The sequence below is a fragment of the Micromonospora sp. bgisy143 genome (genome assembly GCF_057708145.1).
Genome location: NZ_JBYIRN010000019.1, coordinates 1 through 56,078 on the forward strand (window position 1 = coordinate 1; position 56,078 = coordinate 56,078).

Genomic DNA, 56,078 nt, shown 5'->3' on the forward strand with positions numbered 1-56,078 from the left:
GGTGGGGGGGGGGGGGGGGCGGGGGCTGGGCCGTCCCTCCCCCCCCCCGCCGGTGTGGTGCAGCTCAGCTGTCGCCGCTCGTGCCGCTGTGCGCGGTGACGCCGGCCTCCGCGCGCTGGGCCGTGGCCGGGTCCTTCCAGACGTGCACCCGCTGCGGCGGGCGCTGCTCCAGGCCCCGGAGGCCGGCGGTCGCGCCCAGCGCCTCCGCGTACACCTGGTCGGCGTCGAGGCGGCGCAGCTCCTCGGCCAGCTCGTCACCGAGCGGCCGACGGACCAGCGGCAGCGTCCGGTCCTCCTGGCCGGTCCGCCGGAACACGGCCAGGCTCTCCTCGCGGGTCAGCGTCAGCTTGTCGCCGTTCGCGCAGGTCAGCTGCACCTCGCGCATGCGGGGGAACTCGTCGCTGTCCACCCGGCGCGGGGTGATGCCGAGCCGGCTGGACAGCCAGCCGGCCATCAGCGCCGCCGTCGGGTCGGTGGGCGGCGCGACGATTGTCGCCTCGGTGACCTTCGCCTCGGTGGTGTCGAACGCACCGGCCACCAGGGTCCGCCACGGGGTGATCCGGGTCCACGCCAGGTCGGTGTCGCCCGGGGCGTAGTCCCGGGCCCGCTGGCGCAGCGCCTCCACCGGGTCGGCGGCCTGCGCGGTGTCGGTGATCCGCCGGTCGGCGACCACGCCGAGGAAGTCGGTGGCGATCTCCGCGGGCGGCTCACCGTGCCACCAGGTCACCACCGGTACGTCCGGCACCAGCAGCGGCATCACCACCGACTCGGCGTGCAGGGCGAGCCGCCCGTACATCCGGGTGACCACCGCCTCGCACGGGCCGAGCCGACCACCGACGACGATCTCCGCGTCCAGCCGGTTACGGTCCCGCTCGATGTCCGAGCGGACCACGACAACCAGCCGGCAGGGGTGGGCGGCGGCGGCGATGGTCGCCGCCGCCTCCGCCTCGCGGACCCGCTTCTCGTCCACCACCACGATGAGGGTGAGCGCCATGCCGCTGGCCACACCACCGGCGCTACGCCGCTCGGCGGCCAGCGCCTTGACCACCTCGTTGCCGGTGGTGTCCCACAGCCCGATCATGCTCTTCTCCAAGCGCGGCCCTCGCGGGCCAGCATCTCGTCGGCCGCCCGCGGCCCCCACTCGCCGGCCCGGTACGGCTCCGGCGTGGTGCCCGCCCAGGCGTGCTCCAGCGGGTCGATGACCTGCCAGCTCTGCTCGACCTCGGCGGCGTCCGGGAACAGGGTGCGGTCCCCGATCAGCACGTCCAGCACCAGGCGCTCGTACGCCTCGGGGCTGGACTCGGTGAACGCCTCGCCGTACTGGAAGTCCATCGCGATGTCGCGGACCTCCATGGTGGTGCCCGGCACCTTCGAGCCGAACTTGAGCACCACGCCCTCGTCCGGCTGCACCCGGATCACCAACTGGTTGTTGCCCAGCGACTCCATGTCGGCGTCGTTGAACGGCAGGTGCGGCGCCTTCTTGAACATGATGGCGACCTCGGTGACCCGCCGGGGGAGACGCTTGCCGGCCCGGATGTAGAACGGCACCTCGGCCCAGCGCCGGTTCTGGATGCCGAGGCGGACCGCCACGTACGTCTCCGTGGTGGAGTCGGCCGGGACGTCCTGCTCCTCCCGGTAGCCGACCGCGCGCTCGCCGCCCACCCAGCCGGGCAGGTACTGGCCCCGGACGGTGTCCCGGGCCACGTCCTTCGGCAGGGTGATCGCCTTGAGCACCTTCAGCTTCTCGGCGCGGATCTCGTCGGCGTCAAAGCTGGTCGGCTCCTCCATGGCCACCAGGGCCAGGAGTTGGAGCAGGTGGTTCTGCAGGACGTCGCGGGCCGTGCCGACGGTGTCGTAGAAGCCGGCCCGGGTGCCGATGCCGACGTCCTCGGCCATGGTGATCTGCACCGAGTCGACGTACTTCGAGTTCCACAGCGGCTCGAACAGGTTGTTGGCGAACCGCAGGGCGAGGATGTTCTGGACCGTCTCCTTGCCCAGGTAGTGGTCGATCCGGAAGACGTCCTGGCGGGTGAACACGTCGTCGACGAGGTCGTTGAGCGCCTTCGCCGACGGCAGGTCGTTGCCGAACGGCTTCTCCACCACGACCCGCCGCCACCCGCCGGACTTGTCGTTGTCGGCCATGCCGGTGCGGGCCAACTGCTTGAGCACCACCGGGAAGGCGGCCGGGGGGATCGAGAAGTAGAACGCCGCGTTGCCGGCGATGCCGTGGCTCTGCCGCAGCTCGTCCAGGGTCGAGGCGAGCTGGTCGAAGGCGGCGTCGTCGTCGAATGAGCCGCCCACGAACTTGATGTTGCCGGCCAGCCGCGCCCACACCTCGTCCCGCCACGGCGTACGGGCGTGCTTCTTGGCCGCCTCGCAGGCCAGCGTCTCGAAGTCACCGTCGCCCCAGTCACGACGCGCGAAGCCGAGCACCACGAAACCGGGTGGCAGCAGCCCCCGGTTCGCCAGGTCGTAGACCGCGGGGAGCAGCTTCTTGCGGGCCAGGTCGCCGGTCACCCCGAAGATCACCAGAGCGCACGGCTCGGGGATCCGGGGCAACCGGCGGTCCTGCGGGTCACGCAGCGGGTTCGTCGAGCCGCCTTCTGTCACAGCGTCCATCCTCACGCCCGCAGCTCACCGGCCGCGTCGAGTAGTTGGGCGACGCCGGCTGCCCGGTCGGTCAGGTGCAGCCGCAGCACCGGCCGCTCCCGGCCGGCGAGGGCCTGCCGGTCGCCGGCGGCCTGCGCCGCCTGCAACTCGCCGAAGGTGTACGGCTTGCCCGGCACGTCCAGGTCCTCCGCGACCGCGCCGGTCACCTGCAGGTAGCTGCCGACCTGCGGACCACCCTTGTGGTACTGGCCGGTGGAGTGCAGGAACCGCGGCCCCCAGCCGAAGGTCACCGGCCGTCCGGAGGCACCCGCCAGCAGCGGGCGCAGCCGAGCCGCGTCGGCGTCGGCGAACCGGTCGAGGTACGCCATGACCGCCAGGTAACCGTCCTCGCCCAGCCCGTCGAGCAGCCACCGCAGCACGCCGGCCAGGTCACCCGGGGCGCCCTGCGGCGCGTACACCTCGATCGCGCCCTCGGTGAACGACGGCGTCTCGGCCGGCAGCCCCGAGGCCAGGATCTTGTTGGTGTTCTCCTTGGACTCGGTGACGTTCGGCTGGTTGAACGGATCGATGCCGAGCACCACGCCGGCCACCGCGGTGGCGTACTCCCAGGCCAGGAACTGCGCGCCGAGCGGGCCGTTGACGGCCACGTCCGGGTTGCCGCCACCGCCCGGCATGTCACCGGCGGCCAGCGCGCCGCCGTAGCTGACGGTCAGCACGTCGGGCCCGGTCGCGCCGGGGCTCTGCGGTGACTCCACGACCACCGGCAGGATGCCCACGCCGGCCTTGCCGGTCGACTCGGCGATGAGCTGCTCGGCCCAGTCGCCGAGGCCGTCGATGCCGGTGCCGTCGGACACCAGGGCGACCTTGTCGCGGGCCAGCGTGGCGGCGGCGCCCAGGGCGGCGCCCAGCGCCAGCGCCGGGTTGTCCTGGTCGGCGGCGAGCGACCGGGCCAACGCGTCGGCCTGGTCGATCAGCTCGGACACGTCGACGCCGGCCAGCGCGGACGGCACCAGCCCGAACGCGGTCAGCGCGGAGTACCGGCCGCCCACGTTCGGGTCGGCGAGCACGGTGAACGCGCCCATCTCCGACGCGGTCGTCTCCAGCGGCGAGCCGGGGTCGGTGACGATGACGAAGTGTCGGCCGGCCTCCGCCTCGGTCATCCCGGCGTCCAGGAACGCCTGCCAGTAGGCGCGGCGGTGGCTGTCGGTCTCGACCGTCGAGCCGGACTTGCTGGCGACCACCACGACGGTGCGTTCCAGCCGGTCACCGAGGGCCGCGCGGACCTGGCCCGGGTCGGTGGTGTCCAGCACGGTCAACGGCCGACCAAGGGTCCGCGTGATCACCTCGGGGGCGAGGGACGAGCCGCCCATGCCGGCGAGCACGACGTGGTCCAGGTCGGCCAGCTCCGCCTTCAGTTCGGCGAGCTGCGCCAGCAACTCCCGGCTGCGCTGGTGGGTGTCCACCCAACCGAGCCGGATCTTCGCCTCGGCCTCGGCGTCCGGACCCCACAGGGTGGCGTCCTTGGCGGCCAGCCGCCCGGGGACACCGGCCTTGACCAGCGCCTCCCGGGTCGAGGCGGGCGCGGCCTTGTCGACCGCGTCCGCGCCGTACACGGCGAGCCCGGCGGCAGCCTCTACCGGTCCCGCGAGAAGGTCGCTCATGCCGTCACTCCGCTTCGCTGCGTGCTGATTCGGTCGCTCACGCGCCACCGGCCTTCTCGGCGGCCTTGGCGTTGTCCTTGGCCGCCTTGTTCGGCGCACCGTTGCCGCTGCCCGCCGCCTTCAGCGACTTGCTGACGCCGTCGAGCAGCTCCTGCCAGCTCGCCTCGAACTTCTCCACGCCCTCGCGCTCCAGGGTGGCGATCACGTCGGCCATGTCCACCCCGACCGACTCCAGGTCCGTGAAGACCTTGCGGGCCGCGTCGTAGGACCCGGTGACGGTGTCACCGCGGGTCTCGCCGTGATCGGCGTACGCGTGGATGACCGACTCCGGCATGGTGTTGACCGTTCCGGGGGCGATCAGCTCCTCCACGTAGATGACGTCCCGGTAGTCCGGGTTCTTCGTCGAGGTGGACGCCCACAGCGGGCGCTGCGGGTGCGCCCCGGCCGCCTCCAGCGCCTTCCACCGGTCCGAGGAGAAGACCTCGGTGTAGCGCTCGTACGCGAGCTGCGCGTTGGCCACGGCGGCCTTGCCGCGCAGCGCCTTGGCCTGGTCCGAGCCGATCTTCTCCAGCCTCTTGTCGACCTCGGAGTCGACGCGGGAGACGAAGAACGACGCGACCGAGCCGATGGTGGACAGGTCGTGACCGTTGGCCTTGGCCCGCTCCAGACCGGTCAGGAAGGCCTCCATGACCGCCGAGTAGCGGTCCAGACCGAAGATCAGCGTGACGTTGACGCTGATCCCCTCGGCGAGCGTGTCGGTGATCGCCGACAGGCCCTCCTCGGTGGCCGGGATCTTGATGAAGAGGTTGGGCCGGTCGACCAGCCACCACAACGCCTTGGCCTCGGCGACCGTCTTGTCGGCGTCGTGCGCGCTGCGCGGGTCGACCTCGATCGAGACCCGGCCGTCCACGCCGGCGCTGCCGTCGTACGACGGGCGCATCACGTCGCAGGCCCACCGTACGTCGTACGTGGTGAGCATCCGGACGGCCTCTTCCACGTCCACGCCACGAATGGCCAGGTCGCGCAGCTGCCAGTTGTACTCGTCGGCGTCGCTGAGCGCCTTCGCGAAGATGGTCGGGTTGGTGGTCACCCCGGCCACGTGCTTCTCGCGGCGGAGCTGGTCCAGTCCGCCGGAGCTCAGCCGCACCCGGGAGAGATCGTCGAGCCAGACCGCCACACCCGCGGCGGTGAGCTCATTCAGCTTGTCGGTCATGCCGTCCACGCTCCCTCAGTTGCCGGTCGTGAAACCGGTGATGTCGCCCACCCGGGCCAGCGAGGCGTGCGCCGCCGCCACGATCCGGTCGGGGGTGAACCCGAACTGCTCGAAGAGCACGGTGTGCGGGGCGCTCGCGCCGTAGTGCTCGATGCTGACGCTCTCGCCCAGGTCGCCGACGATTCCGCGCCAGGACATCGCGATGCCCGCCTCCACGCTCACCCGTGCCTTTACCCCGCGCGGGAGCACCGACTCCCGGTACGCCTCATCCTGCTCGTAGAACCACTCCTGGCAGGGCATCGAGACGACCCGGGTCGGGGTGCCGTCGGCCTCCAGCCGCTCCCGGGCGGTCAGCGCGAGCTGCACCTCGGAGCCGGTGCCGATGATGATCACCTGGGGCTTGCCGTTGGACGCCTCGGCCAGCACGTAACCACCCTTGGCCACACCTGACGCATCGCCCAGAACCTCCCGGTCCAGGGTCGGCAGCGGCTGGCGGCTCAGCGCCAGCGCGGTCGGCCGGTCGGTGTGCTCCAGCGCCTGCCGCCAGGCCCACGCGGTCTCGTTGGCGTCCGCCGGACGGACCACGTCCAGGCCCGGAATGGCCCGCAGCGCGGTCAGGTGCTCCACCGGCTGGTGGGTCGGGCCGTCCTCGCCCAGGCCGATCGAGTCGTGCGTCCAGACGTACGTCACGGGCAGCTTCATCAGCGCGGCCAGCCGCACCGACGGGCGCATGTAGTCGCTGAACACCAGGAACGTGCCGCCGTAGGGGCGGGTGCCGCCGTGCAGGGCGATGCCGTTCAGGATCGCGCCCATGGCGTGCTCACGGATGCCGAAGTGCAGCGTGCGGCCGTACTCGTGGCCCGGGAAGTCCTTGGTGGCGTGCGACGCCGGGATGAACGACGGCTCGCCCTTCATGGTGGTGTTGTTGCTCTCGGCCAGGTCGGCCGAGCCGCCCCACAGCTCCGGCAGCACCGGCGCGAGCGCCTCCAGCACCTTGCCGGACGCGGCCCGGGTGGCCACACCCTTGGCGTCGGCGGGGAAGACCGGCAGCGCGTCGGTCCAGCCGTCGGGCAGCACCCGACCGGCGAGCCGCTCGTAGAGCGCCGTGCGCTCCGGGTTGGCCTTCTTCCAGGCGTCGAACGACGCGGTCCACTCCTGCTCGGCGTCCGAGCCGCGACCCATCACGGTACGGGCGTGACCCAGCACCTCCTCGTCGACCTGGAAGGTCTGCTCCGGGTCGAAGCCGAGGATGCGCTTGGTGGCCTTGACCTCGTCGGCGCCGAGCGCCGAGCCGTGGATCTTGCCGGTGTTCTGCTTGTTGGGCGCGGGCCAGCCGATGATGGTGCGCAGCGCGATGAACGAGGGGCGGGTGGTCTCCGCCTTGGCGGCCATGAGCGCGTCGTAGAGCGCCTCGACGTTCTCGTGGTAGTCACCCTGGTCGGCGTCGCCGGTGCGCCAGTCCACGGTCTGCACGTGCCAGCCGTACGCCTCGTAGCGCGCCGCCACGTCCTCGCTCTTGGCGATCCGGGTGTCGTCCTCGATCGAGATCTCGTTGTCGTCGTAGATCAGCGTGAGGCTGCCCAGCTGCTGGTGACCGGCGAGGGCGCTGGCCTCGTGGCTGATGCCCTCCTCGATGTCACCGTCCGAGGCGATGCACCAGATGTTGTGGTCGAAGACCGACGTGCCCGGCTCGGCCTCCGGGTCGAACAGGCCACGCTCGCGGCGGGCCGCCATGGCCATGCCGACGGCGTTGCCCAGACCCTGTCCGAGCGGACCGGTGGTGGTCTCGACGCCCGGCGTGTGCCCGTGCTCCGGGTGGCCCGGGGTCATCGAGCCCCACTGGCGCAGCGACTTCAGGTCGTCCAGGCTCAGCGGGTAGCCGGACAGGAAGAGCTGGATGTAGAGCGTCAGGCTGGAGTGGCCGGCGGAGAGCACGAACCGGTCCCGGCCGGGCCAGTTCGGGTCGGCCGGGTTGTGCCGCATGACCCGGTTGAACAGGAGATAGGCCGCGGGCGCGAGGCTCATCGCGGTGCCCGGGTGGCCGTTGCCGGATTTCTCCACGGCATCCATGGCCAGCACGCGGACGGTGTCGACGGCCCGGCGATCGAGGTCGGACCAGTTGAGTGCGGAGTGCTCGGGTCGGTTGGCAGCCACGATGGTTGTGCTCCTCGGCAGATGGGCGGAACCCTCACTGGTGACCCTATCGAGCGTGACTAAACGTCCGCCCGGGGATCTCGCATGGTGTGCGGTACGTGATGGTCGGCCAGGTGGTTCAACCCGGGGGTTCGACCCGGTGGTGTGACGGCCCGCACCGTTGTCGGGTCGGCCGGGCAGCCAAAACGACAACGCGTAGTGTGTGGGTCGGTGTGCGGTCCCCGAGCGGGCCTCGCCGGTCCGATCTCCCCGTGCCGATGCCGGAAGGTGGCAATCCGTGAGCATGATCACCGAGCGCCCCGCGAGCAACCCCGCCGGGCAACCCCCGGCACGGGCGGCCGAGGGTCCGGTGGCGCGGCGGGACGTACGCGCGATCGTGTCGGCGTACGTGGCGCTGACCAAGCCGCGCATCGTCGAGCTGCTGCTGGTCACCACCGTTCCGGCGATGATGCTGGCCGAGGGCGGCCTGCCCTCGCTGTGGTTGATGGCCGTGGTGCTCATCGGTGGCTCGCTCGCCGCGGGGGCGGCCAGCGTCCTCAACTGCTACATCGACCGGGACATCGACCAGTTGATGCGGCGCACCAAGCGGCGTCCGCTGCCGGCGCACACCGTGTCGCCCCGGAGCGCGCTGGTCTTCGGCCTGGTGCTGGCGGCGGTCTCGATCGTGCTGATGGCGGTGTTCACCAACCTGCTCGCCGCCGGGCTGACGCTCGCCGCGATCGTCTACTACGACGTCATCTACACGTTGTGGCTCAAGCGCTCCACCCCGACGAACACCTTCTGGGGCGGCGCCTGCGGAGCCGCCCCGGTGCTCATCGGCTGGGCGGCGGTCACCGGCGGGCTCGCCCCGGCGGCCTGGGCGCTGTTCGCGGTGGTCTTCTTCTGGCAGATGCCGCACTTCTACCCGCTCGCCATGAAGTACAAGGACGACTACGCCCGCGCCGGCATCCCGATGCTGCCCGTGGTGGCCTCGACCCGCCGGGTGAACGCCGAGATCCTGATCTTCGCCTGGCTGACCGTGCTGACCTCCCTCGCTGTCTGGCCGCTGGGGCTGAGCGCGATCTACGGCGTGCCGACCCTGGTGGTGGGCGCCATCTTCATCGTCGAGGCGCACAAGCTCTGCCGGCGGGCGACGCGCGGCGAGGCGGTCAAGCCGATGCGGCTGTTCCACTGGTCCACGACGTACCTGACGATCGTGTTCGTGGCCGTCGCGCTCGACGCGCTGATCTGAGCCGGCGCTGCGACGCGACTCGCGTCGCGGCGGAACTCTGGACCAATCACCACCGTGGATGAGTTGTCCCGGTTTAACGTCACATCAGAGTAACTTTCGGCATGAGTCGGATCGGCTCAACCTGCGAGGGTCCCGCGCTGGTTTGCACCAGCGGTTACGGCGGGAAAGTCCTGATTTAAGCGGACAAAAAGTCTGTGCTCGCCCTTAAACCCGTAGGTAATTGGCATCACAAAAGGTTCATGGTTCTCGCCCGCGCGAGTGGAACTCTGCTTAGGCTTCGCGTCATGGCAGATGGTTCCGATACGACGCTGACGGCCGAGCAGACCTCCGGCGAGCGGGCCCCGCAGGGTCTGGTCGCGGGTCTCAAGTCGTTCGCCGCCGCGCACGGCGGCGCGAAGGCCGTCATCGAGTACGTCGGTAAGCGCGGCGCACGGATCGTCCTCGTGGGCGGCGACGGTGAGTGGGGCGACCAGTTCGCCGAGGACACCGTCACGGCCCGGGAGGCGTGCGCCACGGCGGGAGTCACCGTCGAGAACGCCTGGGAGCGTGAACTGATGGACCAGATGCGACCGAGCAACGACCTCTGGCGGTCGATGGCCCGGCGCACGATGGCCCGCTGAGATAGATAGCTGAAATTGACCAACCACCACCAGTCGACCCGGGGGAAACCCCGGGTCGCTCTCGTCACCTGCTCCCGCCTGGCCGACCTCGACTCCGACGACCGCCTCGTCCTCGACCCGCTCGCCGCCCGGGGGATCACCGCCGAGGTCGCCGTCTGGGACGACCCGGACGTCGACTGGTCCACGTACGACCTGGTCGTGCTCCGCTCGCCCTGGGACTACGCGCTGCGCCGCGACGAGTTCGTCGCCTGGGCCGCCACCGTGCCCACCCTGGTCAACCCGGCCGACGTGGTGCGGTGGAACACCGACAAGCGCTACCTCGGCGAAATGAGCGCCGCCGGAGTGCCCACCGTGCCGACCTCCTGGGTCGAGCCGGGCCAGACCTGGTCCCCGCCCGCCGACTCCGGCGAGTACGTGATCAAGCCGGCGGTCAGCGCGGGCAGCCAGGACACCGGCCGCTACGACCTGGCCGACCCGGAGCACCGCACCCTGGCCGAGGCGCACGTACGCCGCCTCTCGGCCGCCGGCCGGACGACGATGGTCCAGCCGTACCTGCGCGCCGTCGACACCGAGGGCGAAACCGCACTGCTCTTCCTGGCCGGCCCGGACGGTCTCGCGTTCAGTCACGCCATCCGCAAGGGCCCGATGCTGACCGGCCCGGACCTCGGTCCGGACGAGCTGTACAAGGACGAGGAGATCAGCCCCCGTACCGCCGGGGACGAGCAGTTGGCGGTCGCGGAGCGGACCCTCGCCGCTGTGCCCGACGGCACCCGGCAGCTCCTCTACGCCCGGGTGGATCTGATCCCCGGCCCGGACGGCGACCCGGTCCTGGTCGAGGTGGAACTCACCGAACCGTCGCTCTTCCTCGGGTACGCCGACGGCGCCGCCGACCGCTTCGCCACCGCCATCGCCACCCACCTCGCCCGCCCGGCCTGACCCCGCACCGTCGCGCCGGCCGGCCCCGGGTGTGTGCCGCCTGGCCGCCCGGCCTCGGGCGGGTGCCGCTCGGCCTCGGACGGGTGCCCCCCGGCCTCGGGCGTGTGCCCCAAGACCCGCGCAATATCGGGGATGTTGCTGTCTCCCGGGCGCGGGAAGCAGCAACATCCCCGATGCTGTGCAGATCTTGAGCAGGAGCACGGGCCTCCCTGCCGTACTCGTGGCCGTCGTCGCCGGGTCGGCGGGTCGGCTCACCCACGTCTGGGCGTGCCCGCGCTCCGGCTCGCCCGCGCTCCGGCTCGCCCGCGCTCCGGCTCGCCCGCGCTCCGGCTCGCCCGCGCTCCGGCTCGCCCGCGCTCCGGCTCGCCCGCGCTCCGGCTCGCCCGCGCTCCGGCTCGCCCGCGCCCGGCTCGCCCGCGCCCGGCTCGCCCGCGCCCGGGCATGATCGTGCTCGATCCAGGATCGAGTGGTCTCGGTGCGCGGTGGAGGCCACTACTTCATGGTTCGTGCGCGATCTTGACGTCGCCCCTCCCCAACGCGCCCTCTCCCCAACGCGCCGATCTTGCAGTTTCTGTGGCGACGAAAGGTGCAACTTCGCCGATTTCGTCATCCGAAAGTGCAAGATCGCCGGCGTGGGGCGTGGGGCGTGGGGCGTGGGGCGTGGGGCGTGGGGCGTGGGGCGTGGGGCGTGGGGCGTGGGGCGTGGGGCGTGAGGTGTGAAGTGTCGGGCGTGGGGGTGTTAGGCGGGGGCGGGGACTGCTGTGGGTTCGTGGGCTTCGGCTTGGGGTGCCGGGGTTGCCGGGTGGCGTTCGCGGGTGGACCACTGGACCGCGAGGGCGGCCAGGAGCACCAGGCACGAGCCGAGCATGTGCGCGCCGACCAGGAGTGCCGGCACGTGGGTGAAGTACTGCACGAAGCCGATCAGCCCCTGGCCCAGCTCCACCGCCAGCAGGACCACTGCGGCCCGGGTGGCGCGTCGTGCGCCCACCGCGCGGAACGCGAAGACGAGCGCCGCCGACAGGCCGATGAGCAGGAAGACCCCGTCGGCGTGTACCTGGGAGATGGACTCCGGGTCCAGGCCGTTGCGGGCCGCGCCGTGGTCCCCGGCGTGGGGTCCGCTGCCGGTGACCCAGGTGCCGATCACCAGTACCGCGACGGTGACGCCGGTGGTGACCCGGGCCAGCGTGCGCAGGGGAGTGGGCACCACGGCGACCGTCGGGCCGTCCGGGTCGCCGATCCGCCGCCAGAGGGCGTACGCGGCGGCGATCACCGCCATCGAGGCGAGGAAGTGCAGCCCGACCACCCACGGGTTGAGGTTGGTGAGCACCGTGATGCCGCCGATCACCGCCTGGGCGGGGATGCCCAGGAACACGGCGACGGCCAGGGCGAGGAGCCCGGGTCGGCGGGGCCGGTGGGTCAGCACCGCCAGCACGGTGGCTAGCGCGATGAGGCCGACCGCGAAGGTCAGCATCCGGTTGCTGAACTCGATCACCCCGTACACGCCCATCTCGGGGGTGGTGACGTACGAGTCGTCGGTGCACCGGGGCCAGGTGGGGCAGCCGAGGCCCGACGCGGTCAGCCGGACCGCCCCGCCGGTGACGACGATCGCCACGTTCGCGATGATCGAGGCGAGCGCGAGGCGGCGCAGCAGGACGCCGGATACCGGACGGACGATTCGGTTCACGGCGCAAATCCTACGCACCGTAGTGATCGAGGTTCGTCCGACTCCGCCGGCTCGGTGGTTCGGATCACCGGGGCCCGGGTTTGCCACCCTCCGGGCAATTACGTAACGTTGGCGTTGTGAAAAACGCGGCGGCGCTCTCCGGGCACCAGTCGGCGGCCGTCCCGGCCGTCGGCGCGTCCGCGTCCGCCCTCGTCGGGGCCGCGTCGTCCGTCCTGGGCGGGCCCGCGACGGAGACCTCCACCCGGGACCGGGTCACCCAGTTGCTGCTGGAGCGGGGCGCGACGACCGCCGCGCAGCTCGGTCTGGCGCTCGGCCTCAGCCCGGCGGCGATCCGCCGGCACCTGGACGCGATGCTCGCCGACGGTGACGTGGTCGCCCGCGAGCAGGCGGTGCAGGGCAGCCGTGGCCGGGGCCGTCCGGCCAAGGTGTTCGTGCTGACCGAGGCGGCTCGCGGCCGCTGTGGCACGCACCACTACGACAACATGGCCACCGCCGCGCTGCGCTGGATCGCCCGCAGCGGCGGTCCGGACGCGGTCGAGGCGTTCGCCGCCGAACAGGTCTCCGCACTCGAGTCGCGCTGCCGGGCCGCCATGGAGGACGCCGGCGACGACCCCCTCGCGCGGGCCGAGGCACTCGCCGGAGCGCTGACCGCCGAGGGTTACGCTGCCAACGCGACCACGATCGCCTCCGGCGGCCAGCTCTGTCAGCACCACTGCCCGGTGGCGCACGTGGCCGCCGAGTTTCCCCAGCTGTGCGAGGCCGAGACCGCGGTGATCTCCCGTCTGGTCGGCACCCACGTGCAGCGCCTGGCCACCATCGCGCACGGCGACGGGGTGTGCACGACGCACATCCCGACCCAGCCGGGCCGTGCTCCATCCGGTAATCCCGTCACCACTGTGAGGACAGATAGATGACCGAGCAGATCGTCCAGCCCCTGACCCAGGAAGAGCAGCTCGCCGCCCTGGGTCGCTACGAGTACGGCTGGTCCGACCCGGACGTCGCGGGGGCGGTCGCCCAGCGCGGCCTCAACGAGGCGGTGGTGCGGGACATCTCGGCCAAGAAGAACGAGCCGGCCTGGATGCTCGACCTGCGCCTGAAGGGCCTGCGGCTGTTCGGCCGCAAGCCGATGCCGGCCTGGGGCGCGGACCTCACCGGCATCGACTTCGACAACATCAAGTACTTCGTGCGGTCCACCGAGAAGCAGGCCACCAGCTGGGAGGACCTGCCCGAGGACATCAAGAACACGTACGACCGGCTGGGCATCCCGGAGGCGGAGAAGCAGCGGCTGGTCGCGGGTGTCGCGGCGCAGTACGAGTCGGAGGTCGTCTACCACAAGATCCGTGAGGACCTTGAGGAGCAGGGCGTCATCTTCCTCGACACCGACACCGCGCTGCGGGAGCACGAGGACATCTTCAAGGAGTACTTCGGCACGGTGATCCCGGTCGGCGACAACAAGTTCGCCGCGCTGAACACCTCCGTGTGGTCCGGTGGATCGTTCATCTACGTGCCGAAGGGCGTGCACGTGGAGATCCCGCTGCAGGCCTACTTCCGGATCAACACGGAGAACATGGGCCAGTTCGAGCGGACGCTGATCATCGTCGACGAGGGTGCGTACGTGCACTACGTCGAGGGCTGCACCGCGCCGCTCTACTCCTCGGACTCGCTGCACAGCGCGGTCGTGGAGATCATCGTGAAGAAGAACGCGCGCTGCCGCTACACGACCATCCAGAACTGGTCGAACAACGTGTACAACCTGGTCACCAAGCGCGCCGTCTGCCACGAGGGCGCGACCATGGAGTGGGTCGACGGCAACATCGGCTCGAAGGTGACCATGAAGTACCCGGCGGTCTACATGACCGGCGAGCACGCCAAGGGCGAGGTGCTCTCGGTGGCGATGGCCGGCGAGGGTCAGCACCAGGACGCCGGCGCCAAGATGGTGCACGCCGCGCCGCACACGAGCAGCACCATCGTGTCGAAGTCGATCGCCCGTGGTGGCGGCCGGACCTCGTACCGGGGCCTGGTGCAGGTGCTGGAGGGCTCGCACCACAGCCGCAGCACGGTCAAGTGCGACGCGCTGCTGGTCGACACCATCTCGCGCTCGGACACCTACCCGTACGTCGACATCCGCGAGGACGACGTGTCGATGGGGCACGAGGCGACCGTCTCCAAGATCAGCGATGACCAGCTCTTCTACCTGATGAGCCGGGGTCTGAGCGAGGACGAGGCGATGGCCATGATCGTGCGTGGCTTCATCGAGCCGATCGCCAAGGAGCTCCCGATGGAGTACGCGCTGGAGCTGAACCGGCTCATCGAGCTCCAGATGGAGGGCGCGGTCGGCTGACGCCGCCCGTACCACCAGACACCGTCGTCGCAGCAGAGAACAGACCAAGGAAGAGATGACTACCCAGGCTTCCGCGCCGCCGCCCAGCACCAAGTCGCAGGCGCTGCGCTCGTACGACGTCGCCGACTTCCCGGCCCTCACCGGCCTGGAGGAGGAGTGGCGTTTCACCCCGCTCAAGCGCCTCCGCGGCCTGGTCGCCGAGGCGCCGGCCACGACCGGCACGGTCCGGCACGAGTACGGCGACCTGCCCGAGGGCGTCTCCGTCACGCGGATCGGCCGGGACGACGAGCGGGTCGGCAGCGTGCTCACCCCGGTCGACCGGGTCAGCGCGCTGGCGTACGGCGCCGCCACCGACGCCCTGCTGGTGCGGGTGACCCCCGACGCGGTGCTGGGCGAGCCGGTGAGCCTGCGGGTGGTCGGCGCGGGCGCCGAGCAGCCGGCGTTCGGGCACACGTTCGTCGAGGTCGGTCGTTTCGCCGAGGTGACCCTGGTGCTGGAGCACGTCGGGTCGGCCACCCTGGCCGACAACGTCGAGGTGGCCGTGGCCGACGGCGCGAAGCTGACCCTGGTCACGGTCGCCGACTGGGCCGACGACGCGGTCCAGGCCCAGCACCTGAAGGTCAAGCTGGGCCGGGACGCCAAGGTCGTCCACATTCAGGTGTCCCTGGGCGGTGACCTGGTCCGGCAGTTCACCTCGGTGGAATACACCGGCCGGGGCGGCGAGGCCGAGCTGTACGGCGTCTACTTCGCCGACGGTGGCCAGCACCTGGAGCACCGGCAGCTCGTCGACCACAACGTGCCGGACTGCCGCAGCTACGTCGGCTACCGGGGCGCGTTGCAGGGCGCGGACGCGCACACCGTCTGGGTCGGCGACGTGCTGATCCAGGCCGAGGCGACCGGCACCGACACGTACGAGATCAACCGGAACCTGCTGCTCACCGACGGCGCGCGCGCGGACTCCGTACCCAATCTGGAGATCGAGACCGGCGAGATCGCCGGCGCGGGCCATGCCAGCGCGACCGGCCGCTTCGACGACGAGCAGTTGTTCTACCTGATGGCCCGGGGTATCCCGGAGGGTGAGGCCCGGCGCCTGGTGGTCCGCGGCTTCTTCGCCGAGGTGATCAACAAGATCCCGGTCGAGGAGCTGCGCGAGCGCCTGGGCGACGCGATCGAGGCCCGGCTCGCCAAGGCCGGCGCCTGATGATCCGGATCTGCTCCACCGAGGACGTGCCGAAGGGCACCGCCATCCGCGCGGAGGTCGACGGCACGCCGATCGCCCTGGTGCACGCCGAGGACGGTCAGTTCTACGCCGCCTACGACGAGTGCTCGCACGCCGCGGTCGCCCTCTCCGAGGGTGAGGTCGACGGCTGCACGCTGGAGTGCTGGTTGCACGGCTCGCGCTTCGACCTGCGCACCGGCGCGCCCAGCGGCCTGCCGGCCACCGAACCCGTACCCGTCTATCCCGTCGAAGTCCGCGACGGCGACATCTACCTGAGCCTGACGCCGAGTAATGGAGTGACCCGATAATGAGCACCCTGGAGATCCGCGACCTGAAGGTGTCGGTCAAGCTGCCCGAGGGTGAGCTCAAGCCGATCCTGGCCGGCGTCGACCTGACCGTGAAGTCGGGGGAGACCCACGCCATCATGGGCCCGAACGGCTCCGGCAAGTCCACCCTGGCGTACTCGATCGCCGGTCACCCCAAGTACGAGATCACCGGCGGCACGGTGACCCTCGACGGCGAGGACGTTCTCGCCATGACGGTCGACGAGCGCGCCCGCGCCGGCCTCTTCCTGGCCATGCAGTACCCGGTCGAGGTGCCCGGCGTCTCGGTGGCGAACTTCCTGCGGACCGCCAAGACCGCCGTCGACGGCGAGGCGCCGAAGCTGCGCACCTGGGGCGGCGAGCTGCGCGGCGCCATGGAGCGCCTCCAGATGGACCCGGCGTTCGCCCAGCGCAACGTCAACGAGGGCTTCTCCGGCGGTGAGAAGAAGCGGCACGAGATCGTCCAGTTGGAGCTGCTCAAGCCGAAGATCGCCATCCTCGACGAGACCGACTCGGGTCTCGACGTCGACGCGCTGCGCGTGGTCAGCGAGGGCGTCAACCGGGTCCGCGACACCGGTGACACCGGCGTGCTGCTGATCACCCACTACACGCGGATCCTGCGCTACATCAAGCCGGACTTCGTGCACGTCTTCGTGGCCGGCCGGATCGTCGAGCAGGGCGGCCCGGAGCTGGCCGACAAGCTTGAGGCCGAGGGCTACGAGCGGTACGCCGCCGGGGCCGGCACGGCCAAGGCCTGAGCGGGGAAGGCGCTGCCGAGATGACCAGCATCGCGATCCCCGAGGGGATGCCGCAGTACGACGACGTGCCGCGTTTCGACGTGGCCCGGGTGCGCGCCGATTTCCCGATCCTCGATCGGGAGATCAACGGGCACCCGCTGGTCTACCTCGACAGCGCCAACACCTCGCACAAGCCCCGGCAGGTGCTCGACGTGCTCGACGAGCACTACGCCCGGCACAACGCCAACGTGTCGCGCTCGGTGCACACGCTGGGCACCGAGGCCACCGAGGCGTACGAGGGAGCGCGGGCCAAGGTCGCCGCGTTCATCAACGCGCCGAGCGTCGACGAGGTGGTGTTCACCAAGAACTCCACCGAGGCGATCAACGTCGTGGCGTACGCCTTCTCCAACGCCTCGCTGCGTCCGGACGGCGACCCCCGGTTCCGGCTCGGTCCCGGCGATGAGGTGGTGATCTCCGAGATGGAGCACCACTCGAACATCGTCCCGTGGCAGCTGCTCTGCGAGCGTACCGGCGCGACCCTGCGCTGGTTCCCGGTGACCGACCAGGGCCGGCTGGACGAGTCGGGCCTGGAAGACCTGGTCACCGAACGGACGAAGATCGTCTCGCTGGTGCACGTGTCGAACATCCTCGGCACCGTCAACGCGACCTCCCGGATCACCGCGCGGGTCCGCGAGGTGGGCGCGCTGCTGCTGCTGGACTGCTCGCAGTCCGTGCCGCACCTGCCCATCGACGTGGTCGACCTGGACGCCGACTACATCGTGTTCACCGGGCACAAGATGCTCGGCCCGACCGGCATCGGCGTGCTCTGGGGGCGCGGTGAGCTGCTGGCGGCCATGCCGCCGGTGATGGGCGGCGGCTCGATGATCGAGACGGTGACCATGGCCCGGTCGACGTTCGCCGCGCCGCCGGCCCGTTTCGAGGCGGGCACCCCGCCGATCGCCGAGGCGGTCGCGCTCGGCGCGGCGGTCGACTACCTCACCGGCATCGGCATGGCGGCCGTCCAGTGGCACGAGAAGGAGCTGACGGCGTACGCACTGGACGCCCTCGGCTCGGTGCCCGGCCTGCGGATCTTCGGCCCGACCGTACCGATCGGCCGGGGTGGCACCATCTCGTTCGCCCTGGGCGACGTGCACCCCCACGACGTGGGCCAGGTGCTCGACTCGCTGGGTGTGCAGGTGCGGGTGGGGCACCACTGCGCGAAGCCGGTGTGCAGCCGGTTCGGCGTACCGGCGATGACCCGGGCGTCGTTCTACCTCTACACCACCACGGGGGAGATCGACGCCCTGGTGGGCGGTCTGGAGCAGGTACGGAAGGTGTTCGACTGATGGTGCAGCTCGACCAGCTCTACCAGGAGATCATCCTGGACCACTACAAGCACCCGCACGGGCGTGGCCTGCGCGACGCCGAGGACCCGGCCGACCAGGTCGCCGAGGCGCACCACGTCAACCCGACCTGCGGCGACGAGGTCACCATCCGGGTGGCCACCGACGGCGACGTGCTGCACGACATCTCGTACGACGGCATGGGCTGCTCGATCAGCCAGGCGTCGGCGAGCGTGCTGCACGAGTTGCTGCGCGGTCGGGGCGCCGGGGAAGCATTCGAGGTGCACGAGGCGTTCGTCGAGTTGATGTCCGGACGTGGCCAGGTCACGCCGGACGAGGACGTACTCGGTGACGGGGTGGCTTTCGCGGGTGTGGCCCGCTATCCCGCCCGGGTCAAGTGCGCGCTGCTGCCGTGGATGGCGTTCAAGGACGCCGCGGCACGCGCCGGTGTGGGCGTGAGCCCGGAGGTGAAGGCATGAGCGAGCGTCAGCGAGCGAATCAGTGGTTCGGCGCGGTGGTGCCTCATGGCGTCACGGAGCGAAGCGGAGAGACGGCATGAGCAGCGAGAACACGGCTACTGCGGCGACGCCGGAGGCCGACGAGACCGTCGCGGCGCAGACCGGCGCGGTGAGTGGCGACGCCACCGCCCCGGCGGGCGACGCGGCCGTCCCGACGGGTGGCGCGGCCCCGGCGGGTGGCGCTGCCTCGGCGGGCGACGCTGCCTCGGCGGGCGACGCTGCCTCGGCGGGTGGCGTCAGCAAGGCCATGATCGCCGACATCGAGGAGGCGATGAAGGACGTCGTCGACCCGGAGTTGGGCATCAACGTGGTCGACCTGGGCCTGGTGTACGGGGTGCACGTCGACGACGAGAACGTCGCGACCCTGGACATGACGCTCACCTCGGCGGCGTGCCCGCTGACCGACGTGATCGAGGACCAGGCCCGGCAGGCGTTGACCACCGGCCCCGGTGGCGGCCTGGTCAACGACATCCGGATCAACTGGGTGTGGCTCCCGCCGTGGGGTCCGGACAAGATCACCGACGAGGGTCGGGACCAGCTCCGTTCCCTCGGCTTCAACGTCTGACCTCGTCTTCACCGCTCGTCGAGCGCGGCACCCCGTCGGGTGCCGCGCTCGACTTCGTTCAAGGTGAATCTTTTAGTGGAACGGATCATTCCGGTCTGGTAAGCTGAACTCAGAACGGAGCGGAACGTTCCGTTTCACGAGATGACTCGACGGGTCGGTGGAGAGGGTCGGGACAATGAACGAGACGGCAGTGGGGCAGTGGAGGATCGTGCTCGACGAGGCGTACCGGGTGCTGCGGACGACCGCCGAGGGGATCCCGACCGATGCCTGGGACCTCTCCACCCCCTGCGAGCGGTGGGCGGTCACCCAGGTGCTCCAGCACGCGACCGGCGACCAGCTCGCCTACGTCGCGGCGATCACCGGCGGGTCGGGGCCGGAGGAGGACCCGTTCGCGCCCTCCGGGCGGATCGAGGGGGACAAACTGACCGGCGTGTACGCCGCCCTCGACGCGTCCGCCCGCGCCTGGGCGGGAGTCGCCGACGACGAACCGCAGGTGCCGACGCCGCTGCCGCACGGTGCGCTGCCGGCCCACCTGGCTGCCGTCGCCGCCGCCCTCGACGCGGCGGTGCACGCCTGGGACATCGCGGTGGCCACCGGCCAGCCGTCCCCGTTGAGCGACGACCTGGCCCGACCCCTGCTCGACGTCGCCCGGCAGATCGTCGAGCCGCTGCGGAACTACGGCGCGTACGCGGCGGCGCTCGACCCGGGCGCGGAGGCCGATGACGTCACCGCGCTGCTCTCCTACCTCGGCCGGGACCCCCGCTGGACCGGGGCGCGGCACTGATCGACCCTGATCCAGCCAAGATCGTGCTCGATCATGGATGTAGTGGCCTCGGCACATACCCGAGGCCACTACATCGTGGTTCGAGCACGATCTTCAAACCGGCACCCGGCCCGCTCGCCCGGTCCGCCCGCCGGCCAGGCCCACCGGGCGGCCGGCCCGGCAAGATCTGCACAACTTCACCGATGTTGCTGCTTCCGGCGCGTCTGAGGCAGCAATATCGGTGATGTTGTGAGGATCTGGGCGCGGGGCGCGGGGCGCGGGGCGCGGGGCGCGGGGCGCGGGGCGCGGGGCGCGGGGCGCGGGGCGCGGGGCCTTCCCACGCCGATCTTGCACTTTCTGCGCGGACTTATTTCGGGAAGATGGACATGTCGGCGTCAGTAAGTGCAAGATCGGCGCGAGGGCGCGAGGGCGCGAGGGCGCGAGGGCGCGAGGGCGCGAGGGCGCGAGGGCGCGACCGGCGCGGCGGGAAACTTCGTTGCGGGGGGTGGGTGTCGGCGCGGAGGATGCCGATGTGATTGAGGCGTACGCGATGCGGGTTCTGGTCCCTGCGACGACTGCCGGTCGTCGACAGCGGCCGGTGCCGGGGCGGGCCTCGATCCGACGCCGACGGCCATGAGCGGGGCGTTCCTCGCCGGCCTGGTGGCCGGCTACGGCGTCGCCATCCCGGTGGGCGCGATCGCGATCCTCATCCTGGGGCTCAGTGCCCGTACCTCGTTCGGGGTCGGCGCGGCGGCGGCGCTCGCGGTGGCGACGGCCGACGGGCTCTACGCGGCGGTGGCCGCGTTGGGCGGCGCCAGCCTGGCGGAGGTCATCGCGCCGGTCGCCGGTCCGCTGCGGGTGATCGCAGCCGTGGTCCTGTTGGCGCTCGCTGTGCACGGCTTCTGGCGGATCTGGGCCGCCCACCGGGCGCGGGAGACGCCGACGGCGCGGGGCGGGCGGGGCATGAGCACTCCGGGTCGGGCCTACGCGGCGCTGCTCGGGTTGACCCTGTTGAACCCGACGACGGTGCTCTACTTCGTCGCGCTGGTGCTCGGTCGTCCGGACACGGCCGACGCGGGACTGTTGCCGGCGGCCTCCTTCGTGGCCGGCGTGTTCTTGGCGTCGGCGAGCTGGCAACTGCTCATCGCCGGTGGCGGCACGGTGGTCGGCCGGGCGCTGACCGGTCCGCGGGGACGGCTGATCACGGGTGTGCTGTCCAGCGTCCTCATCGCCGCGTTGGCGGTGGCCGCGCTGCTGCCCGGCTGACGACCTGCCCGCTGCGTGCGGGCGAGGCCGGGTTGGTCGTCGACCCGAGCTGGCCGTGTACGGTCGGGCGGTGACCAGTCGACCCGCCGCCGGGGGAGGCCGGTGGGTCGAGGTCGACCCGGCCCGCGTCGGCCGCTGGGTCGAGGGCTTCGCCGACCGGCACGGCCCGCCCACCACCACCGTGCAGGGGTACGGGCTGCTGCTCACCGCCCCCGACGGAGCCACCGCCGAACTGCACACTCCGCCCGGGTCGCCCGCCAGCGCCGATGTGGCCGCCTTCGTGGCCGCCGCCGGCACTTCGTACCGGATCGGTCTGCTGTTGGCCCGCAAGGGCGCGGTGGCGATCGGCGTGGCGCAGGGCACGGAGCTGGTGGTCTCCAAGGTGGACACCCGGTACGTGCAGGGGCGCACCGCGGCCGGGGGTTGGTCGCAGCATCGGTTCGCCCGGCGGCGCGACAACCAGGCGAAGGCGGCGCTGGGTGACGCGGCGGACCTGGCCGTACGGCTGCTGCTGCCGGAGGCGGCGAAGCTGGCGGCCCTCGTCTGCGGCGGTGACCGGCGGGCCGTGGACACGGTACTCGCGGACCGGCGGCTGGCCCCGCTCGTGCCGCTGCGGGCCGAGCGGTTGCTCGACGTGCCGGAGCCTCGGCACGCGGTGCTGGTCGCGGCGGTGAGCGCGGCCCGGGCGGTACGGATCCGGCTGCGCGACCCGGCCCCGGACTGACCGCGACGGCCACCGCCCGGCCGCCGGCTGGTCGGCCGGTCGAGTCCGGAGCGGAGACGGCCGCCACCCGATCGGGGGTTCACGGCGTGGTGCGGCGCGGGTGGTCGGAGGATGGGCGGGTGGAGTTCCTGGTGGACATGGTGACGACGGTGCCCGACGGCACGTCGGAGGACGGGGTTGCCGAGATGCGCGCGCGGGAGGCGGCGCGCTCGGCCGAGTTGACGGCGCAGGGCAGTCTGCTGCGGCTGTGGCGGCCGCCGCTGGCGCCGGGGGAGTGGCGTACCTGGGGGCTCTTCGCGGCCGCCGACGCGGACGAGTTGGAGGCGGTCCTTGCGTCGATGCCGCTGCGCGCCTGGCGGCGCGAGACCGTCACGCCGTTGACGCCGCACCCCAACGATCCGGGATGGCCGGGGAGGTGACCGTGGCCAGCAGCGAGGAGGAGATCCTGCGGACCGTCCTGGAGCGGTGGCGGTCGGCGGTCGACGCCCACGAACCGGACCGCGTCGCGTCGGTCTTCACCGATGACGCGATTTTTCAGGGCCTGCACCCGTACGCCGTCGGCCGGGAGGGGGTCGCCGAGTACTACGCCGGGCAGCCGCTCGGCCTGACGGCCGCCTACGAGATCCGGGAAGCTCGACGGCTCGCCGCCGACGTCGTCCTCGGCTATCTGGAGGTCGAGTTCGGCTTCGTCGACCGGCCGGCGTTGACCGTGTACCTCGGCGTGGTGGTCCGCCGGGTCGGCGACGCCTGGTTGATCGGGCACTACCAGGTGTCGAAGCTCGACTGAGCGCCGAAACGACGATCGTGGCAGGCCCGCCGAGGGCCTGCCACGATCGAGGTGTACGGGTGTCAGAGCTGGTCGGTGCCGAAGGTGTCGCAGGTCTTCGGGTCGCCCTTGTCGTAGCCCTGGCTGAACCAGCGCTTGCGCTGCTCGGACGTGCCGTGGGTGAACTGGTCCGGGTTGACCCGCCCGCCCGAGCGCTCCTGGATGCTGTCGTCACCGATCGCCTCGGCGGTGTCGACGGCCTGGCTGATGTCGGTCTCGGTGATCGACTTGAACAGCGGCTCCTTGCCGCTCTTGTCCCTGCTCTCGGTGGCGTGCCTGGCCCAGGCGCCCGCGTAGCAGTCGGCCTGCAACTCCAGTCGCACGGAGGCGGACTTGGGGCCGCTCTGGTCGCCCTGGCCGGCCTTCGCGTTGGTGCCGAGCAGGTCCTGGACGTGGTGGCCGTACTCGTGGGCGAGCACGTACGGCTGGGCGAACTCGCCCTTGGCGCCGAACCGGGTGGCCAGCTCGTCGTAGAAGCTCAGGTCGATGTAGACCTTCTGGTCGGCGGGGCAGTAGAACGGGCCGACGCCCGAGTCGGCCTGCCCGCAGCCGGTGTTCACGGCCTGCTGGAAGAAGTTCGTGGTGGTCGGCTCGTAGTTGCCGTTGCCCAGCTCCGGGTACGCCTTCTCCCAGTAGTCCTGGATGCTGTTGACGTAGAGCAGGTTGCGGCAGCGCGCGTCCTGGAGGCGGTCCGGGTTCGCGGTGGAGCACACCTGGTCGAGGTCGTCACCGCCGGCCTGGCCGCCCTCGTCGCCGTTGGTCATCGCGTTCAGACCGAAGCCGCCGCCGAGCAGGGCGATGATGACGGCGACCACGATGCCGATGATGCCGCCCCGGCCGCCGCCTCCCGGGATGGGGATGCCCATGCCGCCACCCCCGCCGCCGCTGCCGCGGCCCAGGTCGTTGGCCTGGGAGGTGTCGAGCTCGGCCCGCTCGTTGAGTTCCATGCTGACCCCGATCGCCTGAAGTCGGTGAATGTCGTGTGTGTGTCGTTTCGTCGCCTGAGTGCCGGACGGGTCCGGACAGGCGTTCCGGTACCCGATGATCTTGATCGGTAATCCGAGCGGGTCGCACACGGGCGCCCGGTACACTTGTCGCCGTGCCGCGCTGCGAAGGCTGAACCGCCCCGCGCCGACGGGCCCACCGCCCGCCGGCGCTTTCGCGTGCCCTGAGTCAGCCTTCCAGACCCCGAGAGCGAGTCCCACGACATGATCACTGCAACCGGCCTGGAACTGCGCGCCGGCTCCCGGATCCTGCTGTCCGACACCACCCTGCGCGTGCAGCCCGGTGACCGGATCGGCCTGGTCGGCCGCAACGGCGCCGGCAAGACCACCACCCTCAAGGTGCTCGCCGGTGAGGGGCAGCCGTACGGCGGCCAGATCGACCAGCGCAGCGCCATCGGCTACCTCCCGCAGGACCCGCGCACCGGCGACCTGGAGGTCACCGGCCGCGACCGGGTGCTCTCCGCCCGCGGCCTGGACGTGCTGATGGCCCAGATGAAGGAGCTCGAGGAACGCCTCGCCGAGGACGCCGACGAGAAGCTGGTCCGCCGCTACGGCGCGCTGGAGGACCAGTTCGCCGCCCTCGGTGGGTACGCCGCCGAGGCCGAGGCCGCCCGGATCTGCGCCAACCTCGGGCTGCCGGACCGCGCGCTCGCCCAGACCATCGGCACCCTCTCCGGCGGTCAGCGCCGCCGCATCGAGCTGGCCCGGATCCTCTTCCGCGACGCCGGTGAGAACGGCGGCGGCATCCTGCTGCTCGACGAGCCGACGAACCACCTGGACGCCGACTCGATCACCTGGCTGCGCGGGTTCCTCGCCAACCACAAGGGCGGGCTCATCGTGATCTCCCACGACGGCGCGCTACTGGAGTCGGTGGTCAACAAGGTCTGGTTCCTCGACGCCACCCGTTCCGTGATCGATGTCTACAACCTGGGCTGGAAGGCGTACCTGGAGGCCCGCGAGACCGACGAGCGTCGCCGCCGCCGCGAGCGGGCCAACGCCGAGAAGAAGGCCGGCGCGCTGATGGCGCAGGCCGACAAGATGCGGGCCAAGGCCACCAAGACCGTCGCCGCGCAGAACATGGCCCGCCGGGCCGAGAAGCTGATCTCGGGCCTGGAGGAGGTACGCGTCGCCGACCGGGTGGCGAAGGTGCGCTTCCCCAGCCCCGCCCCGTGCGGCAAGACGCCGCTGACCGCGACCGGCCTGTCCAAGTCGTACGGCTCGTTGGAGATCTTCACCGACGTCAACGTGGCGGTGGACCGGGGCTCCCGGGTGGCCATCCTCGGGCTCAACGGCGCCGGGAAGACGACCCTGCTGCGGATGCTCGGCGGCCTGCTCAGCCCGGACACCGGCGAGGTGCACGCGGGTCACGGCCTGCGGTTGGGCTACTACGCGCAGGAGCACGAGACGCTGGACGTGGAGCGGACGGTGCTGGAGAACATGCGGGCCGCCGCCATCGAGCAGTCCGACACCGACCTGCGCAAGATCCTCGGCGCGTTCCTGTTCTCCGGCGACGACGTGAACAAGCCGGCCGGGGTGCTCTCCGGCGGCGAGAAGACCCGGCTGGCCCTGTCCACGCTGGTCTGCTCGGGCGCCAACGTGCTGCTGCTCGACGAGCCGACAAACAACCTCGACCCGGTCAGCCGCGAGCAGGTGCTCGACGCGATCGCCAACTATCCAGGCGCGATCGTGCTGGTCACGCACGACCCGGGTGCGGTGCTCGCGCTCAAGCCGGACCGCGCGATCCTGCTGCCCGACGGTGACGAGGACGCCTGGAGCGACGACCTGCTCGAACTGGTCGAGCTGGCCTGACGCCCCGGGACCGTCGAGCTGGCCTGAGCCTCGGGCCGTCGAGGCGGCCTGGCTGTCGGGCGTCAGCCCAGCAGGTCGACCAGGTGGCCCAGCACGCCGGAGCTGACCAGGATCACCACGCCGATCGCGACGAAGATCGCCGGTACCAGCCAGTGCCCGGCCCGCTCCACCAGCGCGACCACCCGCCGGTGGCCGCCCAACCAGGCCGCGGCGGCGCACCACAGGCCGATCAGCACCACGAAGATCAGCAGGAACACCGCGCTGTCGGCGGGGCCGAGCGCCCGGAACACGGGTACGTAGACGGCCACGTTGTCGGCGCCGTTGGCGATGGTCACCCCGGCCACCCCGAGCGTGCCGGTGACGACGGTGGCGGGCTCGTCGTCGTCGGCGCTCCACAGCGCGCGGACGCCCAGCGCGATCGGCAGCAGGCCGAGCAGCCCGGTCCACGGGTCCGGCACGACCAGCAGCCCGGCGGCGACCACCGCGCTGGCCACCGCGAGCGCGCCGATGCCGAGGTACTGACCGGCGACGATCTGCCAGGTGCGGGGCCGGCCGGTGGTCCGGGCCGCGACGAAGAACAGCGTGAGGATGACGATGTCGTCGATGTCGGTGGCGGCGAAGACCACGGCCGCGCCGGCCGCGGTGCCGAACAGGTCGATCACGCCCGGGAGCGTACGGGTGGAGGCGGCACCGCGCCGAAGTGCCCTCGTGCGGGACCGTTGGGAAGGATCACTCTATCGGGAACCTGACATTGCATAGCGTGTCGGTTGGCGAAGAGTTGATATCTGGCGCATGATCGTTCGAGGCGGTCTAATAGGTGGGACCGTATCCGAACCGCACAGTCTGGGACGTGAGGACACAGCATGGCAGCCACTGGCACAGCCACCAGCACTGAGAAGGGTCGCCGGATCGTCGGAGCCGAGCGTCAGACGCTCGCCAAGGACCTGGTAAAGCGGTACACCTCGGGGGAGAGCATCCGCGCGCTGGCGGCCTCGACCGGCCGTTCCTACGGGTTCATCCACCGAGTGCTCACCGAGTCCGGGGTTCAGCTGCGTCAGCGCGGCGGTGCCCGGCGCCGCAAGAAGGCGTGATCCGCCCCTTCGCGTCGTTGACCAACGCCGCGCCCCGGGGAGTCCGGTGACCACCGAGGCGACCGGGGTTCGGCTGACCTGCGACGGGCCGGTTGCCACGGTGACGTTGTGCCGGCCCGACGTGCTCAATGCCCAGACGCCCGCGATGTGGCGCGCGATGAGCGAATTCTCGCGCGACCTACCCGGTGACGTACGGGTGGTGGTGGTACGGGGTGAGGGGCGTGCGTTCTCCGCCGGCCTCGACCTCGCGGTGGCCGGCGCGTCCGGTCCGGGGTCGTTCGCCGAGCTGGCCACGCTTCCCGAGGACGAGTGCGCGGACCGGATCGCCGAGTTCCAGGGCGGCTTCACCTGGCTGCACCGGCCGGACGTCATCTCGGTGGCGGCGGTGCAGGGGCACGCGATCGGTGCCGGCTTCCAGCTCGCCCTCGCCTGTGACCTGCGCGTCCTCGCCACGGATGCGAAGTTCTCGATGGCCGAGGTGACACTCGGGCTGGTGCCCGACCTGGCCGGTACGAAGCGTCTCGTCGAGCTCGTCGGCTACTCCCGGGCACTGGAGATCTGCGCGACGGGCCGCCGGCTGGACGCCGCCGAGGCGGACCGGATCGGGCTGGCCACTCTCGTCGTACCCCCGGCGGAGCTGGACGACGCGGTCCGTGACCTGACGGCGGGCCTGCTACCCGGCGCGCGCGACGCGGTGGTGGAGATCAAGGCGCTGCTCGCCGGTGCGGCCGGGCGGTCGCACGCCGACCAGCAGCGAGCCGAGCGTGAGGCGCAGACCCGCCGCCTCCGCGACCTCGCCGGCCGGGGCGAATAGTAAGGACCACGCGGGAAGATCCGGGTTACGACCGAGGTTGTCACACCTGTCGGGAGAATTGACCTGACGGTACGGTCCGCCCGACGACCCGGAGGTGAGTGGTGTCCAACCCGATGTCCGGCGGTGGCATGGCCGGGTGGAGCATGCTCCGGTCGATGCGCAACCGCGACGAGGTCTCGGCCCACCGGCTCAAGCGTGGGGTGGCCCGCCGCATCGTCGCCTTCGCCCAGCCCTACCGGCGCGACATCGTCGTCTTCCTGGCCACCGTCGTGCTGGCCGCCATCATCGGTGTCGCCACGCCGGTGCTCGCCGGCGACGTGATCAACGCGATCAACCGGGGCGGCACCGAGGCCGGTCAGCTCGTCATCCGGCTGGCCCTGTTCATCGCCGGGCTGGCCGTCGCCGACGCGCTGCTGTCCCTGGCCCAGCGGTGGTATTCCGCCCGCATCGGCGAGGGCATCATCCTCGACCTGCGCACCCGGGTCTACGACCACGTGCAGCGGATGCCGTTGCAGTTCTTCACCCGCACCCAGACCGGTGCTCTGGTCAGCCGGCTCAACAACGACGTGCTCGGCGCCCAGCGGGCGTTCACCTCCACCCTGTCCGGCGTGGTCAGCAACGTCATCCAGCTGGTGCTGACCGCCGCGGTGATGTTCACGCTGTCCTGGCAGATCACCGCGCTCTCGCTGGTGCTGCTGCCGATCTTCATCATTCCGGCGCGTCGGGTCGGTCGGCGGCTGGCCGACATCACGCGCGAGGCGTACAACCTCGACGCCAAGATGAACGCGACGATGACCGAGCGGTTCGGGGTGGCCGGCGCGCTGCTGGTGAAACTCTTCGGGCAGCCCGAGATCGAGGCCCGCCGGTTCGCCGGCCGCGCCGAGCGGGTCCGCGACATCGGCATCCAGTCGGCCATGTACTCGCGGACGTTCTTCGTGGCGATGCTGCTGGTTGCCTCGCTGGCGCAGGCACTCACCTACGGTCTCGGCGGCTGGCTCGCCGTCACCGGCGGCGTCAGCGCCGGCACGGTGGTGACCCTCGCGCTGCTGCTCACCCGTCTGTACGGGCCGCTCACCGCACTCTCCAACGTCCGGGTGGACGTGATGAGCGCACTTGTCTCCTTCGACCGCGTCTTCGAGGTGCTGGACCTCCAGCCCGGCATCGTGGAGAAGCCCGACGCGGTGCCGGTGCCCCGGGGCGCCGGCCGGGTCGACTTCCGCGACGTGCGCTTCCGCTACCCGAGCGCCGCCGAGATCTCGCTCGCCTCGCTGGAGGAGGTCGCCACCCTCGACCGGACGGTCAACGAGCCGGTGCTCAGGGGCGTCTCGTTCAGTGTCGAGCCGGGGCAGATGGTCGCCCTGGTCGGGCCGTCGGGCGCGGGCAAGTCGACGCTGTCGATGCTCGTCTCCCGGATCTACGACGTCACCGACGGCCAGGTCCTGGTCGGCGGAGTGGACGTCCGCGACGCGACGCTCGCCTCGCTGCGCGACGAGATCGGCGTGGTCACCCAGGACTCGCACCTGTTCCACGAGACGATCGCCGAGAACCTGCGCTACGCCAAGCCCGACGCCACCGACGACGAGATCTGGGCCGCGCTCGCCGGTGCCCAGGTCGCCGACCTCGTCCGGTCACTGCCCGACGGGCTGGACACGACGGTGGGGGAGCGCGGCTACCGCTTCTCCGGCGGTGAGAAGCAGCGCATCGCCATCGCCCGGCTGCTGCTCAAGGCCCCGTCGATCGTCATCCTCGACGAGGCGACCGCCCACCTGGACTCGGAGAGCGAGGCCGCGGTGCAGCGTGCGCTGTCGGTGGCGCTCGCCGGACGTACCGCCCTGGTGATCGCGCACCGGCTCTCCACGGTCCGGGACGCCGACCAGATCCTGGTGCTCGACGGCGGCCGGATCGTCGAGCGGGGCCGGCACGACGAGTTGGTGGCGGTCGGCGGCCTCTACGCCGAGCTGTACCGCACCCAGTTCGCCGTCGCCGACTCGCCGCGTCCCTTCGTGGACGCCACCGGCCCCGAGCCGGTGGTCATGCCGCTGGGCACGTACGTCGCCGACGAGGCGATGCCACCCGCCGCCGCCAACTGACGGACGCCGCTGATCGATCCCGGGTTACTGAAAGTCGGGGTGTCCCGGCCGCTACGACAGCCCGACTTCCATGATGTCGAGTCGATCAATAGGGGGACAGGGTTACGGCATGCCGCCGGGACCGCTCGTCACGCCGGCGTCGATGGCCAGGTTCTCGTTACCGCCGCCGCCCTTGCCGCGAATGCTGCCCCGGCGACGCCGCCGGCTCTCGCGGGTGCTCTGCCGGATCGCCTTACGCGCGGCATCCAGCCCCGCCTGCCTGGAGTCCGCTCGGGCGATTTTGCGCCGACGCCGCACGGCCACCACGACGACCGACGCGAGGACGAGTACCAGGGACAGTGCGAGCAGCAGCGCGAGGCGAATGCCGGCCATGCGCGCAGGGTATCGACAGCGGACAACGGCGACGTGGCGGCGTTTCCGGTCCACGGTGGATGTCGTTGATCGACTCGGTTTTCTGGAGGTCGGGGTGTCCCGGTCGCGTTGACAGCACGACTTCCGTGTACCCGAGTCGATCAACCGCGACGCGGTCAGGCCGTGCGGCGCGGCGGTCAGGCCGGGCGGCGGTCGGGTAGGGTCGTCGCCTCGCGCAGTTCGGCGAATGCGGCACCCAGCGTCACCGGCGTGAAGTGCGCGTTGAGGCCGCTCGGGTTGGGGAGCACCCACAGCCGCGCGCCGGCCAGCGACTCCGGCTGCGGCCCGAAGGCGGCCTTCGGCCGCTGAAAACCGATCCGGTACGCGGTCACCCCCACCACGGCCACCCACTGTGGCCGGTACCGGGTCACCTTGTCTGTCAGGATCGCCGCACCGTCGAGCAGTTCCTGAGGGCTCAGCTCGTCGGCGCGGGCGCTGGCCCGGGCGGCCATGTTGGTGATGCCGAGCCCGAGGGCCGGCAACGCGTCCTGCTCGCTCGGGTGCAGCAGTCGGGGAGTGAACCCGCCCAGGTGCAGCGCCGGCCAGAACCGGTTGCCGGGTCGGGCGAAGTGCCAGCCGGTCGCGGCCGACCAGAGGCCCGGGTTGATGCCCACGAAGAGCACCGCCAACCCCGGCGCGAGGACGTCGGGGATGGTCCGGTCCGCAGCCGCGGCCAGGTCCGCCCGAGTGGGCCGGGGATGCGTAACACCCGCGCCGGCTCGGCCGCCCAGCGTCGAGGGCGCGTCGCCGGCTCGGCCGCTCAGCGTCGAGGGCGTATCGCCGGCTCGGTCGCCCGGCGCCGAGGGCGCATCGCCGGCTCGCCCGTCCAGCGCCGACGGCGTATCGCCGGCACGGCTGTCGGTGCCCGGTGTCGGAGCGTCGGCGCGGCCGTTCGTTGTCACAGGCCGCGCAGTGCGCCACCGTCGACCGGCACGGTGAGGCCGGTCAGGTAGCTCGCGGCGGGGGAGAGCACGAACGCGGCCACCCGACCGAACTCGGCCGGGTCGCCGAGGCGGCGCAACGGGATGCTCGCCTCCGCCTCGGCGCGGGCGCGCTCCGGGTCGCCGGTCGCGGCGAACAGCTCCCGGTTGCGGTCGGTCATGATCCGACCGGGCAGCAGACCGACGACGCGTACGCCGCGCGGGCCGTAGTCGTCGGCGATGTCCTTGGCGACGCCGACCAGGCCGGGTCGCAAACCGTTGGAGATGCCGAGGCCGGGCACCGGGCCACGGGCCGAGGTGGACAGCACCAGCCCGATCGCGCCTCCCTCGGGCAGCGCGCCGGCGACGGTGCGCGCCGTGCGGACGGTACCCAGGAAGACGGTCTCGAAGGAGTGCCGCCACTGCTCGTCGGTGATCGAGGCGGCGTTGCCGGCGGGTGGCCCGCCGACCGAGACCAGCGCGCCGTCGAGCCGGCCGAAGTGCGTGCGGGCCGCCGCGACGAGCCGTTCCGGGGTCTGCGGGTCGGACAGGTCCGCGGCGACGCCGACCGCCTTGCCCGGGCCGCCCAGCTGCTCGGCGGCGGCGGCCACCGCGTCCGGGTCCCGTGCCGAGAGCACCACCCGGGCGCCGTCGGCGACCAGGCACTGCGCCGTCGCGTAACCCAGGCCGCGGGAAGCGCCGGTGAGCACGTACACCCGGTCGGTCAGTCCGAGATCCATAATGCCGATCGTGCCCCATTCGGCGCGTCCCCGCCAACGTTGGCGGCGGGACGCAGCAGGCGTACCCGACCGGCGACCTGCACCGCGACGGCGCCGCCGGCGCGGGCCACGGCGGGCAGCCGGCGCGGACGTGGCGGGGTTCGCCCGTCGTAGCGCAGGCTCGCCTCCCGGACCGCCAGCTCCTCCGCGCCCGCCGGTGGCAGGGCGTCGCGCTCCCGCAGCGCCCGGGCCAGCTCCCAGCCGTCGCGCAGCGAACCCGCCGTGGGGCGGTCGGCGGCCCAGTCGGCGAAGGTCGCGGGCCAGGCCGCGCCGAGGCCGGCGGCGAGCAGCGGCCAGTGCCGGGCCACCTCACCGGCGCGTTTGTGCAGCAGCGCCGCCCGCGCGGCGGCCAGCGGCCCGGCCGCGAATCCGGCGGGCGGCGGACCTCCGGCGACCAACGCCGCGACCAGCTCCGCCTGCCGTGCGGCGAGGCCGGGTTGCGGCGGCTGGTGCCCGCCCGGCCGGCGGTCCCGGTCGTCGGCGACAGCGTCGGTCATGTCACGGCCGGGAAGCCGGACGCGGCGGCCAGGGCGTCCAGTTCGGCGCGCAGCTCGGCGGCCGGCGGGTACCCGCCGTCGCGTTCGAGCAGCAGCGCCGGTGGTCGTTGCCGGGCGCAGAGCGCGCCGACCAGCTCCAGCACCTCTGGCGGCACCGGATGGGTGTGCGTGTCGTGGTAGAAGCCACCGCGCTCCGCCCCGCCGGCCACGTGCACGTAGCCGATCCGGTCCAGCGGCAGCCGGTCGAGCAGCGCGAGCGGGTCGGTGCCCCGGTTGCGGGCATTGGCGTGCACGTTGGCGACGTCCAGCAGCAGCAGGGCGCCGGTCCGGTCCAGGATCTCGGTGAGGAAGTCCGCCTCGTCCAGCTCGTCGTCGGGCCAGTCGAAGAGGGCGGCGATCGGTTCCAGCGCGATCGGCACCGGTAGCTGCTCCTGTGCGCGGGCCACGTTCGCGCAGACCACGTCGACCGCCTCCCGGCTGCGCGGCAACGGCAGCAGGTGTCCGGCCTCCAACCCGCCGGCCCGGACGAACGCGATGTGCTCGCTGACCAGCGGGGCGTCCCACCGCTGGGCGACCGCGGCCAGGTGCGCGACGCGCGCCGGGTCGACCGGCTCGGCGCCGCCGAGGGAGAGCCGCACCCCATGGGGTACGACGGTCACACCGCGCTCGCGCAGCTGCGCCAGCCCCGTCTCCCGGGGCCCGGTCGACGCCAACGACTCGGCCACCACCTCGACGAAGCGCAATCCGGGCAGCTCGGCCACGAAACCCGCGATCTCGGGCCGCCAGCCGATGCCGACGCCGTACGGGCCGGTCATCCGCCGCACCCACCGCCGCCGCACCCGCCACCGCCACCGCAGGAGCTGCCGCCTCCGCAGGAGCTGCCGGTGCTACCCGACGATCCGGTGCCGGCCCCCGACGACCAGCCGCTGCTGGCGATCGCCTGGCGCTGGATCTCGGCCTGCTCGGCGAAGCCCGGGTCGATGGCCCAGAGCGACGCCGTGCCGTACAGCGCCACACCCATCGCCGCGCCGGCCGCGCCATAGGTGGCGTACGCGGGGGACGAGTCGGGAGCGAGGTGGCGGTGCCGGTTCCGCAGGTCGCGCAGCGCGCTGCGCCCGGCCCGGGTGGCCTGCGGCACCCGCCAGAGCAGCAGCACCGCCACCAGCACGCCGACCAGGGTGAGCAGCAGGAAGCCCACCGGCCGCCCGTTGGCCAGGCCGGCGAAGAGCCGTACGACGCCGAACACCAGCAGGGCGGCGAGGACGACCCGCCACTGTCGTGCGGTGTTCTGCTGCGCCTGGCTCACCCGCAGTCCCCGTCCTTCGAGGCCGGCGCCGAGCTGGTCGAGCGCGGCGGCCACCCGCTCGTCCTGGGGCAGGTCCCGGGCCCGGAGGCCCTGGTGGGCGGCCCAGTGGATCGCCTGCTCCAGCGGGGTGAGCCCGGTCGGGGTCGGGCCGGTGGTGCGCAGGCGACGATCCGGGCCGACGTCGATCGCGCCGCTGCTGCGCAGGCCGCCCAGCGCGGCGTGCACCGCGAGGGCCGGCCCACCGTTGAGGTAGGCGACCTCCTGGGCGCCGAGCCGTTCGGCGACGAGGGGTTCCGCGCCGGTGGCGAGGCGTACCCGGTGCAGCACCGCGAGGGCGGTCAGGACGACGGCCACCACGAGGTAGAGCCGCAGGAAGGTCGGGCCGGGGATGCCCCAGGTGTCGCCCGAGGCGGCGTGGACGATCATCGGCTGCTCCTGTCGCCGGAGGGGTTCGGCGGCCCCATTGTGGAGCACCGTCGCCATCCGGTCCGGCCGGGGCACCCGCGCCGTCGGCGGCGACGGGAACGTCCCCTCAGCGGCGGCGGACCGCCTCCTCGACCAGGTCGAGCACCGGGCCCAGGTCGCCGGCCGGTCGGCCCATGGCCAGGTGCAGCACCAGGCCGTCGTAGGCCAGCTCGAGGAACTGGGCCAGCACGTCGATGGGCACGTCCTCGCGCAGCACCCCGGCGTCGCGTTGGCGGGCCAGCCGGTCCCGGGTCGCCTCGGCGATCGCGGCCGAGCGTTCCGCCCAGCGCTTGGCGAACGCCGGATCGGTGCGCAGCCGGCGGGAGACCTCCAGTTGACTGCCCAGCCAGCCGGTGGTGTCCGGCGAGACGGCGCGGGCCAGCAGGTCGCGCATCACCTGCACCAGACCGTTGCGGGCGACCGTCTCGACCATGGCGGCGGCGTCGTCCTCCGCGACGGCGAGGAACAGCGAGTCCTTGTCCCGGAAGTGGTGGAAGATGGCGCCCCGGGACAACCCGGTGGCCTCCTCGAGGCGGCGGACGGTGGCCCCCTCGTAGCCGAGGCGGGCGAAACACGCCCGGGCCGCGGCAAGGATCTCCTGCCGGCGCGCGTCGAGCTGGTCCTGACTTACTCTGGGCACACCTCGATCGTCGCAGGTCACCTCGGGCGGTGCAAACCGTACGTACGGCTTGGTAACGTGCCGTTTACGATCCACCGGTGACCCGCTCGTACCCCGCGCCGTCCGGCCCGTTGACCGTCGCCACCGTCCAGGCCACCCCGACGCCCGGTGACGTCGCCGGCAACGCGGCGGCCGCCGCCGACCTGGTCCGGCAGGCCGCCGGGCAGGGCGCCCGGGTGGTCGTCCTGCCCGAGCTGTACCTGTGCGCGTACCACCCGCCGACCCTCGCCGCCGACCCGGCCGGCACCCACGTGGCGGCCGATTCGGCCGGGGTGGTCGCCGACGGCCGGCTCGACCCGCTGCGCGCCGCCGCCCGGACCGCCGGGAGCACCGTGGTGGTCGGCGCGGCGGTCCGGCACCCGGACGACCGGCGGACCATCGCCGCCCTCGTGGTCGACCGCGCCGGCGTGGTCCGGGTCGGGTACGACAAGCAGCAGCTCTGGGGCGACGAACGCGAGCTGTTCAGCCCCGGCGGACGGGGCGCCACGCTGCTCGTCGACGACTGGCGGCTCGGGCTGGGCATCTGCTACGACGGCTGCTTCCCCGAGCACGGCCGGGCCGCCGCGCTCGACGGCGCGCACGCCTACCTGTGCCCCAGTGGCTACCTGACCGGCTCGGAGCACCGCCGGGACCTGTACTACGCGGCGCGGGCCCTGGACAACACGATGTTCGTGGTCTTCGCCAACGCCGTGGGCGGCAGCGACCCGTGGCGCTTCAACGGCGGCGCGGCGATCTACGACCCGCAGGGACGTACGCTCGCCCGGGGCGCCGACGAGGGCACGCAGACGCTCGTGGCGACCCTCGATCCGGCCGCGCTCACGGCCACCCGGGCGGCCCATTCGATGCTCGCCGATCTGCTGCCGGGCCAGGGCGGCCCGCGCATGTCGCTGACCGGTTAAGCCCATCGTGAAGTCGAAACACGCGGGTCTGTTGGCGGACACGTCGGTCCCGTAGGGTGCCCGAGTGCCACTGCTCCTGCTGGACCTGGACAACACCCTGCTCGACCGGGCCGGGGCGTTCCGCCGCTGGGGTGAGCGCTTCCTGGACGGCATCGGCGCGCCCCTCATCGACATCGACTGGCTGGTCTCGATCGACGCGGACGGGCTGACCGACCGCTGGGACCTGGCCGACGCGATCCGGGACCGCTACGAGCTGCGTATCCCCTCGATCGATCTGGTGGAGGAGTTGCACGACGGGGTGGTGGCGCAGACCCGGCTCGATCCGCTGACCGCCTGCGCGCTGCGCATCGCCGACGACGCGGGGTGGGTGCCCGTGGTGGTGTGCAACGGCACGGTACGCGTGGAGGACGCCAAGATCCGTCGTACCGGCCTGGACCGCTACGTCGCCGACTGGGTGATCTCCGAGGAGGCCGGGGTCAGCAAGCCCAACCCGCGGATCTTCGCGCTCGCCGCGCAGCGGGTCCGGATGCCGCTGCGCGGCGCGTGGGTGGTCGGCGACAGCCCGGAGGCGGACATCGGCGGCGCCGCCGCGGTCGGGCTGCCCAGCGTCTGGCTGCACCGGGGGCGGACCTGGTCGGACGTCCGGTTCGCGCCGAGCCGCACGGTGGACGGCCTGATCGCCGCCGTCGCGACGGTGCTCGCAAGCTGACGCTGCTCGCTGCTCGCGAGCTGACCGGTCCGGTGCTCGCGGCCTGACGGTGCTCGCGGGCTGACGCGGTTCGCTGCTCGCGTCACCGCCGTAATTCGGTTGACCCGTCGTTTGGGCCGCCACGAGGATGGGTGGCGCATGGTGCACCGGGCGAGCAGCCCGATCGAGGAGAGGAGGCCGGTCATGACCGTCTTCGCAGGTCGCTTCCAGCTGCCTACCTCCGCCTCGATCAAGGGAACCTCACCACAGTGCGCGATCATGACCTCCCGGCGCCGGAGCGCCGGACCCGCGGCAAGCGCCGCTTCGACGACGACGAACCGCAGTTTCTGAAGCGGGCGGCCCGGCCCACCGAGCTGCCCGCCGATCCCGACACCGAGCCTGATCCCGACACCGGCGAGCGCTGGTCGTCCTGGGACGACGCGGTGCACGGGCCGGAGCCGCACCCGGCCTGGCTGGTCACCGAGTTGGCCGCCAAGGACACCGAGCTGGGGATGCTGAAGACCGGCAAGGAGGCGGACGTCCACCTGGTCCGCCGGGCGGTACCGGACACGGACCGGTCCTGCCTGCTGGCGGTCAAGCGGTACCGGGACGCCGAGCACCGGCTGTTCCACCGCGACGCCGGCTATCTGGAGGGCCGCCGGGTGCGGCGGTCCCGCGAGATGCGGGCGATGGCGGGCCGGACGGCCTTCGGCCGCCAGATGATCGCCGGGCAGTGGGCGGCGGCCGAGTTCGCCGCGCTGGCACGACTCTGGGAGATCGGCGCCGGGCACGACCGGATCGCCGTGCCGTACCCCGTGCAGTTGCGGGGCACCGAGCTGATGCTGGAGTTCGTCGGCGACGCCGAGGCCGGACTCGCCGCGCCCCGGCTGGCCCAGCTCCGGCCCGGCCCGGCCGAGCTGCGCGACCTGTGGGGCCAGCTGGTCGAGGCGCTGCGCGTGCTGGCCCGGGCCGGCTACGCCCACGGCGACCTGTCGCCGTACAACCTGCTCGTGCACTCCGGGCGGCTGGTCGTGATCGACCTGCCGCAGGTGGTCGACGTGGTGGCGAACCCGCAGGGGCCCGAGTTCCTGGCCCGCGACGTGCGGGTGGTCAGCGCCTGGTTCGCCGCGCGAGGGCTGGGCGCCGAGCAGGTCGACCCCGGCACGCTGATCGGGGAGCTGCTGCGCGAGGCGGGCATCCGCTGACCGGAACGGGTCGGGTGGCCGCGACGGCCGCCCGACCCGTCCGTGTCGGTCACTGCAGGTAGCGCTCCACCTCGGGCTTGGGGCGTTCGCCCTGCGAGTCGGGGTCGCCGTGGGTGGCCCGGGCGGCCCGCCGACGGCGCAGCAGGTCCCAGCACTGGTCGAGGGATTCCTCCAGGGCGCGCAGCCGCTCGCCGGCCTCGCCCTCGGTGCCCGACTCGTGGGCCTGGGCCTCCGCGCGCAGCCGGTGCTCCTCGTCGACCAGCTCGGAGATCCGGTTCAGGATGGTCTTGTCGTCCATGCCACAGAGCCTGGCACAGGGTGCCCGCCGTCGCCCGGATTCGGGGGTACCGGTGCGTCCTTGCTCACTGCGCTGCCCGACCTTTGGGATCGCACGGGCGCGACCCGTCCGGCACGTCCGGCGGCCGATCGACCCACCGGCCCGTCGTCGTCCGTACCCCGCCGACGGCGGCGGATGATCGGTGTACGGGCGCGACCTGCGTCGGTGTCGCATCCTGACGATCCACTCAGGACTGTCGCGCGGCCAAGACATCGATGCTCGTCTGGGACATTGGTCAAATCTCACCGGTCAGAGATCTAGAGGTGTCCCGGAATTGGTGAGATGCTTCCGACGCCCAGAAGGTGAAAATTTCACAGCCCCGACCGGCCGAAGTGGACCGCCCAGGCCGTCGGGGTGACGAGGAGACAGCGCATGTCCCAGGTGTCCGATGCCGGCCCCGCCCCCGTCAGCACCGAACCCCGGATGATCCCACTCCGTCGTGCCCTGCCCGCGCTGGTCCGCGACCCGCTCGGCGCGCTCGTCGGCTTCGCCGACGCCGCCGGCGGCGAGGTGGTCCGGCTGAACCTCGGCTCGTTCCGTCCGTACCTCGTCAGCCATCCCGAGCACCTGCAACGAGTGCTGAGGGACAACGTTGCCAACTACACCCGTGACGGGGAGGGTCTGTTGTGGCGGCCGGTCCGCCGGATCGTCGGCGACGCCATCCTGGTCGCCGAGGGCGAGATCTGGGAGTCCAGCCGGGGCGCCCTGCAACCGCTGTTCACCGCCAAGCGCGCCGAGACGCTCGTCGACCGGATGGCCGAGGCGATCAACGAGGCCGTCGACGAGTGGCTGGAGCCGGCCCGCGACGGCCGTCCGATCGACGGCGGCGCCGAGCTGACCCGGATCGTGCTGCGGACCACCATGCGGGTGCTCTTCGCCGACCGTATCTCGGTGCCCGACGCGCTGCGGATCAGCGCCGCGCTGGACACCGTCACCACCGCGATGCTGCCCCGCCTGCTGGTGCCGTTCGTGCCGTACGCGGTGCCGATGCCCGGCGACCGCCGCTTCGCAGAGGCGGTACGCACCATCGACGAGGTGGTGCTGCCGATCATCCGGGAGGCCCGGGCCCGGCCCACCGACGGCGACGACATCATCTCCACCCTGTGCCGGCCGCGCGCCGACGGCAGTGAGCCCGACGAGTACGCCATCCGTGGCGACGTGGTGGCGATGTTCTCCACCGCGACCGAGACCACGATCGCCCTGCTCTCCTGGCTGTGGCCGGTGCTGGCGTCCCGGCCCGACGTGGCCGAGCTGATGACCGACGAGATCGAGCGGGTGGTCGGCGCCGAGCGGGTCGGCCGGGAGCACCTGCCGCAGCTGCGCTACGGCCGGATGGTGCTCGACGAGATGCTGCGGCTCTACCCGGCCGGCTGGATGATCCCCCGGACCGCGGTCGGCGACGACGTGCTGGGCGGTGTGCGGATCAAGGCCGGTGGCACCGTACTGGTCAGCCCGTACGTCACCCAGCGGATGTCGACCTTCTGGGACGACCCGACGCTGTTCGACCCGGAGCGCTTCGCGCCGGAGAAGCCCCGCCGGCGCTACCGCTACTCCTACTTCCCGTTCGGCGGCGGCCCGCACCAGTGCCTGGGGCAGTATCTGTTCCTGCTGGAGGCGCAGCTCATCGTCAGCACCGTGCTGAGTCGCTACCGGTTCCGGCTGCGCGAGCCCGTCGGCCTGACACCCCGGCTCGGCGCCTCGCTGCAACCCAAGCAGCGGGCCGAGCTGATCGTCACCCCGGTCGAGCGTCCGGTCGCGTCGTGACCGGCACGCCGTGGCCGGTGCAGGCCGGGCCCGACGCCGTCGCCGAGCAGGGTCGGGTCTGCGCGCTCGCCGTGCGTGGTGTCCGCGACCTGCAGGGCGTCACCGCCGCCCACCCGGAACTCTTCGACGCCGCGCCGTTCGACGCCGCGCTGCTCAGCTCGGTAGCCACCGCGATCGCGTTCACCGCGCCGTGGCACACCGCCGACGAACTGCGGATCACCACTCGTACCCTGCTCTGGGTCTTCGCCGCCGACTGGCAGGTCGACTACCTCGCCCGGTCGGCCGACGACGTCCGGACGATCGTGACCGACTGCCTGGCGGTCGCCGACGGCGCCGCGCCGCCACCGGCAAGTCACCTCGCCCGGCTGCTGGCCGACCTGCGCGACGAGCTGGCCACCGTGCCGGCGTTCCGCCGGCTGCGCCCGATCTGGCGCGACGAGCTGGCCCGGATGCTCGCCGCCGTGTCGCGCGAGTGGGACTGGAAGAACCTGCCGACCGACCCGACCACCGGCCAGCGCCTGCCGGACCTCGACCGCTACCTGGACAACGCCGACAACCTGGCCTGCTCCTTCGTCAACGTCACGCACTGGATCGCCACCGGTGACCAGCGGACCCTCGCCCAGCTGACCGACCTGCTCGACGCCTCACGTGGCGTGCAGCGGGTGCTGCGTCTGGTCAACGACCTTGCCACGCACGAGCGGGACGCCGAGTGGGGCGACCTGAACGCCCTGCTGCTGGTCGACGACCCGGCGCGGGTGCACGCCCGGCTCGCCGAGCTGACCAGCCGATCCCGCGGCGACCTGGCCGCCCTCGCCGAGCGCTGCCCCCGCCAGGCGGACTACCTGCACCGGCAGATCTCCTTCACGGGCGGCTTCTACCAGGTGTCCGACTTCTGGGGGGCCCGTGATGAGTGAGATCCCGGGGCCGGTGCTGGCCGAACCCGCCACCGACGCCGCGCGCGAGCTGATCGCCGGCCTCGCGCTGCGACCGTGGGGGCAGGTCGCCCCCTCGGTGTACGAGAGCGGCCGGCTGGTCGCCGACGCGCCGTGGCTGCCGGGTCACGAGAAGCGGATCGACTTCCTGCTGCGCGAGCAGCGCCCGGACGGTGCCTGGGGCCCACCCGAGGGGTACGCCCTGGTGCCCACGCTCAGCGCCACCGACGCGCTGCTCGCCGTGCTGGCCGACGCCGTACCGGCCGGTGCGGACCTGCTCGCCCCGGCGGCGCGCGGGCTGCACGCGCTCACCGACCGGCTGCTCGCCACGCCCGCGCGGGCACTGCCGGACACCCCGGCGTTGGATCTCATCGTCCCCGCGCTCGTCGAGTCGATCAACGGCCGGCTGTCCCGGCTGTCCCGGGTGGCCCGGGCGACCGCCGAGCGGCTGCCGCGCTCCCCGCTGGCGCTGCCCGCCGGGCTTGGCCCCGACCGGCTGCACGCGGTACGCGCCGCGCTCGCCGCCGGGGTGGTGCTGCCGGCGAAACTGGCCCACTTCTACGAGGTGCTGGGCGCGACACCGGCCGACGCCGGACCGACCCTCACCGCCGTCGGGGCGTCACCCGCCGCGACCGCCGCCTGGCTCAGCGTCGTCGGTCCGGACGCCGGCCCCGCCGCGCACACCTTCCTGCGGACGCTCATCCGCGAGGGTGACGGACCGGTGCCCTGCCCGACTCCGATCACCGTGTTCGAACGGGCCTGGGTGCTCAGCGGCCTGCGCCGCGCGGGCATCGCGGTCAACCCGCCGGCGAGCCTGCTCCGCACCCTGGCCGCCGCCACCGCCGCCGAGGGCGTCGCCACCGGGGAGGGGCTGCCCACCGACGCCGACACCACCTCGGTCACGCTGGACGCGCTGGCCCGGCTCGGCCGTCCGGCCGACCCCGCGGGCCTGTGGGCGTACGAGACGACGGACGGCTTCTGCACCTGGCCGGGGAGCGAGGATGGCTTCTCGGTCACCACCAACGCGCACGTGCTGGACGCGTTCGGCCAGCACGTGGCCGCCCACCCCGGCGCGGACGCGCGGTACCACCGGACGGTCGACCGGCTCAGCGCCGTGCTGCCGGCACACCAGCTCCCCGACGGCCGTTGGCAGGACCGGTGGCACGCCTCGCCGTACTACGCCACGGCCTGCTGCGCGCTGGCGCTGGCGGAGTTCGGTCGCGGCGGCGGGGCGGTCGAGGCGCTCGACCGCGCGGCCCGCTGGGTGCTCGACAGTCAGCGTGCCGACGGGTCGTGGGGGCGGTGGGGCAGCACGGCCGAGGAGACCGCGTACGCCCTGCAGGTGCTGGTGGCCGCGCCGACCGGAGCGCCCCAGGTCGACGAGGCGGTGCTGCGTGGCCACGCCTACCTGCACCGACCGGCCGATCGGTCGGACCGTCCACTGTGGTACGGCAAAGAGCTGTACTGTCCTACCGCGATCGTTCGTGCGGCGATCCTGGCCGCCTGCCGGCTCGCCTCCGTTCATCTGACGGGTGCCGACCGTTCGGTGGTGGATTGTGGTTACCAGGCAACAAAAACAGCGACTTGAGGGGTTGTGTGGACACTGCTAGCGTACGCAGAGCCTCAGCCCCGTACGCCCCGCCGCGGCGGGACGTCGTCCTCCATGATCACCCGTTGATGAGCTGAGTCAACGCCCTGCCTGGGACGGTTCAATGCGTTCTCGCGGTACGAGTATCCGCACCAAGGTTGTCGCCCTGCTGCTCTCCCTGGTCGCGCTCTGGATGTTCGCGGCCTGGGTGACCCTGCGGGACGGCTTCAACCTGCTCGGTGTCCAGCTGCTCAACAGCAAGGTGTACGCGCCCAGCGAGCCGCTGTTGCAGGAGTTGCAGCTCGAGCGGCGGTTGACCCAGGCGTACCTGAGCAACCCCGACGCCGCGCAGCGTACGGCGTTGGAGACCGAACAGCGCAAGGCCGCCCAACTGGCGGACGACTTCGCCGAGTCGGCGCGCAACTGGCAGGTCGGCGTGGCCGGCAGCGAGGCTCTGGACGCCCAACTCGACGCCACGATCGCGCAGATCGACGAACTCAAGCAGACCCGCGCCGACGTGCTCGGCCGCAAGGTCGACCGGATCTCCGCCGCCGACGCCTACACCGACGCCATCGAATCGATCTTCCGGATCTACGACGTCACCGGCAGCCTCGACGACAAGGAGATCGCCGCCGACGCGGCGGCCCTGATCCAGCTCAACCGGATGAAGGAGCTGATCTCGCAGGAGGACGCGCTGCTCAGCGGCCTCTTCGGCACGGGCCGGATCAGCGGTCCCGAGTACGCCCGTTACGTCAGCCTGGTCGGCGCCGAGCGGTTCCTCGGCGAGGAGACCCAGGCCCGACTCGCCGACGCCGACCAACGCCGCTACCGGCAGCTCGTCGAGGGCGAGGCGTTCAGCCGCCTGCGCGCCGTACAGGACAGCATCATCCGCGAGGGCCGCCCGGCGACCCAGCTTCCGGTCAGCGCCGAGCAGTGGCGCGGCACGGTCGAGCCGGCTCTGGCCGACGTCAACGATGCCGTCGTCGACGGCGGCGAGGGCATCGTCGGCCGGGCCACCGGCGTGGCCGTGATGGTCGTCGTCCGGCTCGTGCTCGCCACCGGCCTGGGCCTGCTCGCCGTCATCGCCTCGGTCGTCGTCTCGATCACCACGGCCCGTACCCTCCTGCGCCAGCTCGACAGGCTGCGGCAGGCCGCCTGGCAGCTCGCCGACGAGCGGCTGCCCCGGGTGGTCGACCGGCTGGGCCGTGGCGAGGAGGTCGACGTCGCCACCGAAGCGCCTCCGCTGGAGTTCGGCACCGACGAGATCGGCCAGGTCGGCAAGGCGTTCAACGCCGTCCAGGAGACCGCCCTGCGCACCGCCGTCGAGCAGGCCGAGCTGCGTCGCAACGTCCGCGAGGTCTTCCTCAGCCTGGCCCGGCGAACCCAGGCGCTGGTACACCGTCAGCTCACCCTGCTCGACGCGATGGAGCGGCGCGAACACGACGCGGAGGAGCTGGAGGACCTGTTCCGCGTCGACCACCTGGCCACCCGGATGCGGCGCAACGCGGAGAACCTGATCGTGCTCTCCGGCTCCACCCCGGGCCGGGCCTGGCGGCGCAACGTCCCGATGGTGGACGTGGTGCGCGGCGCGGTGGCCGAGGTGGAGGACTACACCCGCGTCAACGTGCTGCCGCTGGGCGCCGTCTCGCTCGCCGGCCGGGCGGTCGGCGACATCATCCACCTGCTCGCCGAGCTGATCGAGAACGGCCTGTCGTTCTCGCCGCCGCACACCACCGTGGAGGTCCGCGGCCAACTCGTGGCGAACGGTTTCGCCATCGAGATCGAGGACCGGGGCCTCGGCATGAGCGAGGAGGACCTGGCCGCGGCGAACCACCGCATCGTCGACCAGTCCGAGCTGAACCTCGCCAACGCCGCCCGACTCGGCCTCTACGTGGTGAGCCGGCTGACCGAGCGGCACGGTGTGCGGGTCCGTCTCAAGGAATCGGCGTACGGCGGCACCACCGCCGTCGTCCTCATCCCGCTGGAGCTGATCACGGCGAACGGAACCGACCCGGAGGACTCCGGCGCGATCCCCGCCAGCCCGACGGCCATCGCGCTGCCGGCCGGCCCGACCGCCGTCGGCCCCGTCGAGGGCGGTCGTCCCGCCAGCCGCTCGACGGTCGCGGTCGCCACCTCGGCGACGGACATCAGCGCACCGGGCGCGCCGGAGCCGGTGACCCCGGCCGCGCCGGCGCTGACCGAGAGCAGTACCACCACCGAGCAGACGGACGGGAGCGACAAGGACGTCGTACTCCCCACCCGCCAGCGGACCGCGGCGGCGGACCTGCCCACCCGGGCCCGGCGTCTCCAGGGCCAGCCGGCCCTGGAGGGTCCGACGGTGCCCACCGGCCTGCCCGCCGTGGAGCGGGCCGGGACGGGTGGCGGCGAGCCGAGCGCCGACGGCGGGCCGGTCCCCGCGCGGACCGAGACCGACCGCACCGGCTCCGGCCTGCCGGTCCGGGTCCGCCAGGCGAACATCGTGCCCGAGCTGCGCGACGACCCGGCGGCGGCGACCGAGTCCGACGAGGAGGACGTGGTACGGCCACCCGAGCAGGTACGCCGGATGATGAGTTCCTATCAGACCGGCACCCGGCGCGGGCGGACCGACGCGGCGCGACTGCTCGGTGGCGCGTCGGGCGCGACGCCCGAGTCGACCGACGAGGAACCGCAAGCGACCTGACCGAGCACCGGCGCTGCGGGTTCCCGCGCGGTGTGACGGTCAAGCCCAAGACGAATACGGCGCAACTGCCGGGCGAGAAGAGGACGACGAAGTGGCCCAGAAGACGGCTTCGAGTGCCGACCTGACGTGGTTGCTGGATGATCTGGTGGGCCGGGTGAAGCAGGCCGAGCATGCGGTCGCGCTCTCCACCGACGGGTTGTTGATGGCTTCCTCGCAAGGGCTGAGCCGGGACGACGGCGAGCACCTCGCGGCGATGGCAGCGGGCATCCAGAGCCTGGCCCGGGGCGCCGGCAAGCGCTTCGGCGGTGGGCAGGTACAGCAGACGATCATCGAGATGCAGTCGTCGTTCCTGTTCGTCACGGCCGCCGGCCGCAACGCCTGCCTGGCCGTCCTCGCCACCGAGGACGCCGACGTCGGTCTCATCGCCTACGAGATGGCGATGCTCGTCACCCGCGTCGGCAAGTACGTGGCCTCCCCGTCCCGGAGCGCCGAACAGTCGGCTGGCGAGAGGTAACGGCCATGACGGTGCACGGGGATTCCGCAGAGCATCAGTGGGTGGATGACCATGCGGGCCCGGTGGTGCGCCCGTACGCGGTGACGCGCGGGCGGGCTCGCCCGGTCACCGGCACGTTCGACCTGATCTCCCTGGTCACCGCGACCCGCGCCGACGTGACGCCGGAGGTCGGGATCGGTCCCGAGCACCTGGCGATCGTCGGCCTGTGCCAGCGAATACAGTCCGTCGCCGAGATCGCCGCCCACCTCGACCTGCCGGTGGGAACCATCCGGGTGCTCCTCGGCGACCTGGCGGCCCGCAACCTCGTGCAGGTACGCGAGCCGCACACCACGGCCGGCCTTCCCGACAACAGCATCTTCGAGGCGGTAATCAATGGACTACGGGCACTCTGACCGGCCGGCGGGAGCGACGCCACTGCCCACCGCGATCAAGATCCTGGTCGCCGGTGGCTTCGGCGTGGGCAAGACCACCATGGTCGGAGCGGTGAGCGAGACCCGGCCGTTGCGCACCGAGGAGGTGCTGACCGAGACCGGTGTCGGCATCGACGACCTGTCCGGGGTGGAGAGCAAGACCACCACCACCGTGGCGATGGACTTCGGTCGGATCACCATCAGCGACGACCTGGTGCTCTACCTGTTCGGCACGCCCGGGCAGGACCGGTTCTGGTTCGTCTGGGACGAGCTGGCGCTCGGCGCGATCGGCGCGGTGGTCCTTGCCGACACCCGTCGGCTGGCCGACTGCTTCCCGTCGATCGACTACTTCGAGGGTCGCGGCACCCCGTTCGTCGTGGCGGTGAACTGCTTCGAGGGCGCCCGCAAGTACCGGCTCGACGAGGTGCAGACCGCGCTGAACCTCGACCCGGGCGTACCGGTGCTGCTCTGCGACGCGCGTCAGCGGGAGTCCAGCAAGGAGGTGCTGGTGACCCTCATGGAGCACGCCATGAAGACCCGCGAGGCCCGTCGGCGCGCAGCCAGCGGAGACTGACCGAGGTTTTTTCCGGGAGGCTGTCCGGATCGCTCCGGTCCGCTCGTCATGCTGGCGACGACCCGAGAGACAGGAGCGACCGTTGAAGTTCATGATGTTCGTCTGTAGCGACACCGCACCGGACACCGACCCGACCGAGCTGCCCGACATCCACAAGTGGGTGGCCGACAACGACGCCCGTGGCCGCCGCCTGACCGGCAACGTGCTGGCACCGGCCAGCGCGGCCACCACGGTCCGGGTGCGTGCCGGCGAGCTGCTGGTCTCCGAGGGGCCGTTCGCGGAGACCGCCGAGGTGATCGTCGGCTTCGACCTGCTCGACTGCGCGGATCTGGACGAGGCGATCGAGGTGGCGCGCGCCCATCCGATGGCCCGGGAGGGACGGCTGGAGCTGCGCCCGTACGGGGCGCTGTCCAGCTGATCGGATGACCGGCACCGACACCACGACCGAGGTGCCCGACGACGTCGGCTCGGCCGCGGCGGCGCAGGCCGTCGCGGCCGCCGGCGTGGACGCGTACCCCAGGATCGTCGCGACCCTGATCCGACTCACCGGGGACTGGACGTTGGCCGAGGACTGCGCCCAGGAGTCCCTCGCCGTCGCGCTGGAACGCTGGCCCGGCGACGGCGTGCCGGCCAATCCCGGTGGCTGGCTCATGACGGTGGCCCGCAACCGGGCGCTCGACGTGCTGCGTCGGGCCACCGTGGAGCGCCGCAAGCTGCACGACCTGGCGCTGCTCGCGCCGACCGACGCGCGGCCCGAGCACGACGTCGAGGACGACCGGTTGAGGCTCATCTTCACCTGCTGCCACCCGGCGCTCGCGCTCGACGCCCGGGTGGCGCTCACCCTGCGGACCGTCTGCGGCGTGCCGACCGCCGACATCGCCCGCCTGCTGCTGGTCAGCGAGTCGACGATGACCCGCCGGCTGACCCGGGCCCGGACCCGGATCGCGCAGGCCGGCATCCCGTACCGGGTGCCGAGCGGACCGGCGCTGGCCGAACGGCTGCCCGGCGTGCTCGCCGTGCTGTACCTGCTGTTCACCCGGGGCTACGTCCCCGACGGCGAACCGGCGTTCGCCGCCGAGGCCGTCCGGCTGGCCCGGTTGCTGGACGGGTTGATGCCGGAGCAGTCGGAGGTCGCCGCGCTGCGGGCGCTGCTGCTGTTCCAGCACTCCCGGCGGGACGCCCGCCGGGACGCGGACGGCAATCTGCTCACCCTCGCGCGGCAGGACCGGGCCCGGTGGGACCGCGCCGCCATCGCCGAGGGCCAGGCCGCCCTCGCTCGGGTACGCGACGACGGGCCGTACGCGTGGCAGGCCCGGATCGCCGCCTGCCACGCCACCGCGTCGTCCACCGACACCACCGACTGGCCGACGATCGCGCGGGCCTACGACGCACTGGCCGACATCCGGCCCTCACCGGTGATCGCGCTCAACCGCGCGGTCGCGCACGGCTACGCGTACGGGCCAGCCGCCGGGTTGGGCCTGCTCAACGCGGCGCGTACCGGGGAAGGGCTGGACGGCTACCCGCTCGCCGCGGCTGTGGAGGCCGACCTGGTGGCCCGGCAGGGCGACCGGAGCCGCGCGGCCATCCTGTTCCGGGAAGCGGCGGCGATGGTGAGTTCGACCGCCGAGCGGAGCGCCCTGCTGAAGCGAGCGACCGAGCTGTCCCGCTAAGCCCTGCCCCGCCCGCCCCGCCCCGTCCCGCCCCGCCCCGCCCCGCGATCTTGCACTTTCTGTGCCGGCAAAAGGGGTATCCCACTCATGTTGACAACAGGAACTGCAAGATCGGCGCGATCTTTTCGCTCGGTCGGGTCCTTGGACTGGCCCTGCCCGGCACTGCGAGCGGCACCGACGGACGTGGCCCGACGGGCGACCCTGATCCCCGAGTTCTCCCGGATCACCCGCCCCGCACCGACGAGGAGGCCCGCGCGGTCGCACTGCGGCTGCGTTGAGCGGGGACCTGTTCCCGGATCCGTCGCTGGCCGTACGTCATTCTTGCCCTTTGCTCTGCTTCACTCCGCGCAACACTGACTGTTCGGTGCCGTTGCGCCCGTTGAAGCAGAGCAAAGGGCACGAGACAGTAACCCGGGGCATCGGAAGGCAGAGATGTTGAAGGGCCGCTCCCCGCCAGCGCGGGAAGCGGCCCTTTCAGGTGTACGACGTCAGTTGGCGATCATGCGGCGCAGCACGTACTGCAGGATGCCGCCGTGGCGGTAGTAGTCCGCCTCACCCGGGGTGTCGATCCGCACGACGGCCTCGAACTCCACGCCGGTGTCGGTCGTGACCGTCACGGTGCGCGGGGTGTCGCCGTCGTTCAGGGCGGTCACACCGGTGATGGTGAACATCTCGGTGCCGGTCAGGCCCAGCGACTCGGCGGTGACGTCCACCGGGAACTGCAGCGGCAGCACGCCCATGCCGATGAGGTTGGAGCGGTGGATCCGCTCGTACGACTCGGCGATGACCGCCCGGACGCCCAGCAGCATGGTGCCCTTGGCCGCCCAGTCCCGCGACGAGCCGGAGCCGTACTCCTTGCCGGCCAGGATGACCAGCGGGATGCCGGCCTCCTGGTAGGCCATCGAGGCGTCGTAGATCGAGGTCTGCTCGCCGGTCAGGTGGTTGACGGTGAAGCCGCCCTCCACCCCGGGCACCAGCTGGTTGCGCAGCCGGATGTTGGCGAAGGTGCCCCGGATCATCACCTCGTGGTTGCCCCGGCGTGAGCCGTACGAGTTGAACTCGTGGCGCGGCACACCGTGCTCGGCCAGGTAGGTGCCGGCGGGGGAGTCCGCCTTGATCGCACCGGCCGGCGAGATGTGGTCGGTGGTCACCGAGTCACCCAGCTTGGCCAGCACCCGCGCGCCGGAGATGTCGACGACCGGGCTCGGCTCCTGCTGCATGCCCTCGAAGTACGGGGGCTTGCGCACGTAGGTCGAGTCACTGTCCCAGGCGAAGGTGTCGCCGGTCGGGGTGGGCAGCGACTGCCACCGCTCGTCACCGGCGAAGACGTCGGCGTACGCGGCACTGAAGCCGGTCGCGCCGATCGCCTGGGCGATGACGTCCTGGATCTCGGCGCTGTTCGGCCAGATCTCCCGCAGGTAGACCGGGTTGCCCTCGGTGTCCTCACCGATCGGCTCGTTGGCCAGGTCGATGTCCATCGTGCCGGCGAGGGCGTACGCGACGACCAGCGGCGGGGACGCCAGGTAGTTCATCTTGACGTCCGGGTTGATCCGGCCCTCGAAGTTGCGGTTGCCGGACAGCACCGAGACGACCGACAGGTCGTGCTCGTTGACCGCGGCGGACACCTCCTCGGGCAGCGGGCCCGAGTTGCCGATGCAGGTCGTGCAGCCGTAGCCGACGAGGTTGAAGCCGAGCTTGTCCAGGTACGGCGTGAGGCCGGCCCGCTCGTAGTAGTCCATGACGACCTTCGAGCCCGGGGCCAGGGTGGTCTTCACCCACGGCTTGCGGGTCAGGCCCTTCTCGACCGCGTTGCGGGCCAGCAGGGCCGCGCCGATCATCACCTGCGGGTTGGACGTGTTGGTGCAGGAGGTGATCGCGGCGATCACCACGGCGCCGTGGTCCAGCTCGTACTCCACGCCGTCGGTGCCGGTGACCCGGATCGGGTTGCTGGCCCGACCGCCGGCGCCGGTGGCCGCGGTCTCCAGGTCGCGCGGCTCGTCGGCCGGGTCGCTGAACTCGTTGGCGGGCGGGTCGCTGGCCGGGAACGACTCGGCGCTGGCCTCGTCGGCCGGGCCGTTCGCGCCGCGCGGCAGCTCCTCGCGGGCCACGCTCGGCTTGAGGTCGCGCTCGGCGGTCGAGTCGTCGGCGACGTAGTCGGTCAGCGCCGAACGGAACAGCGTCTTGGCGCTGCCCAGCGGCACCCGGTCCTGCGGGCGCTTCGGGCCGGCGAGCGACGGCTCGATGGTGCTCAGGTCCAGCTCCAGGCGCTCCGAGTAGGAGGGCTCGGCCGCCGGGTCGTGCCAGAGGCCCTGCTCCTTGGCGTACGCCTCGACGAGCGCGACCTGCGCGGCGTCGCGGCCGGTCAGCTCGAGGTAGCGGACGGTCTCCGCGTCGATCGGGAAGATCGCCACGGTGGAGCCGTACTCCGGGGACATGTTGCCGATGGTGGCCCGGTTGGCCAGCGGAACGGCGCTCACGCCGGGACCGTAGAACTCGACGAACTTGCCGACCACGCCGTGCTTGCGCAGCATCTCGGTGATGGTCAGCACCAGGTCGGTGGCGGTGGTGCCGGCCGGCATCTCGCCGGAGAGCTTGAAGCCGACGACCCGGGGGATCAGCATGCTGACCGGCTGGCCGAGCATCGCGGCCTCGGCCTCGATGCCGCCGACGCCCCAGCCCAGCACGCCCAGGCCGTTGACCATGGTGGTGTGCGAGTCGGTGCCGACGACGGTGTCCGGGTACGCCTGGCCGTTGCGTTCCATGATCGTACGGGCCAGGTACTCGATGTTGACCTGGTGCACGATGCCGGTGCCCGGCGGGACGACCTTGAACTCATTGAACGCGGTCTGGCCCCAGCGCAGGAACTGGTAGCGCTCCTTGTTGCGCTCGTACTCCAGCTCGACGTTGCGGGCGAACGCGTCCTCGCGGCCGAACAGGTCGGCGATCACCGAGTGGTCGATGACCAGCTCGGCGGGGGCGAGGGGGTTGACCTTGGTGGCGTCGCCACCCAGGTCGCGCACGGCCTCGCGCATGGTGGCCAGGTCGACCACGCAGGGCACGCCGGTGAAGTCCTGCATGAGCACCCGCGCCGGGGTGAACTGGATCTCCACGCTCGGGTCGGCGGTCGGGTCCCATCCGCCAAGCTGCTGGATGTGGTCGGCGGTGATGTTCGCGCCGTCCTCGGTCCGCAGCAGGTTCTCCAGCAGGATCTTCAGGCTGTACGGCAGCCGGTCGTGGCCGTCCACCTTGTCGATCTTGAAAATCTCGTAGCTCGCGTCTCCGACGCGTAGCTGGGTCTTCGCACCGAAGGTGTCGAGGCTCGCCACGTCGTACTCCTTCACACCAGCGACCGTGAGTAGTCCTGAGCAGTCTGTCGCACCGGCCGGGGTGCCGCCGAGGTTAGGTAACACTTACCGCCGATTGCGATCTCAAACAAAACCGTACGTCCGTCTTGCTATTTACGCAACCCGGCCTCACCCTGCCTCCCCGCCCTACACCTAGCCTCCTAGGACGCGCTACGCAGTGTGCGCGGCGAGCCGAGAGGCCGCTCGGGCGCACCGGCCGCGGGTAGGGTTCGAGGTCCGGCCGGAGGAGGGTCACCCGTGTTCGACGTCCAGCACTGGCTCGTGTCGCTGCCGCCGATCGCGGTCTACCTGCTGGTCGCCGGGGTGATCGGGGTGGAGAGCATGGGGGTGCCGCTGCCCGGCGAGATCGTCCTGGTCAGCTCCGCCCTGCTCGCGGCCACCGGAGTGGTGGAACCGGAGTGGGTGGCGACGGCCGCCGCGACCGGGGCGATCGTGGGTGATTCCATCGGGTACGCGGTGGGCCGTCGCGGGGGACGTCCACTGCTCGCCCGGCTGGGCCGGCGCTTCCCCCGCCATCTCGGTCCCGCCCAGGTCGCCCGAGCCGAGCAGAGCTTCGCCCGGCACGGCGTGTGGGCGGTGTTCTTCGGTCGGTTCGTGGCGCTGCTGCGGATCCTGGCCGGCCCGCTCGCCGGGGCCCTGCGGGTGCCGTACCGGCGGTTCCTGGTGGCCAATGCCGCCGGTGGGCTGGTCTGGGCGTTCGGCACCACGTACCTGCTGTTCAGCGTCGGTCGGGCGGCCGAGCACTGGCTCAAGGACATCTCCTGGGCCGGCCTGGTCCTCGCGGTGCTGGCCGGCCTGGGCAGCACCTGGTGGCTGCGTCGACGTGCCCATCGTCTGGAGGCCGTCGAGCCGGAGCCGTCCGTGGCGCCGGAGCGTCATGCGGAGTCGGCGCTGGTGCCGGACGCCAAGTCGGCGCGTGCCGCCGGAAACCCCTGACCAGGTGCCGCTGCCGGCTGGTAGTCCCTGGACGTGCCGAAAGGGCCGGGCCCCGTGGTGGGGTCCGGCCCTTCGCGGTTGGTTGTTAGCTGGTGGCGTAGCCGCGGGTGGCGATCCAGTCGGCGAGGTGCTCGACGGTGATCTGGTAGGAGGCGGTGTCGGGGTTGGCGGAGTCGGCGATCGTGACGACGTTGCCGTTGTCGCGGTAGCCGGTGACGCTGATGTAGTGCCCGCCCTCGAAGGAGTGGGTGTTGCCGTCGGTGTCGGTGCTGGTGCCGGCGATGTTGGCGACCACGGCCCGACCGTTGTCCACGGTGCGGATGATGTCGGCGCGCAGCTGGTCGGTCTGCTTGGCGTCGGCGTCGGGCGTGCTGATCTCGACGCTGTGGTAGGCGTCGGTCTTGCCGGTCTCCTTGTTCAGCACCGGGGTGATGTCGTTGATGCTGTTGGTGCCGGCCTCGGTGGTGCCCATCTCCTTGGCCATGGCGTCCACGCTGATGTCCTTGCCCTGCACACTCAGGGCGTTACGGGCCGCGGCGGGACCGCAGTAGTAGAAGTTCGGCTGCGCCTCGTACCGCACGCCGAGCTGCCGCTCGCCGTGACCCTTGCGGTCGGTCTGGGTCTGGGTGGTGGGCTTGGCGTCGGCCATGGCGTACGCGGCGGTCACCGGTCCGGCGATGGCGCCACCCGTGAACGCGAGACCAGCGGCGGTCAGAGCGGTCTTACGAATCAGATCGGTACGCATGATGGCGTGCTCCTCTGCTTCATCGGGGGATACGCGCCGACACACGGGGGTGTGCCGGGCGGAGTTCTAGGGATTCAGCCCGGCGACCCGACGAAGGGGTCTGCGCGGGGCTGGTGCAACGGTCCGGGTCGGCGGGTCATTCCCCACCGGGGACCGGGGACGGCCGGTGGTGCTCGGCCGTGCGGGGGGTGTAACGACACCCGGCCGCCGGGTGTTCCCGGCGGCGGCTACCGGCCCTGGGCCGGTGCTGCTCGGTGGTGCGGGGGTGGCAACGACGCCGGCCTGCCGGGTGTTCCCGGGGGCGGCCCCGTTCCGAGCCGACGCGATGGTGCGGGGTGTGCGATCGGGCCGACGGGCGCGGCCCCGGGGGTCGGGGCCGCGTGCCAGGTATAACGACCCCGCCCGGCCCGCGATTCCGCCCGCACGGTGCCACCGACCACAGCCCGTCCGAGCCGAAAAGCGGACAGACGTCGCATCCGTGACGCCATGCCCGGCCCTCACCGGCTCTCGCGCGCGTGATCGACTCGACGTCGGCGATGTCGGGGTATCCGGGCGTGCGGGATACCCCGACATCGGCGATCCCGAGTCGATCACGCCCCGGCCGGCGACCTCAGGCGCCCAGGCGCCGCCGCCAGCGACCCCGGGCGCTGCCCGGCTGTCCCCCGCCGGCGCGCGGCAGCCGCGTCCGCGTACCCCGGGTGCGACCTCAGGTGGTGCCCGCCATCAGGGGGTCGTCGGGTCCGCCTGGGGTGCGCCGTGTTGGCGGGGGATGGTGGGGGTCGCCGGCCAGGGGATCTCGGGGCTGGGGTGGAAGGTGATGCCGGCGGTGGACCAGCGTGGGCCGTGCCCGGCCAGGCGGGACAGACCGTCAGTCCCTACCGGCGATGATCGACTCGACATCGCCGAAATGGCGGTATCTCCGCACAAGGGATGCCCCCACATCAGCGACCTCGTGTCGATCAAGGCACGGCTGCAGCCGACCGCTGGTACCCAGGCGCCGCCTGGTCAGCAAAAACCGGACAAATCACGCTCCGTGTGCCGACCCGGACCCCGATGCCGAGCCGGACCCGGCCCAACGCCGACGCCGGCCCAACGCCGACCCCGACCTCGACGCCGACCCGGAGCCGGCCCAACGCCGACGCCGACCCAGCCCCGCCCCCGGCCCAACGCCGGCCCAACGCCGACCCGACGCCAGCCGACGGGACTGGGCCACGCCTGGCGGGCAGATGATGTGCGCAACATCGGGGATGTTGCTGCCTCACAGCCGGCGAAGGCAGCAACATCCCCGAAAGTGCTGTCTCGCTGACCGGGGGCGCGCCAGTCCGACCGGGAGTCAGACGGCGCATACGGAGCCGGGCAAGATCGTGCTTGAGCCAGGAAGTAGGCCCCTCGGCGCGCGGTCGAGGCCACTACAACCAGGTTCGAGCACGATCATGCCCGCACGACACGTCCCGCGCGGACGTGCGCAAGGGTGGCCCGGCGGGTGGGTCAGGCGGAGTCCGCCGCCTCATTGGCCTGGGCGTGGCGTTCCCGCAGTCGCTGTCGGATCTCCTCCGGGGTGTACGCGCGCCGCCGCCGCTCGGCTCGGGCAATGACCACACCGGACGCTGCCACTCCGGCGAGGCCGGCCAGGCCGAGGATCTTCCACCACCGCATTCGCTGCCCCATCGGCCTAGGCTAGACCCTCATGAGCATCAGCCTGGATGAGGCCGTCGAGTTGACCCGTACCGGCGACGTGTGGGTGTTCCGGGGTCGCAGCGTGCCGGACCGGGCGATCCAGTTCACCACGAACAGTCCGGTCAACCACGTCGGGATGGCCGTGGTGCTGGACGACATGCCGCCGCTGATGTGGCACGCCGAGTTGGGCAAGTCCCTGCCGGACCTGTGGTCGGGTACCCACCAGCGTGGTGTCCAGTTGCATGACCTGCGGGACGCGGTCTGCGTGTGGGCCAACCGGTACGGGCAGCGGGCCTGGCTGCGGCAGCTCGACCCGCCGGCCGAGGGCGAGATGGAACGCGCGGTGCTGCGGACCGTCGCGCGGTTGGACGGTACGCCGTTCCCGTCCACCGCGCAGTTGGCGTGGCGCTGGGCGCGTGGCCGGGTGCCGTCGCTGCCGCGCCCCGGGCAGGCCGTGCTCCGCGCGGTGTCCCGGGCCACCCGAGCCGTCCCAGGGATGCCGGCCGGCCCGAGCAGCGCGCCGGCCACCCCGAGCAGCGCGCCGGCCACGCCGAGCAGCGCGCCGGCCGGCCCGAGCGGCGCGCCGGCCGGCCCGAGCGGCGCGCCGGCCGGCCCGAACAGCGCGGCGGCGAAGGAGCGTGCGTTGGAGACGGCGTACTGCGCCGAGGTGGTGGCCGTGACGTACGAGGCGATGGGTCTGCTGCCCGCCGGTAAGCGTCCGAACTGGTACGACCCGGGTCGGTTCTGGAGTGGCGACGACCTGGGGTTGGCCGGTGGCGCCCGACTGGGTACGGAGATCGAGGTGCGGGTCCCGGCCCGCTGAGGTTTGGCCCACCCGGTGAGCGGCAATTGCTGTCGCCGTGAACGCCTCCATGGATCTCGACACGCTGACCGGCTTCTTCGACCGGTACGGTGCCGCGTTGACCTCGGGCGACCTGCCGTCCCTCGGTGGTTGTTACGCCCTGCCCGGGTTGGTGGTGGCGGACACGTACAGCTTCTCGTTCACCTCGCTGGCGGCGGTCGCGCTGTCCTTCGTGGGCGCCGCGCCCGACTACCAGGACCGGGAGCTGATCGCCGCGCATGCCCGGATCGAGGACGTGCAGCCGGTGTCCGCGCTGCTGACCCTGGTGTCGGTCGAGTGGGAGTTCCTGGACAGCCAGGGGCGTGCGGTGCCGGGGGAGCGGTACCGCTACCTGCTACGAACCTCCGGTGAGGGGCCGCTGATCTGCACGGTCGTCCGGACGGCCTGAGCACCGGCGGACCGTCGCCGCAGCTGAGCCGTTTTCCGGGCGGGAGGGTCCTATCGGTTTGATCCGTACCCGCCCGGCTTTCCGGTCCGGCCGGCGCTGGCTACGCTGTCGCGTCGGTGGACGAGGGGAGACCTGATGGCGGTGGGGCCGGACGGCGCGGGAGGTCCGCGGACGGCGCGAGTGGTGCTGTCGCTGCCGTGGATCGTGGTGCTGGTGGGCGTCTGCGCGCTGGCGGTGCTGTTGGT

General features: G+C 72.1%; 56 protein-coding genes (1 of these 56 running past the window's edge). 37 read left to right on the forward strand and 19 right to left on the reverse strand.

Annotation, left to right across the window (positions count from 1 at the left end; all coding sequences use genetic code 11):
- Window positions 1-64: 64 nt before the first annotated feature.
- From AC3EN4_RS21270 to tkt, 5 genes are read right to left on the reverse strand one after another with little or no spacing between them, the layout of a single operon-like run.
- Window positions 65-1,081: a glucose-6-phosphate dehydrogenase assembly protein OpcA gene (locus AC3EN4_RS21270; RefSeq protein WP_422735914.1), complete on the reverse strand. Its 1,017-nt coding sequence runs from the start codon at window positions 1,079-1,081 to the stop codon at window positions 65-67.
- On the reverse strand, window positions 1,078-2,619 hold the full coding sequence (gene zwf, locus AC3EN4_RS21275; RefSeq protein WP_435207571.1) for a glucose-6-phosphate dehydrogenase: 1,542 nt from the start codon (window positions 2,617-2,619) through the stop codon (window positions 1,078-1,080). Before zwf ends, AC3EN4_RS21270 begins: the two co-directional genes overlap by 4 nt.
- Before the next feature lie 2 nt (window positions 2,620-2,621).
- A complete protein-coding gene (locus AC3EN4_RS21280) occupies window positions 2,622-4,271 on the reverse strand; it encodes a glucose-6-phosphate isomerase (protein WP_435207489.1) in 1,650 nt (549 codons plus the stop codon).
- Between the two features lie 37 nt (window positions 4,272-4,308).
- On the reverse strand, window positions 4,309-5,484 hold the full coding sequence (tal, locus tag AC3EN4_RS21285) for a transaldolase (RefSeq protein ID WP_435207490.1): 1,176 nt from the start codon (window positions 5,482-5,484) through the stop codon (window positions 4,309-4,311).
- A gap of 15 nt (window positions 5,485-5,499) precedes the next feature.
- Complete coding sequence (gene tkt, locus AC3EN4_RS21290; protein WP_435207491.1) at window positions 5,500-7,638, reverse strand: transketolase; 2,139 nt, start codon at window positions 7,636-7,638, stop codon at window positions 5,500-5,502.
- Between the two features lie 277 nt (window positions 7,639-7,915).
- Between tkt and AC3EN4_RS21295 the strand changes: the two genes are divergently transcribed.
- The 4 genes from AC3EN4_RS21295 (at window position 7,916) to AC3EN4_RS21310 (ending at window position 10,870) form a co-directional block, all read left to right on the forward strand.
- On the forward strand, window positions 7,916-8,869 hold the full coding sequence (locus tag AC3EN4_RS21295; protein WP_435207492.1) for a heme o synthase: 954 nt from the start codon (window positions 7,916-7,918) through the stop codon (window positions 8,867-8,869).
- Window positions 8,870-9,153: 284 nt separating this feature from the next.
- A complete protein-coding gene (locus AC3EN4_RS21300) occupies window positions 9,154-9,489 on the forward strand; it encodes a hypothetical protein (RefSeq protein ID WP_422735907.1) in 336 nt (111 codons plus the stop codon).
- 15 nt (window positions 9,490-9,504) lie between these two features.
- Entirely contained in the window at window positions 9,505-10,425 is a 921-nt protein-coding gene (locus AC3EN4_RS21305) for an ATP-grasp domain-containing protein (protein WP_435207493.1), read from the forward strand.
- A gap of 187 nt (window positions 10,426-10,612) precedes the next feature.
- A complete protein-coding gene (locus tag AC3EN4_RS21310) occupies window positions 10,613-10,870 on the forward strand; it encodes a hypothetical protein (RefSeq protein WP_435207494.1) in 258 nt (85 codons plus the stop codon).
- Window positions 10,871-11,164: 294 nt separating this feature from the next.
- Here AC3EN4_RS21310 and AC3EN4_RS21315 read toward each other — a convergent pair whose 3' ends face one another.
- Window positions 11,165-12,127 carry a COX15/CtaA family protein gene (locus tag AC3EN4_RS21315; RefSeq protein WP_435207495.1) on the reverse strand — a complete coding sequence of 321 codons (963 nt, stop codon included), beginning with the start codon at window positions 12,125-12,127 and terminating at the stop codon, window positions 11,165-11,167.
- Between the two features lie 194 nt (window positions 12,128-12,321).
- Here AC3EN4_RS21315 and AC3EN4_RS21320 point away from each other — a divergent pair, with 194 nt between their 5' ends.
- From AC3EN4_RS21320 to AC3EN4_RS21380, 13 genes are all read left to right on the forward strand, one after another.
- Complete coding sequence (locus AC3EN4_RS21320; RefSeq protein ID WP_422740764.1) at window positions 12,322-13,023, forward strand: helix-turn-helix transcriptional regulator; 702 nt, start codon at window positions 12,322-12,324, stop codon at window positions 13,021-13,023.
- A complete protein-coding gene (gene sufB / locus AC3EN4_RS21325; protein ID WP_421472182.1) occupies window positions 13,020-14,450 on the forward strand; it encodes a Fe-S cluster assembly protein SufB in 1,431 nt (476 codons plus the stop codon). Before AC3EN4_RS21320 ends, sufB begins: the two co-directional genes overlap by 4 nt.
- 55 nt (window positions 14,451-14,505) lie before the next feature.
- Window positions 14,506-15,651: a Fe-S cluster assembly protein SufD gene (gene sufD, locus AC3EN4_RS21330; protein WP_435207496.1), complete on the forward strand. Its 1,146-nt coding sequence runs from the start codon at window positions 14,506-14,508 to the stop codon at window positions 15,649-15,651.
- Window positions 15,651-15,977 (forward strand): non-heme iron oxygenase ferredoxin subunit, encoded by a 327-nt coding sequence (locus AC3EN4_RS21335; protein ID WP_421472180.1) that lies wholly within the window; start codon window positions 15,651-15,653, stop codon window positions 15,975-15,977. Before sufD ends, AC3EN4_RS21335 begins: the two co-directional genes overlap by 1 nt.
- Window positions 15,977-16,750 carry a Fe-S cluster assembly ATPase SufC gene (gene sufC, locus AC3EN4_RS21340; protein WP_422735902.1) on the forward strand — a complete coding sequence of 258 codons (774 nt, stop codon included), beginning with the start codon at window positions 15,977-15,979 and terminating at the stop codon, window positions 16,748-16,750. The genes AC3EN4_RS21335 and sufC overlap by 1 nt, the downstream gene beginning before the upstream one ends.
- Before the next feature lie 20 nt (window positions 16,751-16,770).
- Window positions 16,771-18,075, forward strand: a complete 1,305-nt coding sequence (locus tag AC3EN4_RS21345) for a cysteine desulfurase (RefSeq protein WP_435207497.1) — start codon at window positions 16,771-16,773, stop codon at window positions 18,073-18,075.
- A 2-nt stretch (window positions 18,076-18,077) separates the two neighbouring features.
- Window positions 18,078-18,551: a Fe-S cluster assembly sulfur transfer protein SufU gene (gene sufU, locus AC3EN4_RS21350; protein WP_435207572.1), complete on the forward strand. Its 474-nt coding sequence runs from the start codon at window positions 18,078-18,080 to the stop codon at window positions 18,549-18,551.
- 76 nt (window positions 18,552-18,627) lie between these two features.
- On the forward strand, window positions 18,628-19,155 hold the full coding sequence (locus AC3EN4_RS21355) for a metal-sulfur cluster assembly factor (RefSeq protein ID WP_435207498.1): 528 nt from the start codon (window positions 18,628-18,630) through the stop codon (window positions 19,153-19,155).
- Between the two features lie 175 nt (window positions 19,156-19,330).
- Window positions 19,331-19,939, forward strand: coding sequence for a TIGR03086 family metal-binding protein (locus AC3EN4_RS21360; RefSeq protein WP_435207499.1), 609 nt, complete (start codon window positions 19,331-19,333; stop codon window positions 19,937-19,939).
- Window positions 19,940-20,551: 612 nt separating this feature from the next.
- The gene (locus AC3EN4_RS21365; RefSeq protein ID WP_435207500.1) at window positions 20,552-21,184 is read left to right on the forward strand and encodes a LysE family transporter; all 633 of its coding nucleotides are present in this window, start codon (window positions 20,552-20,554) and stop codon (window positions 21,182-21,184) included.
- A 70-nt stretch (window positions 21,185-21,254) separates the two neighbouring features.
- Window positions 21,255-21,908, forward strand: a complete 654-nt coding sequence (locus AC3EN4_RS21370) for an acVLRF1 family peptidyl-tRNA hydrolase (protein ID WP_435207501.1) — start codon at window positions 21,255-21,257, stop codon at window positions 21,906-21,908.
- A 119-nt stretch (window positions 21,909-22,027) separates the two neighbouring features.
- The gene (locus AC3EN4_RS21375; protein ID WP_435207502.1) at window positions 22,028-22,327 is read left to right on the forward strand and encodes a muconolactone Delta-isomerase family protein; all 300 of its coding nucleotides are present in this window, start codon (window positions 22,028-22,030) and stop codon (window positions 22,325-22,327) included.
- Window positions 22,312-22,695, forward strand: coding sequence for a YybH family protein (locus AC3EN4_RS21380; RefSeq protein WP_435207503.1), 384 nt, complete (start codon window positions 22,312-22,314; stop codon window positions 22,693-22,695). Before AC3EN4_RS21375 ends, AC3EN4_RS21380 begins: the two co-directional genes overlap by 16 nt.
- 62 nt (window positions 22,696-22,757) lie before the next feature.
- On the opposite strand, the gene ypfJ is transcribed toward AC3EN4_RS21380, so the two are convergent.
- Window positions 22,758-23,681, reverse strand: coding sequence for a KPN_02809 family neutral zinc metallopeptidase (gene ypfJ, locus AC3EN4_RS21385; protein WP_435207504.1), 924 nt, complete (start codon window positions 23,679-23,681; stop codon window positions 22,758-22,760).
- A 261-nt stretch (window positions 23,682-23,942) separates the two neighbouring features.
- On the opposite strand from ypfJ, the gene AC3EN4_RS21390 reads away from it, so the two are divergent.
- The gene (locus AC3EN4_RS21390) at window positions 23,943-25,547 is read left to right on the forward strand and encodes an ABC-F family ATP-binding cassette domain-containing protein (protein WP_422735894.1); all 1,605 of its coding nucleotides are present in this window, start codon (window positions 23,943-23,945) and stop codon (window positions 25,545-25,547) included.
- A 62-nt stretch (window positions 25,548-25,609) separates the two neighbouring features.
- Here the strand turns inward: AC3EN4_RS21390 and AC3EN4_RS21395 are convergent, their stop codons facing one another.
- The gene (locus tag AC3EN4_RS21395; RefSeq protein WP_435207505.1) at window positions 25,610-26,209 is read right to left on the reverse strand and encodes a cadmium resistance transporter; all 600 of its coding nucleotides are present in this window, start codon (window positions 26,207-26,209) and stop codon (window positions 25,610-25,612) included.
- Between the two features lie 201 nt (window positions 26,210-26,410).
- On the opposite strand from AC3EN4_RS21395, the gene AC3EN4_RS21400 reads away from it, so the two are divergent.
- From AC3EN4_RS21400 to AC3EN4_RS21410, 3 genes are all read left to right on the forward strand, one after another.
- The gene (locus AC3EN4_RS21400; RefSeq protein WP_007462679.1) at window positions 26,411-26,638 is read left to right on the forward strand and encodes a helix-turn-helix domain-containing protein; all 228 of its coding nucleotides are present in this window, start codon (window positions 26,411-26,413) and stop codon (window positions 26,636-26,638) included.
- A 46-nt stretch (window positions 26,639-26,684) separates the two neighbouring features.
- Window positions 26,685-27,452 (forward strand): enoyl-CoA hydratase/isomerase family protein, encoded by a 768-nt coding sequence (locus AC3EN4_RS21405; RefSeq protein ID WP_435207506.1) that lies wholly within the window; start codon window positions 26,685-26,687, stop codon window positions 27,450-27,452.
- Window positions 27,453-27,565: 113 nt separating this feature from the next.
- Window positions 27,566-29,542, forward strand: coding sequence for an ABC transporter ATP-binding protein (locus tag AC3EN4_RS21410; RefSeq protein ID WP_435207573.1), 1,977 nt, complete (start codon window positions 27,566-27,568; stop codon window positions 29,540-29,542).
- A gap of 102 nt (window positions 29,543-29,644) precedes the next feature.
- Here AC3EN4_RS21410 and AC3EN4_RS21415 read toward each other — a convergent pair whose 3' ends face one another.
- The 7 genes from AC3EN4_RS21415 to AC3EN4_RS21445 all read right to left on the reverse strand — a co-directional run bounded on the left by AC3EN4_RS21415 (window position 29,645) and on the right by AC3EN4_RS21445 (window position 34,560).
- The gene (locus AC3EN4_RS21415; protein ID WP_422735891.1) at window positions 29,645-29,914 is read right to left on the reverse strand and encodes a hypothetical protein; all 270 of its coding nucleotides are present in this window, start codon (window positions 29,912-29,914) and stop codon (window positions 29,645-29,647) included.
- A gap of 176 nt (window positions 29,915-30,090) precedes the next feature.
- Window positions 30,091-30,684, reverse strand: coding sequence for a G/U mismatch-specific DNA glycosylase (gene mug / locus AC3EN4_RS21420; RefSeq protein WP_435207574.1), 594 nt, complete (start codon window positions 30,682-30,684; stop codon window positions 30,091-30,093).
- A gap of 167 nt (window positions 30,685-30,851) precedes the next feature.
- The gene (locus AC3EN4_RS21425) at window positions 30,852-31,613 is read right to left on the reverse strand and encodes an SDR family oxidoreductase (protein WP_435207507.1); all 762 of its coding nucleotides are present in this window, start codon (window positions 31,611-31,613) and stop codon (window positions 30,852-30,854) included.
- Window positions 31,598-32,149: an SCO6045 C-terminal-like domain-containing protein gene (locus tag AC3EN4_RS21430; RefSeq protein WP_435207508.1), complete on the reverse strand. Its 552-nt coding sequence runs from the start codon at window positions 32,147-32,149 to the stop codon at window positions 31,598-31,600. Before AC3EN4_RS21430 ends, AC3EN4_RS21425 begins: the two co-directional genes overlap by 16 nt.
- The gene (locus AC3EN4_RS21435; protein ID WP_435207509.1) at window positions 32,146-32,964 is read right to left on the reverse strand and encodes an MbnB/TglH/ChrH family RiPP precursor modification enzyme; all 819 of its coding nucleotides are present in this window, start codon (window positions 32,962-32,964) and stop codon (window positions 32,146-32,148) included. The genes AC3EN4_RS21430 and AC3EN4_RS21435 overlap by 4 nt, the downstream gene beginning before the upstream one ends.
- Window positions 32,961-33,881 carry a TIGR04222 domain-containing membrane protein gene (locus tag AC3EN4_RS21440; protein WP_435207510.1) on the reverse strand — a complete coding sequence of 307 codons (921 nt, stop codon included), beginning with the start codon at window positions 33,879-33,881 and terminating at the stop codon, window positions 32,961-32,963. Before AC3EN4_RS21440 ends, AC3EN4_RS21435 begins: the two co-directional genes overlap by 4 nt.
- Before the next feature lie 106 nt (window positions 33,882-33,987).
- On the reverse strand, window positions 33,988-34,560 hold the full coding sequence (locus AC3EN4_RS21445; RefSeq protein WP_234591495.1) for a TetR/AcrR family transcriptional regulator: 573 nt from the start codon (window positions 34,558-34,560) through the stop codon (window positions 33,988-33,990).
- 77 nt (window positions 34,561-34,637) lie between these two features.
- Between AC3EN4_RS21445 and AC3EN4_RS21450 the strand changes: the two genes are divergently transcribed.
- From AC3EN4_RS21450 to AC3EN4_RS21460, 3 genes are all read left to right on the forward strand, one after another.
- On the forward strand, window positions 34,638-35,498 hold the full coding sequence (locus tag AC3EN4_RS21450) for a carbon-nitrogen hydrolase family protein (protein WP_435207511.1): 861 nt from the start codon (window positions 34,638-34,640) through the stop codon (window positions 35,496-35,498).
- A gap of 64 nt (window positions 35,499-35,562) precedes the next feature.
- Window positions 35,563-36,207, forward strand: coding sequence for an HAD family hydrolase (locus AC3EN4_RS21455; RefSeq protein WP_422735885.1), 645 nt, complete (start codon window positions 35,563-35,565; stop codon window positions 36,205-36,207).
- 248 nt (window positions 36,208-36,455) lie between these two features.
- On the forward strand, window positions 36,456-37,391 hold the full coding sequence (locus tag AC3EN4_RS21460) for an RIO1 family regulatory kinase/ATPase domain-containing protein (RefSeq protein ID WP_435207512.1): 936 nt from the start codon (window positions 36,456-36,458) through the stop codon (window positions 37,389-37,391).
- Between the two features lie 49 nt (window positions 37,392-37,440).
- Here the strand turns inward: AC3EN4_RS21460 and AC3EN4_RS21465 are convergent, their stop codons facing one another.
- Window positions 37,441-37,689, reverse strand: a complete 249-nt coding sequence (locus tag AC3EN4_RS21465; RefSeq protein ID WP_422735883.1) for a DUF2630 family protein — start codon at window positions 37,687-37,689, stop codon at window positions 37,441-37,443.
- Between the two features lie 465 nt (window positions 37,690-38,154).
- Here AC3EN4_RS21465 and AC3EN4_RS21470 point away from each other — a divergent pair, with 465 nt between their 5' ends.
- The 9 genes from AC3EN4_RS21470 (at window position 38,155) to AC3EN4_RS21510 (ending at window position 47,860) form a co-directional block, all read left to right on the forward strand.
- Entirely contained in the window at window positions 38,155-39,492 is a 1,338-nt protein-coding gene (locus AC3EN4_RS21470) for a cytochrome P450 (RefSeq protein ID WP_435207575.1), read from the forward strand.
- Window positions 39,489-40,406, forward strand: a complete 918-nt coding sequence (locus AC3EN4_RS21475; RefSeq protein WP_435207513.1) for a terpene synthase family protein — start codon at window positions 39,489-39,491, stop codon at window positions 40,404-40,406. Before AC3EN4_RS21470 ends, AC3EN4_RS21475 begins: the two co-directional genes overlap by 4 nt.
- Window positions 40,399-42,012, forward strand: coding sequence for a prenyltransferase (locus tag AC3EN4_RS21480; RefSeq protein WP_435207514.1), 1,614 nt, complete (start codon window positions 40,399-40,401; stop codon window positions 42,010-42,012). Before AC3EN4_RS21475 ends, AC3EN4_RS21480 begins: the two co-directional genes overlap by 8 nt.
- Before the next feature lie 124 nt (window positions 42,013-42,136).
- Window positions 42,137-44,692, forward strand: coding sequence for a sensor histidine kinase (locus AC3EN4_RS21485; RefSeq protein ID WP_435207515.1), 2,556 nt, complete (start codon window positions 42,137-42,139; stop codon window positions 44,690-44,692).
- A 91-nt stretch (window positions 44,693-44,783) separates the two neighbouring features.
- Window positions 44,784-45,206: a roadblock/LC7 domain-containing protein gene (locus AC3EN4_RS21490; RefSeq protein ID WP_422735879.1), complete on the forward strand. Its 423-nt coding sequence runs from the start codon at window positions 44,784-44,786 to the stop codon at window positions 45,204-45,206.
- Window positions 45,207-45,211: 5 nt separating this feature from the next.
- Window positions 45,212-45,598, forward strand: a complete 387-nt coding sequence (locus AC3EN4_RS21495) for a DUF742 domain-containing protein (RefSeq protein WP_422735878.1) — start codon at window positions 45,212-45,214, stop codon at window positions 45,596-45,598.
- On the forward strand, window positions 45,579-46,190 hold the full coding sequence (locus AC3EN4_RS21500; RefSeq protein WP_422735877.1) for a GTP-binding protein: 612 nt from the start codon (window positions 45,579-45,581) through the stop codon (window positions 46,188-46,190). The genes AC3EN4_RS21495 and AC3EN4_RS21500 overlap by 20 nt, the downstream gene beginning before the upstream one ends.
- A gap of 82 nt (window positions 46,191-46,272) precedes the next feature.
- Window positions 46,273-46,608, forward strand: coding sequence for a YciI family protein (locus AC3EN4_RS21505; protein WP_435207516.1), 336 nt, complete (start codon window positions 46,273-46,275; stop codon window positions 46,606-46,608).
- 4 nt (window positions 46,609-46,612) lie between these two features.
- Window positions 46,613-47,860 carry an RNA polymerase sigma factor gene (locus tag AC3EN4_RS21510; protein WP_435207517.1) on the forward strand — a complete coding sequence of 416 codons (1,248 nt, stop codon included), beginning with the start codon at window positions 46,613-46,615 and terminating at the stop codon, window positions 47,858-47,860.
- 488 nt (window positions 47,861-48,348) lie between these two features.
- Here the strand turns inward: AC3EN4_RS21510 and AC3EN4_RS21515 are convergent, their stop codons facing one another.
- Window positions 48,349-51,201 (reverse strand): aconitate hydratase, encoded by a 2,853-nt coding sequence (locus AC3EN4_RS21515; RefSeq protein WP_435207518.1) that lies wholly within the window; start codon window positions 51,199-51,201, stop codon window positions 48,349-48,351.
- A 261-nt stretch (window positions 51,202-51,462) separates the two neighbouring features.
- Between AC3EN4_RS21515 and AC3EN4_RS21520 the strand changes: the two genes are divergently transcribed.
- Entirely contained in the window at window positions 51,463-52,161 is a 699-nt protein-coding gene (locus AC3EN4_RS21520) for a DedA family protein (protein ID WP_435207519.1), read from the forward strand.
- A gap of 85 nt (window positions 52,162-52,246) precedes the next feature.
- Here AC3EN4_RS21520 and AC3EN4_RS21525 read toward each other — a convergent pair whose 3' ends face one another.
- Both AC3EN4_RS21525 and AC3EN4_RS21530 read right to left on the reverse strand, forming a co-directional pair.
- Entirely contained in the window at window positions 52,247-52,906 is a 660-nt protein-coding gene (locus AC3EN4_RS21525) for a C39 family peptidase (RefSeq protein ID WP_435207520.1), read from the reverse strand.
- A gap of 1,488 nt (window positions 52,907-54,394) precedes the next feature.
- On the reverse strand, window positions 54,395-54,574 hold the full coding sequence (locus AC3EN4_RS21530; protein ID WP_435207521.1) for a hypothetical protein: 180 nt from the start codon (window positions 54,572-54,574) through the stop codon (window positions 54,395-54,397).
- A gap of 19 nt (window positions 54,575-54,593) precedes the next feature.
- On the opposite strand from AC3EN4_RS21530, the gene AC3EN4_RS21535 reads away from it, so the two are divergent.
- From AC3EN4_RS21535 to AC3EN4_RS21545, 3 genes are all read left to right on the forward strand, one after another.
- Window positions 54,594-55,406: a hypothetical protein gene (locus tag AC3EN4_RS21535; protein ID WP_435207522.1), complete on the forward strand. Its 813-nt coding sequence runs from the start codon at window positions 54,594-54,596 to the stop codon at window positions 55,404-55,406.
- A 37-nt stretch (window positions 55,407-55,443) separates the two neighbouring features.
- Complete coding sequence (locus tag AC3EN4_RS21540; protein WP_422735868.1) at window positions 55,444-55,833, forward strand: DUF6841 family protein; 390 nt, start codon at window positions 55,444-55,446, stop codon at window positions 55,831-55,833.
- 135 nt (window positions 55,834-55,968) lie between these two features.
- Window positions 55,969-56,078, forward strand: the 5' portion of a protein-coding gene (locus AC3EN4_RS21545; protein WP_435207523.1) for a cellulose binding domain-containing protein. It continues 556 nt past the right edge of the window; the window shows 110 of its 666 coding nt (coding positions 1-110); it begins with the start codon at window positions 55,969-55,971; its stop codon lies off the right edge, out of view.

Coding starts and splice junctions, on each gene's coding strand:
- AC3EN4_RS21410 (WP_435207573.1), top strand. CDS start 27,566: ATGTCCGGCGGTGGCATGGCCGGGTGGAGCATGCTCCGGTCGATGCGC.
- tal (WP_435207490.1), bottom strand. CDS start 5,484: ATGACCGACAAGCTGAATGAGCTCACCGCCGCGGGTGTGGCGGTCTGG.
- AC3EN4_RS21535 (WP_435207522.1), top strand. CDS start 54,594: ATGAGCATCAGCCTGGATGAGGCCGTCGAGTTGACCCGTACCGGCGAC.
- AC3EN4_RS21530 (WP_435207521.1), bottom strand. CDS start 54,574: ATGGGGCAGCGAATGCGGTGGTGGAAGATCCTCGGCCTGGCCGGCCTC.
- AC3EN4_RS21380 (WP_435207503.1), top strand. CDS start 22,312: ATGGCCGGGGAGGTGACCGTGGCCAGCAGCGAGGAGGAGATCCTGCGG.
- zwf (WP_435207571.1), bottom strand. CDS start 2,619: ATGGACGCTGTGACAGAAGGCGGCTCGACGAACCCGCTGCGTGACCCG.
- AC3EN4_RS21300 (WP_422735907.1), top strand. CDS start 9,154: ATGGCAGATGGTTCCGATACGACGCTGACGGCCGAGCAGACCTCCGGC.
- ypfJ (WP_435207504.1), bottom strand. CDS start 23,681: ATGGAACTCAACGAGCGGGCCGAGCTCGACACCTCCCAGGCCAACGAC.
- AC3EN4_RS21435 (WP_435207509.1), bottom strand. CDS start 32,964: ATGACCGGCCCGTACGGCGTCGGCATCGGCTGGCGGCCCGAGATCGCG.
- sufB (WP_421472182.1), top strand. CDS start 13,020: ATGACCGAGCAGATCGTCCAGCCCCTGACCCAGGAAGAGCAGCTCGCC.
- AC3EN4_RS21440 (WP_435207510.1), bottom strand. CDS start 33,881: ATGATCGTCCACGCCGCCTCGGGCGACACCTGGGGCATCCCCGGCCCG.
- AC3EN4_RS21465 (WP_422735883.1), bottom strand. CDS start 37,689: ATGGACGACAAGACCATCCTGAACCGGATCTCCGAGCTGGTCGACGAG.
- AC3EN4_RS21495 (WP_422735878.1), top strand. CDS start 45,212: ATGACGGTGCACGGGGATTCCGCAGAGCATCAGTGGGTGGATGACCAT.
- AC3EN4_RS21335 (WP_421472180.1), top strand. CDS start 15,651: ATGATCCGGATCTGCTCCACCGAGGACGTGCCGAAGGGCACCGCCATC.
- sufD (WP_435207496.1), top strand. CDS start 14,506: ATGACTACCCAGGCTTCCGCGCCGCCGCCCAGCACCAAGTCGCAGGCG.
- AC3EN4_RS21360 (WP_435207499.1), top strand. CDS start 19,331: ATGAACGAGACGGCAGTGGGGCAGTGGAGGATCGTGCTCGACGAGGCG.
- AC3EN4_RS21510 (WP_435207517.1), top strand. CDS start 46,613: ATGACCGGCACCGACACCACGACCGAGGTGCCCGACGACGTCGGCTCG.
- AC3EN4_RS21270 (WP_422735914.1), bottom strand. CDS start 1,081: ATGATCGGGCTGTGGGACACCACCGGCAACGAGGTGGTCAAGGCGCTG.
- AC3EN4_RS21365 (WP_435207500.1), top strand. CDS start 20,552: ATGAGCGGGGCGTTCCTCGCCGGCCTGGTGGCCGGCTACGGCGTCGCC.
- AC3EN4_RS21425 (WP_435207507.1), bottom strand. CDS start 31,613: ATGGATCTCGGACTGACCGACCGGGTGTACGTGCTCACCGGCGCTTCC.
- AC3EN4_RS21500 (WP_422735877.1), top strand. CDS start 45,579: ATGGACTACGGGCACTCTGACCGGCCGGCGGGAGCGACGCCACTGCCC.
- AC3EN4_RS21415 (WP_422735891.1), bottom strand. CDS start 29,914: ATGGCCGGCATTCGCCTCGCGCTGCTGCTCGCACTGTCCCTGGTACTC.
- AC3EN4_RS21390 (WP_422735894.1), top strand. CDS start 23,943: ATGATCACTGCAACCGGCCTGGAACTGCGCGCCGGCTCCCGGATCCTG.
- AC3EN4_RS21480 (WP_435207514.1), top strand. CDS start 40,399: ATGAGTGAGATCCCGGGGCCGGTGCTGGCCGAACCCGCCACCGACGCC.
- sufC (WP_422735902.1), top strand. CDS start 15,977: ATGAGCACCCTGGAGATCCGCGACCTGAAGGTGTCGGTCAAGCTGCCC.
- AC3EN4_RS21355 (WP_435207498.1), top strand. CDS start 18,628: ATGAGCAGCGAGAACACGGCTACTGCGGCGACGCCGGAGGCCGACGAG.
- AC3EN4_RS21430 (WP_435207508.1), bottom strand. CDS start 32,149: ATGACCGACGCTGTCGCCGACGACCGGGACCGCCGGCCGGGCGGGCAC.
- AC3EN4_RS21525 (WP_435207520.1), bottom strand. CDS start 52,906: ATGCGTACCGATCTGATTCGTAAGACCGCTCTGACCGCCGCTGGTCTC.
- AC3EN4_RS21400 (WP_007462679.1), top strand. CDS start 26,411: ATGGCAGCCACTGGCACAGCCACCAGCACTGAGAAGGGTCGCCGGATC.
- AC3EN4_RS21280 (WP_435207489.1), bottom strand. CDS start 4,271: ATGAGCGACCTTCTCGCGGGACCGGTAGAGGCTGCCGCCGGGCTCGCC.
- AC3EN4_RS21485 (WP_435207515.1), top strand. CDS start 42,137: ATGCGTTCTCGCGGTACGAGTATCCGCACCAAGGTTGTCGCCCTGCTG.
- AC3EN4_RS21345 (WP_435207497.1), top strand. CDS start 16,771: ATGACCAGCATCGCGATCCCCGAGGGGATGCCGCAGTACGACGACGTG.